This window comes from Meiothermus sp. (assembly GCF_037443965.1).
Classification (GTDB): domain Bacteria; phylum Deinococcota; class Deinococci; order Deinococcales; family Thermaceae; genus Meiothermus.
Window position 1 is genome coordinate 226,173 of sequence record NZ_JBBINI010000001.1, and the last position, 53,339, is coordinate 279,511.

Annotated in this window: 66 protein-coding genes (2 of these 66 cut by a window edge); 31 read left to right on the forward strand and 35 right to left on the reverse strand. The window is 59.5% G+C overall.

Going from position 1 to position 53,339, the window contains the following annotated elements; genetic code table 11:
- From WKI89_RS01065 to rocF, 3 genes are all read right to left on the reverse strand, one after another.
- Window positions 1-123, reverse strand: partial view of a LapA family protein gene (locus WKI89_RS01065; RefSeq protein ID WP_337867362.1) — the beginning only. Its footprint begins 189 nt before the window's first position; 123 of the gene's 312 nt are visible here — the first part of the coding sequence; the start codon lies at window positions 121-123; the stop codon falls past the left edge of the window.
- A gap of 164 nt (window positions 124-287) precedes the next feature.
- Window positions 288-989 (reverse strand): 1-(5-phosphoribosyl)-5-[(5-phosphoribosylamino)methylideneamino]imidazole-4-carboxamide isomerase, encoded by a 702-nt coding sequence (gene hisA / locus WKI89_RS01070; RefSeq protein ID WP_337867363.1) that lies wholly within the window; start codon window positions 987-989, stop codon window positions 288-290.
- A gap of 35 nt (window positions 990-1,024) precedes the next feature.
- The gene (gene rocF, locus WKI89_RS01075; RefSeq protein ID WP_337867364.1) at window positions 1,025-1,921 is read right to left on the reverse strand and encodes an arginase; all 897 of its coding nucleotides are present in this window, start codon (window positions 1,919-1,921) and stop codon (window positions 1,025-1,027) included.
- 258 nt (window positions 1,922-2,179) lie between these two features.
- On the opposite strand from rocF, the gene WKI89_RS01080 reads away from it, so the two are divergent.
- The 3 genes from WKI89_RS01080 to WKI89_RS01090 all read left to right on the forward strand — a co-directional run bounded on the left by WKI89_RS01080 (window position 2,180) and on the right by WKI89_RS01090 (window position 4,502).
- Window positions 2,180-2,734: a DUF177 domain-containing protein gene (locus WKI89_RS01080; RefSeq protein ID WP_337867365.1), complete on the forward strand. Its 555-nt coding sequence runs from the start codon at window positions 2,180-2,182 to the stop codon at window positions 2,732-2,734.
- 97 nt (window positions 2,735-2,831) lie between these two features.
- On the forward strand, window positions 2,832-3,542 hold the full coding sequence (locus WKI89_RS01085; protein WP_337867366.1) for a CHAD domain-containing protein: 711 nt from the start codon (window positions 2,832-2,834) through the stop codon (window positions 3,540-3,542).
- 96 nt (window positions 3,543-3,638) lie between these two features.
- A complete protein-coding gene (locus WKI89_RS01090; protein WP_337867367.1) occupies window positions 3,639-4,502 on the forward strand; it encodes a hypothetical protein in 864 nt (287 codons plus the stop codon).
- Window positions 4,503-4,645: 143 nt separating this feature from the next.
- On the opposite strand, the gene WKI89_RS01095 is transcribed toward WKI89_RS01090, so the two are convergent.
- From WKI89_RS01095 to WKI89_RS01105, 3 genes are all read right to left on the reverse strand, one after another.
- The gene (locus WKI89_RS01095; protein ID WP_084495969.1) at window positions 4,646-4,726 is read right to left on the reverse strand and encodes a 30S ribosomal protein THX; all 81 of its coding nucleotides are present in this window, start codon (window positions 4,724-4,726) and stop codon (window positions 4,646-4,648) included.
- 9 nt (window positions 4,727-4,735) lie between these two features.
- A complete protein-coding gene (gene rpsT, locus WKI89_RS01100) occupies window positions 4,736-5,029 on the reverse strand; it encodes a 30S ribosomal protein S20 (protein WP_337867368.1) in 294 nt (97 codons plus the stop codon).
- A gap of 191 nt (window positions 5,030-5,220) precedes the next feature.
- Window positions 5,221-5,604: a hypothetical protein gene (locus WKI89_RS01105; RefSeq protein WP_337867369.1), complete on the reverse strand. Its 384-nt coding sequence runs from the start codon at window positions 5,602-5,604 to the stop codon at window positions 5,221-5,223.
- Between the two features lie 168 nt (window positions 5,605-5,772).
- On the opposite strand from WKI89_RS01105, the gene tyrS reads away from it, so the two are divergent.
- Window positions 5,773-7,056: a tyrosine--tRNA ligase gene (gene tyrS / locus WKI89_RS01110; RefSeq protein ID WP_337867370.1), complete on the forward strand. Its 1,284-nt coding sequence runs from the start codon at window positions 5,773-5,775 to the stop codon at window positions 7,054-7,056.
- On the opposite strand, the gene WKI89_RS01115 is transcribed toward tyrS, so the two are convergent.
- From WKI89_RS01115 to WKI89_RS01165, 11 genes are all read right to left on the reverse strand, one after another.
- Entirely contained in the window at window positions 7,053-7,640 is a 588-nt protein-coding gene (locus tag WKI89_RS01115) for a Rieske 2Fe-2S domain-containing protein (protein ID WP_337867371.1), read from the reverse strand. The two genes, tyrS and WKI89_RS01115, sit on opposite strands and share 4 nt — an antisense overlap.
- Window positions 7,637-8,629, reverse strand: coding sequence for a c-type cytochrome (locus WKI89_RS01120; RefSeq protein ID WP_337867372.1), 993 nt, complete (start codon window positions 8,627-8,629; stop codon window positions 7,637-7,639). Before WKI89_RS01120 ends, WKI89_RS01115 begins: the two co-directional genes overlap by 4 nt.
- On the reverse strand, window positions 8,626-9,150 hold the full coding sequence (locus tag WKI89_RS01125; RefSeq protein WP_337867373.1) for a cytochrome c-type biogenesis protein CcmH: 525 nt from the start codon (window positions 9,148-9,150) through the stop codon (window positions 8,626-8,628). The genes WKI89_RS01120 and WKI89_RS01125 overlap by 4 nt, the downstream gene beginning before the upstream one ends.
- Entirely contained in the window at window positions 9,147-9,671 is a 525-nt protein-coding gene (locus tag WKI89_RS01130) for a redoxin domain-containing protein (RefSeq protein ID WP_337867374.1), read from the reverse strand. Before WKI89_RS01130 ends, WKI89_RS01125 begins: the two co-directional genes overlap by 4 nt.
- A gap of 33 nt (window positions 9,672-9,704) precedes the next feature.
- Entirely contained in the window at window positions 9,705-11,696 is a 1,992-nt protein-coding gene (locus WKI89_RS01135) for a cytochrome c-type biogenesis CcmF C-terminal domain-containing protein (RefSeq protein ID WP_337867375.1), read from the reverse strand.
- 28 nt (window positions 11,697-11,724) lie between these two features.
- Window positions 11,725-12,156 carry a cytochrome c maturation protein CcmE gene (gene ccmE, locus WKI89_RS01140; protein ID WP_337867376.1) on the reverse strand — a complete coding sequence of 144 codons (432 nt, stop codon included), beginning with the start codon at window positions 12,154-12,156 and terminating at the stop codon, window positions 11,725-11,727.
- Window positions 12,157-12,183: 27 nt separating this feature from the next.
- Window positions 12,184-12,306: a hypothetical protein gene (locus WKI89_RS01145; protein WP_337867377.1), complete on the reverse strand. Its 123-nt coding sequence runs from the start codon at window positions 12,304-12,306 to the stop codon at window positions 12,184-12,186.
- A 1-nt stretch (window position 12,307) separates the two neighbouring features.
- Window positions 12,308-13,000, reverse strand: a complete 693-nt coding sequence (ccsA, locus tag WKI89_RS01150; protein WP_337867378.1) for a cytochrome c biogenesis protein CcsA — start codon at window positions 12,998-13,000, stop codon at window positions 12,308-12,310.
- 206 nt (window positions 13,001-13,206) lie between these two features.
- Window positions 13,207-13,872: a heme exporter protein CcmB gene (locus WKI89_RS01155; RefSeq protein ID WP_337867379.1), complete on the reverse strand. Its 666-nt coding sequence runs from the start codon at window positions 13,870-13,872 to the stop codon at window positions 13,207-13,209.
- Between the two features lie 196 nt (window positions 13,873-14,068).
- Window positions 14,069-14,644, reverse strand: a complete 576-nt coding sequence (ccmA, locus tag WKI89_RS01160) for a heme ABC exporter ATP-binding protein CcmA (protein ID WP_337867380.1) — start codon at window positions 14,642-14,644, stop codon at window positions 14,069-14,071.
- A 26-nt stretch (window positions 14,645-14,670) separates the two neighbouring features.
- Window positions 14,671-15,351, reverse strand: a complete 681-nt coding sequence (locus WKI89_RS01165) for a cytochrome c biogenesis CcdA family protein (RefSeq protein ID WP_337867381.1) — start codon at window positions 15,349-15,351, stop codon at window positions 14,671-14,673.
- Window positions 15,352-15,424: 73 nt separating this feature from the next.
- On the opposite strand from WKI89_RS01165, the gene WKI89_RS01170 reads away from it, so the two are divergent.
- The 3 genes from WKI89_RS01170 to WKI89_RS01180 all read left to right on the forward strand — a co-directional run bounded on the left by WKI89_RS01170 (window position 15,425) and on the right by WKI89_RS01180 (window position 18,395).
- Entirely contained in the window at window positions 15,425-16,450 is a 1,026-nt protein-coding gene (locus WKI89_RS01170; protein WP_337867382.1) for an ATP-binding protein, read from the forward strand.
- A 112-nt stretch (window positions 16,451-16,562) separates the two neighbouring features.
- Entirely contained in the window at window positions 16,563-17,552 is a 990-nt protein-coding gene (locus WKI89_RS01175) for an ABC transporter ATP-binding protein (protein ID WP_337867383.1), read from the forward strand.
- A gap of 204 nt (window positions 17,553-17,756) precedes the next feature.
- Complete coding sequence (locus WKI89_RS01180) at window positions 17,757-18,395, forward strand: thiamine diphosphokinase (protein ID WP_337867384.1); 639 nt, start codon at window positions 17,757-17,759, stop codon at window positions 18,393-18,395.
- Between the two features lie 4 nt (window positions 18,396-18,399).
- Here the strand turns inward: WKI89_RS01180 and WKI89_RS01185 are convergent, their stop codons facing one another.
- Window positions 18,400-18,897: a hypothetical protein gene (locus WKI89_RS01185; RefSeq protein ID WP_337867385.1), complete on the reverse strand. Its 498-nt coding sequence runs from the start codon at window positions 18,895-18,897 to the stop codon at window positions 18,400-18,402.
- A 196-nt stretch (window positions 18,898-19,093) separates the two neighbouring features.
- On the opposite strand from WKI89_RS01185, the gene WKI89_RS01190 reads away from it, so the two are divergent.
- From WKI89_RS01190 to WKI89_RS01255, 14 genes are all read left to right on the forward strand, one after another.
- Entirely contained in the window at window positions 19,094-19,324 is a 231-nt protein-coding gene (locus WKI89_RS01190) for a hypothetical protein (protein ID WP_337867386.1), read from the forward strand.
- Window positions 19,325-19,404: 80 nt separating this feature from the next.
- Window positions 19,405-19,746 (forward strand): metalloregulator ArsR/SmtB family transcription factor, encoded by a 342-nt coding sequence (locus WKI89_RS01195; RefSeq protein ID WP_337867387.1) that lies wholly within the window; start codon window positions 19,405-19,407, stop codon window positions 19,744-19,746.
- A gap of 16 nt (window positions 19,747-19,762) precedes the next feature.
- Window positions 19,763-20,248: a DUF6428 family protein gene (locus WKI89_RS01200; RefSeq protein WP_337867388.1), complete on the forward strand. Its 486-nt coding sequence runs from the start codon at window positions 19,763-19,765 to the stop codon at window positions 20,246-20,248.
- A 135-nt stretch (window positions 20,249-20,383) separates the two neighbouring features.
- On the forward strand, window positions 20,384-20,833 hold the full coding sequence (arsN2, locus tag WKI89_RS01205) for an arsenic resistance N-acetyltransferase ArsN2 (protein ID WP_337867389.1): 450 nt from the start codon (window positions 20,384-20,386) through the stop codon (window positions 20,831-20,833).
- 57 nt (window positions 20,834-20,890) lie between these two features.
- Window positions 20,891-22,138, forward strand: coding sequence for an MFS transporter (locus WKI89_RS01210; RefSeq protein ID WP_337867390.1), 1,248 nt, complete (start codon window positions 20,891-20,893; stop codon window positions 22,136-22,138).
- A gap of 126 nt (window positions 22,139-22,264) precedes the next feature.
- Window positions 22,265-22,729: an arsenate reductase ArsC gene (locus WKI89_RS01215; RefSeq protein WP_337867391.1), complete on the forward strand. Its 465-nt coding sequence runs from the start codon at window positions 22,265-22,267 to the stop codon at window positions 22,727-22,729.
- Window positions 22,730-22,739: 10 nt separating this feature from the next.
- Complete coding sequence (locus WKI89_RS01220; protein WP_337867392.1) at window positions 22,740-23,207, forward strand: arsenate reductase ArsC; 468 nt, start codon at window positions 22,740-22,742, stop codon at window positions 23,205-23,207.
- A gap of 17 nt (window positions 23,208-23,224) precedes the next feature.
- Window positions 23,225-23,494 carry a hypothetical protein gene (locus tag WKI89_RS01225; RefSeq protein ID WP_337867393.1) on the forward strand — a complete coding sequence of 90 codons (270 nt, stop codon included), beginning with the start codon at window positions 23,225-23,227 and terminating at the stop codon, window positions 23,492-23,494.
- Window positions 23,495-23,766: 272 nt separating this feature from the next.
- Window positions 23,767-24,660, forward strand: a complete 894-nt coding sequence (locus WKI89_RS01230) for a 4Fe-4S dicluster domain-containing protein (protein WP_337867394.1) — start codon at window positions 23,767-23,769, stop codon at window positions 24,658-24,660.
- Between the two features lie 9 nt (window positions 24,661-24,669).
- Window positions 24,670-25,794 (forward strand): NrfD/PsrC family molybdoenzyme membrane anchor subunit, encoded by a 1,125-nt coding sequence (gene nrfD / locus WKI89_RS01235; protein ID WP_337867395.1) that lies wholly within the window; start codon window positions 24,670-24,672, stop codon window positions 25,792-25,794.
- On the forward strand, window positions 25,791-28,997 hold the full coding sequence (locus WKI89_RS01240) for a molybdopterin-dependent oxidoreductase (RefSeq protein ID WP_337867396.1): 3,207 nt from the start codon (window positions 25,791-25,793) through the stop codon (window positions 28,995-28,997). Before nrfD ends, WKI89_RS01240 begins: the two co-directional genes overlap by 4 nt.
- A gap of 127 nt (window positions 28,998-29,124) precedes the next feature.
- On the forward strand, window positions 29,125-29,451 hold the full coding sequence (locus WKI89_RS01245; protein WP_337867397.1) for a metalloregulator ArsR/SmtB family transcription factor: 327 nt from the start codon (window positions 29,125-29,127) through the stop codon (window positions 29,449-29,451).
- Window positions 29,448-30,485, forward strand: coding sequence for a permease (locus WKI89_RS01250; RefSeq protein WP_337867398.1), 1,038 nt, complete (start codon window positions 29,448-29,450; stop codon window positions 30,483-30,485). The genes WKI89_RS01245 and WKI89_RS01250 overlap by 4 nt, the downstream gene beginning before the upstream one ends.
- 9 nt (window positions 30,486-30,494) lie before the next feature.
- Window positions 30,495-30,776 carry a thioredoxin family protein gene (locus WKI89_RS01255; RefSeq protein ID WP_337867399.1) on the forward strand — a complete coding sequence of 94 codons (282 nt, stop codon included), beginning with the start codon at window positions 30,495-30,497 and terminating at the stop codon, window positions 30,774-30,776.
- Here the strand turns inward: WKI89_RS01255 and WKI89_RS01260 are convergent.
- The gene (locus WKI89_RS01260; RefSeq protein WP_337867400.1) at window positions 30,773-31,117 is read right to left on the reverse strand and encodes a metalloregulator ArsR/SmtB family transcription factor; all 345 of its coding nucleotides are present in this window, start codon (window positions 31,115-31,117) and stop codon (window positions 30,773-30,775) included. The two genes, WKI89_RS01255 and WKI89_RS01260, sit on opposite strands and share 4 nt — an antisense overlap.
- Window positions 31,118-31,418: 301 nt before the next feature.
- Between WKI89_RS01260 and WKI89_RS01265 the strand changes: the two genes are divergently transcribed.
- On the forward strand, window positions 31,419-31,898 hold the full coding sequence (locus tag WKI89_RS01265; protein WP_337867401.1) for an arsenate reductase (azurin) small subunit: 480 nt from the start codon (window positions 31,419-31,421) through the stop codon (window positions 31,896-31,898).
- 10 nt (window positions 31,899-31,908) lie between these two features.
- Window positions 31,909-34,488, forward strand: coding sequence for an arsenate reductase (azurin) large subunit (locus WKI89_RS01270; protein ID WP_337867402.1), 2,580 nt, complete (start codon window positions 31,909-31,911; stop codon window positions 34,486-34,488).
- 200 nt (window positions 34,489-34,688) lie between these two features.
- Here the strand turns inward: WKI89_RS01270 and WKI89_RS01275 are convergent, their stop codons facing one another.
- Window positions 34,689-34,895 carry a GDCCVxC domain-containing (seleno)protein gene (locus WKI89_RS01275; RefSeq protein ID WP_337867403.1) on the reverse strand — a complete coding sequence of 69 codons (207 nt, stop codon included), beginning with the start codon at window positions 34,893-34,895 and terminating at the stop codon, window positions 34,689-34,691.
- A gap of 52 nt (window positions 34,896-34,947) precedes the next feature.
- On the opposite strand from WKI89_RS01275, the gene WKI89_RS01280 reads away from it, so the two are divergent.
- On the forward strand, window positions 34,948-35,994 hold the full coding sequence (locus WKI89_RS01280; protein WP_337867404.1) for a tetratricopeptide repeat protein: 1,047 nt from the start codon (window positions 34,948-34,950) through the stop codon (window positions 35,992-35,994).
- Between the two features lie 3 nt (window positions 35,995-35,997).
- On the opposite strand, the gene WKI89_RS01285 is transcribed toward WKI89_RS01280, so the two are convergent.
- The 5 genes from WKI89_RS01285 to WKI89_RS01305 form a co-directional block, all read right to left on the reverse strand.
- Window positions 35,998-36,546, reverse strand: a complete 549-nt coding sequence (locus WKI89_RS01285) for a sigma-70 family RNA polymerase sigma factor (protein ID WP_337867405.1) — start codon at window positions 36,544-36,546, stop codon at window positions 35,998-36,000.
- A gap of 1 nt (window position 36,547) precedes the next feature.
- Window positions 36,548-36,955, reverse strand: a complete 408-nt coding sequence (locus WKI89_RS01290) for a helix-turn-helix transcriptional regulator (protein WP_337867406.1) — start codon at window positions 36,953-36,955, stop codon at window positions 36,548-36,550.
- 3 nt (window positions 36,956-36,958) lie between these two features.
- Window positions 36,959-37,306, reverse strand: a complete 348-nt coding sequence (locus tag WKI89_RS01295; RefSeq protein ID WP_337867407.1) for a hypothetical protein — start codon at window positions 37,304-37,306, stop codon at window positions 36,959-36,961.
- 81 nt (window positions 37,307-37,387) lie between these two features.
- Window positions 37,388-38,914 (reverse strand): IMP dehydrogenase, encoded by a 1,527-nt coding sequence (gene guaB, locus WKI89_RS01300; protein ID WP_337867408.1) that lies wholly within the window; start codon window positions 38,912-38,914, stop codon window positions 37,388-37,390.
- Between the two features lie 86 nt (window positions 38,915-39,000).
- Window positions 39,001-40,194 (reverse strand): acyl-CoA dehydrogenase family protein, encoded by a 1,194-nt coding sequence (locus WKI89_RS01305; protein ID WP_337867409.1) that lies wholly within the window; start codon window positions 40,192-40,194, stop codon window positions 39,001-39,003.
- Window positions 40,195-40,323: 129 nt separating this feature from the next.
- Here WKI89_RS01305 and WKI89_RS01310 point away from each other — a divergent pair, with 129 nt between their 5' ends.
- From WKI89_RS01310 to WKI89_RS01320, 3 genes are all read left to right on the forward strand, one after another.
- Window positions 40,324-40,764, forward strand: coding sequence for a hypothetical protein (locus tag WKI89_RS01310; protein ID WP_337867410.1), 441 nt, complete (start codon window positions 40,324-40,326; stop codon window positions 40,762-40,764).
- A 389-nt stretch (window positions 40,765-41,153) separates the two neighbouring features.
- On the forward strand, window positions 41,154-41,690 hold the full coding sequence (locus WKI89_RS01315; RefSeq protein ID WP_337867411.1) for a DNA adenine methylase: 537 nt from the start codon (window positions 41,154-41,156) through the stop codon (window positions 41,688-41,690).
- Between the two features lie 38 nt (window positions 41,691-41,728).
- Window positions 41,729-42,235: a DNA adenine methylase gene (locus WKI89_RS01320; protein ID WP_337867412.1), complete on the forward strand. Its 507-nt coding sequence runs from the start codon at window positions 41,729-41,731 to the stop codon at window positions 42,233-42,235.
- 23 nt (window positions 42,236-42,258) lie between these two features.
- On the opposite strand, the gene WKI89_RS01325 is transcribed toward WKI89_RS01320, so the two are convergent.
- Together WKI89_RS01325 and WKI89_RS01330 are read right to left on the reverse strand one after the other, a co-directional pair.
- Window positions 42,259-42,660, reverse strand: coding sequence for a hypothetical protein (locus tag WKI89_RS01325; protein WP_337867413.1), 402 nt, complete (start codon window positions 42,658-42,660; stop codon window positions 42,259-42,261).
- Window positions 42,661-42,664: 4 nt separating this feature from the next.
- Window positions 42,665-44,323: a hypothetical protein gene (locus tag WKI89_RS01330; RefSeq protein ID WP_337867414.1), complete on the reverse strand. Its 1,659-nt coding sequence runs from the start codon at window positions 44,321-44,323 to the stop codon at window positions 42,665-42,667.
- A gap of 181 nt (window positions 44,324-44,504) precedes the next feature.
- Here WKI89_RS01330 and WKI89_RS01335 point away from each other — a divergent pair, with 181 nt between their 5' ends.
- The 3 genes from WKI89_RS01335 to WKI89_RS01345 all read left to right on the forward strand — a co-directional run bounded on the left by WKI89_RS01335 (window position 44,505) and on the right by WKI89_RS01345 (window position 46,591).
- A complete protein-coding gene (locus tag WKI89_RS01335; protein ID WP_337867415.1) occupies window positions 44,505-45,140 on the forward strand; it encodes a CBS and ACT domain-containing protein in 636 nt (211 codons plus the stop codon).
- A complete protein-coding gene (locus WKI89_RS01340) occupies window positions 45,137-46,273 on the forward strand; it encodes an acetoin utilization protein AcuC (protein WP_337867416.1) in 1,137 nt (378 codons plus the stop codon). The genes WKI89_RS01335 and WKI89_RS01340 overlap by 4 nt, the downstream gene beginning before the upstream one ends.
- A gap of 78 nt (window positions 46,274-46,351) precedes the next feature.
- A complete protein-coding gene (locus WKI89_RS01345) occupies window positions 46,352-46,591 on the forward strand; it encodes a DUF1653 domain-containing protein (protein WP_337867417.1) in 240 nt (79 codons plus the stop codon).
- A 235-nt stretch (window positions 46,592-46,826) separates the two neighbouring features.
- Here WKI89_RS01345 and WKI89_RS01350 read toward each other — a convergent pair whose 3' ends face one another.
- On the reverse strand, window positions 46,827-47,300 hold the full coding sequence (locus WKI89_RS01350; protein WP_337867418.1) for a GNAT family N-acetyltransferase: 474 nt from the start codon (window positions 47,298-47,300) through the stop codon (window positions 46,827-46,829).
- A 259-nt stretch (window positions 47,301-47,559) separates the two neighbouring features.
- On the opposite strand from WKI89_RS01350, the gene WKI89_RS01355 reads away from it, so the two are divergent.
- On the forward strand, window positions 47,560-48,318 hold the full coding sequence (locus WKI89_RS01355) for a methyltransferase domain-containing protein (RefSeq protein WP_337867419.1): 759 nt from the start codon (window positions 47,560-47,562) through the stop codon (window positions 48,316-48,318).
- Window positions 48,319-48,623: 305 nt separating this feature from the next.
- Here the strand turns inward: WKI89_RS01355 and WKI89_RS01360 are convergent, their stop codons facing one another.
- The 7 genes from WKI89_RS01360 to WKI89_RS01390 all read right to left on the reverse strand — a co-directional run.
- Window positions 48,624-48,851: a cold-shock protein gene (locus WKI89_RS01360; RefSeq protein ID WP_337867420.1), complete on the reverse strand. Its 228-nt coding sequence runs from the start codon at window positions 48,849-48,851 to the stop codon at window positions 48,624-48,626.
- 301 nt (window positions 48,852-49,152) lie between these two features.
- Window positions 49,153-49,386: an acyl carrier protein gene (gene acpP / locus WKI89_RS01365; protein ID WP_337867421.1), complete on the reverse strand. Its 234-nt coding sequence runs from the start codon at window positions 49,384-49,386 to the stop codon at window positions 49,153-49,155.
- Between the two features lie 90 nt (window positions 49,387-49,476).
- Window positions 49,477-50,214, reverse strand: coding sequence for a 3-oxoacyl-[acyl-carrier-protein] reductase (gene fabG, locus WKI89_RS01370; RefSeq protein WP_337867422.1), 738 nt, complete (start codon window positions 50,212-50,214; stop codon window positions 49,477-49,479).
- 14 nt (window positions 50,215-50,228) lie between these two features.
- The gene (gene fabD / locus WKI89_RS01375) at window positions 50,229-51,149 is read right to left on the reverse strand and encodes an ACP S-malonyltransferase (protein WP_337867423.1); all 921 of its coding nucleotides are present in this window, start codon (window positions 51,147-51,149) and stop codon (window positions 50,229-50,231) included.
- Between the two features lie 34 nt (window positions 51,150-51,183).
- A complete protein-coding gene (locus WKI89_RS01380; RefSeq protein ID WP_337867424.1) occupies window positions 51,184-52,161 on the reverse strand; it encodes a beta-ketoacyl-ACP synthase III in 978 nt (325 codons plus the stop codon).
- A gap of 187 nt (window positions 52,162-52,348) precedes the next feature.
- Window positions 52,349-52,540, reverse strand: coding sequence for a 50S ribosomal protein L32 (rpmF, locus tag WKI89_RS01385; protein WP_337867425.1), 192 nt, complete (start codon window positions 52,538-52,540; stop codon window positions 52,349-52,351).
- Window positions 52,541-52,643: 103 nt separating this feature from the next.
- Window positions 52,644-53,339: the 3' portion of an SAM-dependent chlorinase/fluorinase gene (locus tag WKI89_RS01390; protein WP_337867426.1), read on the reverse strand. Its footprint extends 63 nt past the window's final position; the window shows 696 of its 759 coding nt (coding positions 64-759); the start codon falls outside the window, past its right edge — the gene reads right to left on this strand; it ends in the stop codon at window positions 52,644-52,646.

Below are 53,339 nucleotides of genomic sequence, written 5' to 3' on the forward strand. Positions count from 1 at the left end.
AATCAAGTGTACCTGTCCCCAGGGGGTTCCGAGCATCAGCCCAGGCTCCAGTACATACAAAGCCCAGGCAAAGGCCGCTACCGCCAGCAGAATCAAGAAAGCCAACCCGTTCAGGACTTTCATGTCAGAAGTTTACTCCAGCGCAGCCGTCATACCGTTTCCGCTTGAATCCTTCATCGTTGGGCGCAGTCAGAGGTGAAGGATTCAAGCCGACCGAAGGGAGTAGAAGAGCATTCCGGCAGTATTGTTTAGACTTTCAAAAGTGAACGATACTGCCGAAATGCGTATCATACCCATTTCTTCAGGTCTATGCGACCTTCGTATATGGCTTTTCCGGTGATCGCTCCTTCTACGCCCAGGTTCTGCAAACCCTCGAGGTCCGCGTCCGAAGCGATGCCGCCCCCCGCAATCAGGAAACCAGGCCAGGCCGCGCGAACCTCGCGCACCACCTCGAGGTCGAGCCCGGCCAGGGTTCCGTCCCGGCGCACATCGGTATAAATCAGGGTACGAATGCCCAAGTCCCACATGCGCAGGCTCAGGTTCTGTACCCGCAAGGCCGTTCCCTCGGCCCAGCCCGAGACCACCACCTCGAGCCCCCGGGCATCCAGGCTCACCACCACCCGCTCGGCCCCAAACTCCCAGAGCATCCGGCCCAGTACTTCCGGCGCCTTCACCGCCACCGTACCCACCACCACCCGGCTGGCCCCCAGGGCCAGGATTTCCTGGGCCGTCTCCACGCTGCGCACCCCACCCCCCACCTCAAAGGGGATGGAGATGGCCGCTGCCACCTCGCGCAGCACCACCCGGTTTTCCCCGCGGCCCGTAGCCGCATCCAGGTCTACCAGATGCAGCATTTTGGCCCCTTGCTTTTGCCAGTGCAGGGCGGCCTCCACCGGGTTGTCGTAATAGACGGTTTCTCGGCGGGGGTCGCCTTCAAAAAGCCGGACGGCCCGCCCACCCTGTATATCTACAGCCGGAATGACCAACATTCGAGGATTGTATCAAGCTCGCAGGCGCCAGGCCATCAGTAGATTTTCTTCCCCAGGAGGCTGCTGGCGAGTTCGACCATCATCTTGGCCGTACGGTTGGCGATGTCGAGGATGGGGTTCACCTCGACCAGATCGAGGCTGGTGACAATTCTGGCATCGGCCAGCAGTTCCATCAGGAGATGGGCTTCGCGGTAGGTCAAGCCCCCGGCCACCGGGGTTCCAACCCCCGGCGCAATCTCGGGGTCGAGCACGTCGGCATCGAGCGAGAGATGTACCCTGGCAAAACCGCGAAATTTATCTGCAACGATTTGCGCAATGGCGGGAATGCCCTTTACGTCAATCTCCTTCATGGTGAGTACCGTGACCCCTCGCTCACGCAGCAGCTTGACCTCGCCCGCATCCAGGCTGCGAATCCCCACGAGCACCACATCTTCGGGCCGCACCTTGGCCCCAGGGTGGCCCAGGTTCACCAGGCGGGGGTCGCCCAGGCCGCACAGGTGGGCCAGCGGCATTCCGTGGATGTTGCCGCTGGGGCTGGTCTCGGGGGTGTTGAAGTCGGCGTGGGCATCCACCCAGATCACCCCGACGCGCTCGCCCCGGCTGGCCCCCGTGACCGAGCCCATCGCGATGGAATGGTCGCCCCCCAACACGATGGGAAACATATCGGCGGGCATCTGACCAAGGGTTTGGATGGTCTCCAGGCAGACCGTGCGAATGGCCTCGAGGTAACCCATCCCCCCCGGCTCTTCCTGTTGCAGGCGCAAGCTCTCGGCCACCGGCACCTTTATATCGCCATAGTCGTGCACCCGGTGGCCTAGGCCCCCCAGCACCTCCTGCAAGCGCCCATAGCGCATGGCGCTGGGCCCCATATCCACCCCCCGCCGACCCTGACCCAAATCCATCGGAACGCCTACGATACTGATCTGCTTCATACCTTATTCAGTCTAAGCAGTTTAAGGCTTCTATCGCTTTCCACAATGATTCCGCATCGCGTGCGGAGTAATTGGCCCAGTACAGCAAAAACCGCTGTATTAGGTATATGTGCGAACCGCTCTGGCAACTCATCCTTTCGCGTTGGACGCAGTTGCTCCCCCAGGTGTTCTCGAGGCAGCCATTGACCCCGGGCCTTTTCGGGGATACATTAAAGGGCTCTGCTTGCGAAGTAACTGCACGGAGTAAGCTCAGGGGAAATGAAAGAAATGCATATTCAAAGCATCAACCTGTCGCGCCTAATGCGCGAGGGCGGCAGCACCGACGCCAAGGGCGAAATCCTGGAATACATCGCCCTGGAGAAAGAGCGCATACCCCTGGATGGCCCGGCTAAATGGAAAGTCAGCGTAACCCGAGTGGAAGGCGAGGGCGGTCAGGAGTTCTGGCTATCGGGCGAAATTGCCGGGAATGCCATTTTAGAGTGCCGTCGCTGCCTAACCCCCACCCCCACGCCGGTACGCGCTCATTTTCAATACATGCTGCGCTACCAGCCGGGCTTGCAACACCTCGAGGCCATCGAAGAGGACGACGAGGAAACCTTGCTCTTTGGCCATCCCGACCTCGACCTAGGGCCCCTGCTCAGCGAAGCCTTCGCCCTCGAGCTGCCCTACACCACCCTCTGCAAAGAAGACTGCAAGGGCCTCTGCCCGGTCTGCGGGGCCAACCGCAACGAGGTGGACTGCGGCCACCCACAAGAACCCCAAACCAAACTCGGTGCCGAGCTTGCCAAGCTATTGGGCGATATCCAGGACTGACCCACTCAAAGCGGTTCCCACGAGTAGCAGGAAGAGCAATCGCAAATGTCATGCCAAGATCATGGCCCACGAACCAGCCCGATGCTAAGCTGTTTCTATGTCGGCCATTGGCCTGGGGCGCTGGCTCCAACACCTGTTGGAACACCTGCCCATCGCCCGCCAGGGCCAAGACCCCGAGGGCGTGCATCAGGTGCGTGTGGCGGTGCGGCGGCTCAGGGTATGGCTGCAATTAGCAGGGATGCGGGTGCTGGAGGACGATCTGGCCTGGTTGGTGCGGGCCGCAGGCCAGGTGCGCGACCTTGAAGTTTTGTTGCAACACCCCAACCTGCCTGTAGCCTTTCAGAAGTGGGCTAGGGTTCGATGGGAGGAAGCCCGTGCGGGGTTTATCCCCGTGCTGGATTCTCCGCGGCTGGCAGGCCTGTTGCAAGCGCTGGCAAGCCTGCCTCCACTGGAGGGCAAAGGGGCAGAGGCCCGGCTGGAACGCTTCACGCTGCAGGTGGAGCGTCGCGCCGAGGAATGGCGTAGCGAAGATAGCATCGAAAGCCTGCATGCTTTGCGCCGGGCTTTGCGGCGTTTGCGCTATGCTCGGGAATGGCTTGAGCAAGATAGCGCTGCGGTCAAGGCTCTTCAAGAGATTTTTGGGCAGGTGGGGGATCTGAGTTTTATCTTGAATTATCTTGGGGCCTTTGAGGCCGAGGGAGGCAAGGTATCGGTTCGCTACCGCAGAAAACTCGAGGCCGACCTAGCCGAGGCCCTCGCGGTAGCTAAAAAAGCCTGGAAAGACCACCAGGATGATCTTCGATCTTGAGGTTACGCCCCCAGGCGGTGATGGGTCACAGCCCGCAACCTTAATGGATGCTAGGCTGCAACAAAAGCGGTCACCGGCTGCCCATCGGAGATTTTTATGTTCAATCTCATACCCGACCAGATCAACCACCGCAGGCGCGTGTTGTACTTGGCCCTGCGGCAGGTATTGGGGGAGGATCGGCGGGTAGACGCGATTTTCAAGATTTGTGATCCGCTGGTTCGAGAGGAACATTTTGTGGCTTCGCGGGTAGCGGAATGGGTCACAAATACCGGGCTGCTAAAGCCCGAAGAGCAGGTCTCGCTGACGCGGGTACTATTGCAAACCATGCGACGACCCTACCATGAACTCCCCAAATTCCCCGACCACCTGGTTTTACCCACCCAGAACGGGAAAATTGCTCAGCCAAGAACCATTATGGGTGCTGGCACTGCCCAGGCTGTTTCCGAGCCACCTGAAGCGGCCAGGGTTGCCCGCACACCCAAATTTGCCACCATTCTCGATTTAGATGCAGTCGTGGCCCAGCCTGCACCCACCCGTGCCAAAGCCGGGTTCTTCTTCAACCTGCTGGGGTGGTTTAGCACCAGAGGCAAAACCAACAAACCGCAATACCGCTCGAGGCCCGAAGTTCGGGTTTTTCGCATGGTGGTGGCGGAAATGCTCGAGGTCATGCAAAAAAACAACCCCCGCCTCGAGCAAGCCCTCCTATCGGTAGCCCGACCAAGCGAACCTAACAGCTTGCCGGCAACCCTACTAGAGCCTTGGGCCAGGGCTGGACTGGCCCCGCAAGCCCTACCTAGCACCCTGCCGCTCCCCCAGATGCGGGCCATCGTCGCCTTGCTCCACACAACGGGTCAGCAGGTTATGGGGCCTGCCGAGGCCGATCGTTTGCTGGAACAGGCCATGGCGAAAGCCAGCAAGATGGATGAAGCCAAATACTTCGCCCCACAAAAACTGCGATGAAAAGGAGTAGGTAGAGCAGTTCCCACCCATACCCCGTTCAACGGTTTTTGATGTACGGGATAAACTGTGTCGAACGCCGTAATTGTGGGGGCCACGAGTAGGAAAAAGCCGGAGAAACCCTCTCCGGCTGAAGGGTTTTGCGCCTACTTCTTCCTGGGGCGGTATTTACCGTGTGAGCCGCGGAAAATCTTACCACGGCGGGTACGACGATCACCTTTTCCCATGATCTACTCCTAGGCTTTGGCTCCACTTAGGAGTTGGTTAACCTTGCTCATCAAGCGGGATTTGCGGCGGCTGGCCGCGTTCTTATGCAGGGTTGAGCCTTTGGCAGCCTTATCAATCAGGCTTTCGGCATAGCGCATGACCTTGGTGGCTTCGCTGGTGTTGCCATCCTTGGCCAAGGCCACCGCTTTCTTGCTGATGGTCTTGATGGTGGACATCTTGGACTTGTTGCGAGCCCGGCGCTTGAGCGACTGACGGTGGCGCTTGATGGCCGAAGGGTTTCGAGCAGTTTTTTTCTGTGCCATAATTCTCCGAACTTGCCAGATAAGGGCTTGCCCGATGAAGGCAAAGGGCAGCCTAGAGGCAAACCGCTCACAAGTCTAGCACAACCAGGGGCCATGTGCCTAGTACGCCGTTCCGTTGTACGGGTGTAGCGTCTTGTACCCTGTTTCCGGCCTCGAGATGATGCGTGGGTTAGCGGTTGACCCACCAGCGCCTAGAATTCGTTGCGCGCCGCAACCCAGTCCATCCGAGCCTGACCTCGAGCATCCTTGAAGCGGAAAATAACATCATACAAGCTGGCATCGGCCGGGTAACGAATCTCCTCGGCAAAACGCCCCTGATACCGCTTGACCAGGCCCGGACTGGTCTGTCCTGCGCGGCGTACCTCCACCTCGAAACTCCCCTGTCGCAAATCCCCACTTACCGTGACCTTGATAAAAGCCCGTATACCAGTAGCTCGAATCTGGTTGAGAGATTCTCCGGTATAGTTCCAATAAAACACCGGCGTGAAGGGCGCATAGCCCACGGCCAGACCGAATCGTTCGGCGTAAAAGTACACCCCTGCTACAATCAGGGCCAAGAATAAGAGGCTTCGCACCTCTCCAGTATAGAACACACCTGGCCTCGGTCTCCCCTACTCTACTCATGCTCATGAGTAAGTACCCGGCAATGAGGGCTTTTGGCGTTTTTGTTAGACTGTTCGCTGTCCGTTTTCGGCTCAATGGTTCACCTCGAGCACCCTACGCAAATCGGTATACTTGGGGGCATGACGGCTGAAGAAGCGCTAAGGCTACTGCGAATCGGGGCGGTGGAGATCATCCCCCAGGAAGACTTATTCAAAAAACTACAATCGGAGAAAAAACTGACGGTTAAGCTGGGCCTCGACCCCACCCGGCCCGACATTCACATCGGCCATGCCGTGGTGCTGCGCAAGATGCGGCAGTTTCAGGAGCTGGGCCACAAGGTGGTTCTGATTATCGGCGACTTTACCGCCATGATCGGCGATCCCTCGGGTCGAAGCAAAACCCGCCCACCCCTGACGCTGGAAGAAACCCGCGCCAACGCTAAGAGTTATGTAGAGCAGGTGGGCAAAATCCTCATTACCAGCGACAAAGAGCGCTTTGAGTTGCGGTACAACTCCGAATGGTTGGAAAACCTGGGTTTCAAAGAGGTCATCAAGCTTACCTCGCTGCTGACAGTAGCCCAGATGCTCGAGCGCGAGGACTTCAAGAAGCGCTATAGCGAAGGCGTGCCCATCTCGATTCACGAGTTCCTCTACCCCTTTGCCCAGGGGTATGACTCGGTGCCCATCGCCTGCGACGTGGAGATGGGCGGCACCGACCAGAAGTTCAACCTGCTGGTGGGCCGCGAGGTGCAAGAAGCCTATGGTCTGGAAAAACAGGTGGCCTTCATCATGCCGCTCCTGGTGGGGGGCGACGGGCAGAAGATGTCCAAGAGCCTCGACAACTACATCGGCATTACCGAAGAACCCAGCGAGGTTTTCCGCAAGCTGATGAAAATTGAAGATCCGTACCTGCAAACCTATTTTGAACTCTGCACCGACCTCACACCGGAGGAAATCAAAGAAGTCATGGAGAAGGGCGGCCCGGTTGGGGCCCACCGGGTGCTGGCCCGGCTGGTAGCGGGAGCCTACGCTCAGGAGCTAATTCCGTCTCGCCTGGACAAAGCTTTTTACCAGTCGTTGGGCTATAGCTGGGATGCCCACGGGCACGACCAGGAAGGCACCGCTCCGGTGGTACAACAGGCCGAAGCCCGCTACTACGAAATTGCCCACGGGGGCATCCCCAACGAGATGCCCGAAGTTACGCTTCACCCCGGCGAGCTCCACGAGGGCAAAATTGCCATTGCCAGGCTCTTTACCCTAGCGGGGCTGACCGCCTCCAACGGTGAAGCGCGGCGGCTCATCGAACAAAAGGGTTTGCGGCTGGATGGTGAGGTGCTGTTCGACCCCAAGATGGAGGTCGCCCTCGACAGACCGCGGGTGCTACAGCGCGGCAAGGACAGGTTTGTGCGGGTTGTGCCAGACTAGCCCTGCTCCAAGGGGCGGAAAGGGGTCTCGTAGCCGGTTGCATAGAGAACCCCGTTTTCCTCTTCCAGGCGCAGGCGCGGCAAAGGAAAGCGCGGTGGGCCATAGACCGCCCTTCCGCCTTGCAGCGGCTCGAAGGCTCCAAAGTGGCAAGGACAACCCATGAAGGGATGGTCGGTGCGGTAGTTGTAGGCAATGGAGCCTAGCTCGGGGTTGTCCACATAATTGACCACACAGCCCTGGTGGGTGCAGATGCGCGAAAGGGCCAAAAGGTGGGCATCGCGGGTAGAGAGCCCCCCGACCACGGGTTCCGAGAGGCGAAAAACCACCGCCTTGAGGGGACTACCGTTGTAGACGTACTCAAAGTATTTGAACTTCCAGTGCGCGTCCAGTTCGTTCAGCACGGCCGCTTGCACCCTGGGGCCGTCGCGCCAAACTGGCTCGGTAATGCCCGTTTTGGTGAAATGGATGGAGTAGGTACGCCAGGCCAGCCAGGCAAAAAAGCCCGCCGTGATGGCGCTGGGAACAATCCAAAGCAAATCCCGGCGGCTAATTTTTCGGACGTTTTGCAAGCCGGGTTCGCTCATAGACCCCCAAGATATTGCAGCAAGGCGCTCAGTTCTTCGGAAGTGAGCTGTTGGGCCGGCATCTGACCCCGGCCCTTGAGGATGATTTCCCTCACCGCCTCTGGCACCTTGCTGATGGGGTTGCCCTGCAAGCGTGGGCCAGAACCCCCCTGGGCCTGGGCCCCGTGGCAGGCCGCACATTTGCCCAGGTACACCTGCTGTCCTTTGGAGGTAGCGTTGAGCTGGTTTTTGGCGGTCTGGATCAGGTTCTGCACCTGTTCCCTGGCCTCGCCACCAGCTTTCAAATAGCCTTCCCAAGCCACGATGGCTTGTGCAGGACGGCCCAGCTGAAAATAGGCATTGCCCAGAAACAACCAGCCCTCCGCCACGTCTGGCTCGGCCCGCACCGCTAGCTCGAGGGCCTGCGCCCCTTCCTCCGGTCGTCCGCTCATAAACAAGAGCATCCCGATACGCCGCACGGCATTGGCGTTGCGCGGTTCCAGCTCGATGACCCTTAGATAGCCCTGTACGGCCCGCTCAAAGTCCTGCAAGTCGTAGGCCTTGTTGGCATAGGCCAGCCAGTCGGCTGCTTTGCCGCTTTGCTCGGCTTGGCGTTGCAGGTTACCCAGCTCGCGGGCCTCGTTACGGCTGGTGATGATGGTCTCGCCCGGTAGCCGCGGCACCGTGTAGACCCACAGCCCTACCCCCAGCGCCACCAAGCTCAGGGTCACGGCTCCCAGTGTGACCGGATTCAGGCGGCGCGGAACCGGGTTTTCCTGGCCCAACTCGGCCAACTGGCGCTCGATTCGCACCGCCTGGGCCAGCAAGCGTTTGCGCTCTTCGCCCTCGGCTTCCTTGGCCTGGGTCTTGAGCACTTCCAAATCGGTTCTTAGTTCCTCTGGACGGGGACTCTCGGGAAAGGGCTGGGCCTGGGAGCGGAAAAAAGGCCGTAGCGCATAGGCCAGGGCCAACACAAACAACAAGGCAAGCAAAAGATAGGCCAGTATCATGATCGCTCAGGGGTTCGGTTCAACTCAGCCTCGAGGCGGGCGATTTCTTCATCGGAAACGTCGGATACCGCTGTATGGGCTCGAGCTTTGACCCGAGCCAGGTAGCGCCACAAGCCAAAGCCCAGCAAGCCCAAACCAAATAGGGGCGAAAGCCAGACCCACAAGGTGAGGCCCCTAGCGGGGGGCTCGTAGAGAATCCAGTCGCCATAACGCTGCACAAAAAACTGACGGATCTCGGCTTCGGTCTTGCCCTGCGCCAGTTGTTCAGCAATAATTCGGCGCATCTCCACCGCAATGCCAGCATTGGACTCCCCCGCCGACTCGCCCTGGCAGACCGGGCAGCGCAGTTCGCGGGCAATCTCAAACACCCTGGGCGAGAAATCCGGCGGAGGCGCGCTAGGCGCGGGCTGTGCAAGACCGATGGCTGATAGCTGGGAAGCGACCACGAGCAGCAAAACCCAAACAGCCTGCTTCCACAGGGTTTGGCGTTGAACCCTTGGCAGCAGGCCCTCGAGCCTCATTGCAGCACCTGCCTCAAATAGCCCTGCAACTGAGCCTCGCTTAGCTCACCCGCATGACGAGCCAGAATGGTTCCATTGCGGTCAATTACAAAGGTCTCAGGCACGCCATAGTAGCCATACTCGATCCCGATGCGTCCTCGCCCATCGTAAACACTGGGGAAGGTCAGGCCATACTGCTGGATAAACTTCAGGGCGTCGGTTTCCTTGTCCTGTACATTGACCCCCAGAATGAGCACCTGTTCTTTGTACTGTTGGTGGAAACGCTCGAGGAGTGGCGCTTCCGTGCGACAGGGAATACACCAACTGGCCCAGATATTGAGCAATACGGGCTTCTCTACGCGCTCACCAATACCCATTTCCGGCCCAAATGCTTCGCGGTAGGGCGCTAAGAGCGGCAGGCTAAAGGTAGGAGCCGGTTTGCCCACCAGCACCGATTGCAACTCGTTCTTGTTGGGGCGCTGCATCCCCCAATAGAACAACCCGCCCAACAACACCACCCAGATCGGCCAGAACCTAAGCATGGGCGACCCCTTTTTTGTCTCGAAGCTCCAACATCAATCTCCTATCGAAGGGGACATCTGGCGACTGGCAACCTTTGCAGCGCTCGGCCACAGGATATACAAGGTGCCAAGCACGATGATGAGCCCCGCCACCCACAGCCACCAGACCATGGGGGTCACGATGATCTTCAGGGTAGCCCAGCGACCGTTCTCCTGGTCGAATTGCATCAACACAAAATAATAGTCGTTGTAGAGGGAGTATTTGACCACTGGAGTTGCCAATGGCGACCCCATCTGCGGGTAGAAGTTGAGCCGGGTCTCGTAGCGCCCGTCCGAACCCCAGCCCTCGCGGCCGGTGGAGCGCACCTCGATGGGGGCAATGGCTGCAAAGCGGTTGGATTCTTCCCGAGCCCCAATTGACAACAAGCGAACCTCCATGCCACGGGTCTGCCAGGTCTCGCCGACATTGAGGGTTTTTTGCTCAGTCACACGGTAGGTCTGGCTGAAAGCGATGGTCAAGGCGGCCAACGCCACCCCGAAATGCACGATGTGCGAACCAAAACGGCGTTTGTTACTGGCAGCCAGTTCCCACAGGGCTTGCCCTGCCGAAATCCCCAGCGAACGCGCCCGCTCGCGCACCCCCTGGGCCACCATCAGCCATATAGCCGTCAGGTTGTAGGCAAAAAGTCCAATCGCCAGCGAGACGCCTAGGCTCAGGCCCAGCACAAATCCCAGCAGGGTTCCTACCCCAAGCGCAACCAGCATGGCCATCAGATTGCGCAGGACCTGGGGGTTGGTGTTGCGCCAGGGCAAGACCGGCCCGATGCCCATCAAGAGCAGCATGAAGATGCCCAGTGGAATTGATATCTGGTTAAAGAAGGGAGCACCAATGGAAACCTTGGCCCCGCTGAAGGCTTCCACCACCAGCGGCCACAAGGTGCCCAGCACCACCACAAAAGCAAAGGTGCCGAAGAACAGCGCCCCGGCCAGCAAGGCCCCCTCGCGGCTTTTCCAGCGCACCTCGCCAGCCTCGCGAATCTCGGAGGAAACCCGGGCCAGAAGCCCCAGCCCCACCGCCATCACGCCCAACAAAAACACCAAAAACCAGGCCCCTACCGGCCCACTGGCAAAGGCATGCACCGATTGGATGACCCCCGAGCGGGTCAGGAAGGTGCCAAAAACCGTGGCCGCGAAAGCCAGGGTGATGAAGGCAAAGTTCCAGCCCTTGAAAAGCCCTTTACGCTCCTGCACCTGGGCGGTGTGGAGGAAAGCCGTAGCCAGCAACCAAGGAATGATAGAGGCGTTTTCGACCGGATCCCAAGCCCAATAACCCCCCCAGCCCAGAATCTCGTAGCTCCACCACTTGCCAGTGAAAATCGCGGCGGTCAGGAAGCCCCAGGCCACCATTGTCCACCAGCGGGTCTCGAAAATCCAGCTCTGATAGCGCCCCGCAACCATGGCCGCTACCGCATAGGCAAACGGCACCGAGAGCCCCACAAAGCCCAGGTACATCAAGACCGGGTGCACCGCCATCATCCAGTGGTTTTGCAGGAGGGGGTTGGTACCCCGGCCATCGGGGGGTGGGTTGGGCACGGCATCAAAGGGGTGGGCCACAAACACCATCACCGCGAAGAAAAACACCTGTACCGCAAACAGGGTACCCAGGGCCACTGGAGCCCGCCAGATATCCAGGCTCTTGCCCACCCGCAAGCTCACCAGCCAAGTGTAGGCCGCTTGAAGCATGGCCCACAACAAAATCGAGCCCTCCAGCGCCGCCCAGGGCGTAACCAGCTTGACCCACAGGGGGTTGTCGGCAGAACTGCTGTTGGCTACATAGGAGACACTAAAATCGTTGGTCAGGATAGCCCATTCCAACGACCCGAAGGAGAGCAACGCTGCCAGCAAGGTGAGGGCCGAGAGGCGCTGGGCCGCCTCGAGGTAGCGCCCATCCCGCAAAGTATGGGCCAGGATTGCCAGCACCAGTCCGACCACCGAGAAAATTAGTGCAGCCAGGAGGGAAAGCCCCCCCAACAAGCCGGGGGTCATGCGGGCCTCCTGGTTCTACAGAGCGCCCTCACTGCGTCCCCTCGATCAGCTTGCGTACTTCGTCGGGCGTCCAGCCATCCTTGGGAGCCTGATAGGTCTCGGAGTGTTTAACCAGAAGATTTTGGCTTACGAAAGCCTCCCCTTGGAACTTGCCTTCCACCACCACCCCCCGGTTTTCGCCAAACAGGGCGGGTGGCGTGGAACCCGAAGACTTGATCGGGATATCCTTGACCCCATCGGTGACCACAAAGCGCAGTTCCAAGGTTTGCGGGTTGTAGTTGAGCGACCCTTCCTTGACCAGCCCTCCCAGGCGCACCTGGCGGTTCTGGTAACGGTCTGCCTGCTGAAAGTATTCGCTGGGAGTAATGAAATAAACCAGATTCTGCCCCAAGCCACCAAAGATCAGGTAGACCAGGGCCCCTGCTACCACAGCCAGTCCGATGATGTATTTAGGTTTCATGCATACCTCGAGGGAACCGTCTTTAGCTTATTTATCCTTCTGGTAACGCCAGATGAGATAGCCTAGATAGCCAAACACCGAAGCATAGACCACCGCATAAGTCCAGATCACAAAGGGGTTGGCTGGGTTCCAAAGTGGATTGTCGGGCATCTTATACCTCTTCTCTGGCGGCCTGGCGGGCTGCTATGACGCTCCTCAGCCGCACCAAACCAATAAACAACAAGGTGAAGGCGGCCAAATTGACCAGCATAGGGATCAGGATGGCCGCATCCACATTAATTTTGCCGGTAGTAAGGTCAATGGACTGGGTCTGGTGCAGGCTGCGCCACCACTTGACCGACATGTAGCTGATGGGCACGTTGATGGAACCCAGTATCGCCACTCCGGCGGCGGCCTTGGCCCGCAACTCGGGGTCTTCGATGGCACCCCGCACCACGGTATACCCCACGTAGATGGCAAACAGGATCGCAGTGGTGGTCAGGCGGGGCTCCCAGTCCCAGTACACCCCCCAGGTGGGCCGGGCCCATAGCATCCCGGTCAGCAAGGCCAACGCCATGAAGATAAGCCCCACTTCCACCGAGGCCGCCGCTACACGGTCGTGGTGCGATTTGCGCCGCACCAGATAGGCGACCGAGTAGCCCAGCGCGGCAAAACTAGCCACGTAGGCCATCCAGGCCATCGGGACGTGTACATGGAATATCCGTGCCACAAACCCTTGGCTCTGGTCGGGGGGTGCAGTCATGGCCATGAAAAAGCCCACCACCGCGCCCACCACGCCCAAACCCAGAATGCCCAAAGTCAGGCCATCAAGGCGGCTGGTTTGATCGGAGCGTGCAAGTTGCATTTAAGTCCTCCCCTTAGTTCCTAATTACGTTATTGTGCTTTGAAATGGATGAAGCGACGTAAATCACATTACATCTTCAGCCGGATCCCCAGTGGCTGCTGCGCCAACCCTGCCACCATCGCGGTCTACACCGGAAGATTACCGCCCGTCGGGTAACGTCTGGGTAACGGGAAGGCAGGGTCATGCTTGCTATGAAGGCATTCCCATTAGCCTTCCAGCATGTAGGGAAAAACCATGGCGCACACGGTGACATAGATGAGGTCGAAGACCAGTAAAAGACGCAGCCAATCCGATAACTCGGCAATCGGGATGCCTTCTGCCAGTCCCTGGGTCAACCGCACTGCCGCCAAGACCACCGGGATGACCAGAGGAAACAACAAGAGCGGCAACAGAACCTCACGCCCCCGCAAACGAGCCAGCATCCCAGCATAAAAAGTGGAGATAGCCGCGTAGCCCAGCGAACCCAACAACAAAGTTATTATGTACCAATTCCAATTTTGCATGGGTAGGTAGAAAAGTCCCGCCGTCAGAACCAGCAGCGCCAGACCCACCACCAGCAACAGGGCAAACTGAAACAGCAGCTTGCCAAAGTAGATCCACTCCCGGCTACCGGGGGTCAGGAGCAGGTCGTCCAGGGTGCCGTCCTCGACCTCGAGGCCAAAGGCCCGCCCGGCCAACAAGCTGCCCGCAAAAGCCAGCGCTACCCACAGCACCCCCGGTGCCGCTTTCTGCAAATCCTGCTGATTGGGGCCAAAGGCCATGGCCAGAATAAAGAGCATCACCGCCAGGAAAAACACCGCCGACAGGAGGCCCGTACGCCCCCGAAACTCCAGTACCAGGTCACGCCAAGCCAGCCAAAAAATCCGCTGCACAGGGGATAATGCAGGCTCTACAAAGCCACTGTGCCATACCTGCCGTAGGCACGTCTTTCGTAAAGCCTATTGGACTCCTTTCAGTCGGGGTAAGTCTTTTACGGAAGACGTTCTACCCAAACTTGGTATAAGGGTATCGGCTGGGGCACAGAACGTAAAGTGACGGGGCCAGGAGTCCGAAGCCAAATAAGTTGCCTCAGGCCGGCCTAAGCTCCACCACCCGGTCTACCAGGGCCAGCCAGCTTTGGTCGTGGGTTGCAATGACCACCCCCCCCTTCGCCCTGGCAAAGTCCACCAGACTTTCCAACAAACCCCGCCCCACCGTATCCAACGCTGCTTCGGGTTCGTCCAACAGCCAGATGTCCGGGTTTTGCAGGCGCAGCCGGGCCATGGCCAGACGTTTTTTCATGCCGCTGCTGTAGCTGAGCACCGGCTTGTCCAGAGGCAGCCCTACCTGCTCTAAGGCCGAGTGAATCTCGGCACGGTTGTCTGGCCGCCCATCCAGCCGCAGAGCATAGTGCAGGTTTTCGGCTCCGGTAAAGTGCCGATGAAAAGCAGGGGGATTGGCCAGAAAACCCACCCTTCCCTCCAGTCGAATGGAACCCTGGGTCGGACGAACCAGCCCGGCCAGCACCCGCAACAAGGTGGTCTTGCCGGCCCCGTTGGGGCCAACCAGGGCCACCGCTTCGTTCTTGGCAAGGTGGAAGTCCAGGTTGCGCAGCACCCAGTCCCGCCCGTAGCGTTTGGCCAGCGCCGTCGCTTCGATCAGCATCCGCTCCATCATACGGTCTGGCTCGATTACTGCCCGATCAGGCTTTTCTCGAGGTTCTGCAGCCACTCGGGGGTGAGCTTGAGGAAGAAGCCGTTGAGCTGGGTAAAAGTACCGGTCAACATCAGCACCCCCACCGCAATCAGGGCCACCCCCGCGGTCAGCTCGGCCCAGCGGGAGAAGCGGGCTGCCTTGCGCAACAACGGACGAACCCGATCGGCAAATAAGGCCACCAGCAGAAAGGGAACCGCCAGCCCCAGGATGTAGGCAATCAAAAAGTTGACCCCTCCTCCGGCTGCCGTTAAGGTCAGAATGCCCCCCAGAATGGGGCCAATGCAGGGCGTCCAACCCAGGCCCAGAACCATCCCCAGCACAAAAGCCCCCCAGGGACGGCTGGTATCGCCCTCGTAGCGCAGGTTCACGCCCCATTTGGGTTTCAGGCCCAGCATATACAGGCCAAAGAGCACCATCACCACCCCGCCCATCTGGCCCAGCAGTTGGCGGTTCTCGAAGAGCAGCCCACCCAGCAGGGTGAAGGGCAGTCCCAGCAACAGGAACACCAGCGAGAAGCCGCCCACAAAAAAGAAGGCGTTGAACAGGGGCCGTCCCCGTTCCCCCCCCAAGTAGAGCAGGTAGGTGGGCACCAACGGCAGTACGCACGGCGAAAGAAACGAAAGAATCCCAGCCAAGAAGGCGGCGGTCAGACTCATAACCCTCAGGATAGACCAGATTGGTTAGGACATTCGTAATTCTTTCAAGGGTTGTTGGGTATCATTTCAGCAAATGCAGGAGAACATTCTGGAATATCAGCGGGAGCAACGCATCCGCGCCATTCTAGAGGCGATTCCCGACGATTTGATGCTGGTGGATTCGGCTGGCAACATCCGCGAATACAAAGCCGGCAAAAGCGCCAACCATCTGCCCATGGATCGGTTTTTGGGCACGACGCTGGGCGAGCTTTTTACCGAAACCGTGTCCGAACAGCTCCAAAGCGCCATCCGGGCAGGGCTCAACTCCCTCCAAACCCCGGTGATAGAGGTGACCCTCGAGGGCCGGGACTTCGAGGCTCGAGTGGTGCCCATGGAAAGCGACCTGGTTTTGATCCTGTTCCGCGATGTGACGGTAGAGCGCGAGGCCGAACGGCTAAAATCGGAGTTCATCGCCGCGGTTTCGCACGAACTCAAAACCCCCCTGGCCTCGATTCTGGGCTTTAGTGAGTTGTTGCTAGACGATAGTTACAGCCCAGCAGAACTCAAGGAATTCCTGGAAAATATCCAGTACAGCAGCCTCCGGCTCAAAGACATGGTGAATAACCTGCTGGACACCTCCCGCCTGGAGGCGGGGCGGTTTACCGTTAGCCAACAACCTGTAGATCTACAGTTTACCCTGGCCCAGACCGGCCGCAGCTTTGCCGGGGTGGCCAAGCTAAGCCAGATACACTTCATCTGGGAGCTCGACCCCCTGCCCATCATTGAAGCAGACCCCGAGCGCATTGGGCAGGTGGTGGGCAACCTGCTCTCCAACGCCTTCAAGTTCTGCCCCAAAGGAGGCACCATCTGGCTGCGGGCCAGGCCGCATGGAGGGGTTCTACTCGAGGTCGAGGACACCGGCCCCGGTATCCCACTGGAGGAACAAAGCCAGCTCTTCCACCGCTACAGCCGCACCCCGAGTGCGATGCGGCGGGGCATTGTAGGAACGGGCCTGGGGCTTTACATCTCCAAGGCCATCGTCGAAGCCCACCAGGGCCGCATCTGGGTGGAATCGCAAGGAGGCAAAGGGGCCAAGTTCAGCGTATGGCTGCCGTTCTAAGTACCCCACGGGAAGCTTCGCCCTTTGGTCTGTTGCAGCAAAATCTTCCCTCTAGGCCTGGCAAAACATGCCTCGTTACTTTTGCTACCCTCTCAGCCGGTAGGCTAGGGCAATGCTGCGCCTGGTAGACATCCGGAAGACCTACCCTGGTTTTGCGCTTTCGGTTTCGCTCGAGGTCGGTTCCCGGCAAACCCTGGCCCTGCTGGGGCCGTCTGGCAGCGGCAAAAGTACCCTGCTGCGGCTGGTGGCCGGGCTCGACGCACCCGATCTCGGCCAAATCTGGCTCCACGACACAAACCTCACCCCCCTGCCCCCCGAGGAGCGCCGCGTGGGGTTTGTATTCCAGGACTACGCCCTGTTCCCCCACCTGTCGGTAGCCGAGAATATAGCGTTTGGCCTGCGGGAGGCCCGTTGGGGGAAGGAGCCCATCCAGAAGCGGGTCGCCGAGCTGTTGGAGTTGACCCACCTGGCCCCCCACGCACACAAGCGCCCCCACCAGCTCTCGGGGGGGGAACGCCAGCGGGTAGCCCTGGCCCGCGCACTGGCCCACCAGCCCAACGTGCTACTGCTGGACGAACCCCTGGGAGCCCTGGACTTGAAGCTGCGGCAGGAGCTGTTGTTTGAGCTGCGGACCATATTGCACCAGACCCAAATCCCCACCATCGTCGTCACCCACGACCAGTCGGAGGCGTTTGTACTGGCAGAACAGGTAGCCGTTCTGCAAGCCGGGCAGATTGTGCAGCTAGGCTCTCCTGAAGAGCTTTACCACCGCCCCAAAAACCCCTGGATTGCCACCTTCCTGGGCCACCGCAACCTGCTTTTGCCCGAGCAAAGCCGCCCGTTTGGCCTGCCCCCCCTGCCCCACCTGCTACCTCAGGAGGCCCTGCAACTGGGCCAGGGTGAGGAGGCTCAGGTATCCGAGCGCATATTCATGGGCTCCACGGTAGCCCTCAAGCTGATCTGGCGCGGCCTCGAGCTCCACTGGGAGGGCCCCGAACCCGGCCTCTACAAGGGCGACCGGATAAAAATCCGGGTAGATTGGTCTAGGGTGGTTGCGCTGGAAAACCCGGCAGAGCAGAACCAGCGCCCGGGTTCTACCTAGGCCCTAGCAGCCCATGCTGTCAAATAATCCGGCAGGATACACACCCACATACCGAACCTGTAGAAGCGTGATGTATCACGACGCAGGATTAGACCCGCCCTTTCCCGAAGCTTGGCCCATCGAGCAATTAGCGCATCTGCACTTCCCGCGAGGCCCCAGGATGAGGGAAAATCAGGGGTATTGCTCGTAGACTGAGACCCAGCCATGCACCCATTTACCATCCTGCTCGGCGGTTCCGTCACCCCAACCCGGCGGCTCCTGGCCCAGGTTGCCGGGAGCCGGGTGATTGCGGCGGACGGCGGCATGATGCACGCCGCACCCCTGGGGCTACAGGCCGAGCTGTGGGTGGGGGACTTCGACTCGGCTTCACAGGAAATCCAGCAAGCCTTTGCCCACATCCCCCGCGAGGAACATCCGGTGGGCAAGGACTTCACCGATGGCGAACTGGCCGTCGAGGCGGCTTTGGCCAGAGGAGCCGACCGGCTGATTCTGGTCGGGGCCATGGGGGGCCAGACCGACCAGACCCTGGCCCACCTGCTCTTGGGCCTGCGGCTGGCCCAGCAAGGTATTCCCATCCTGCTCAGTTCGGGCTACGAGGAAGCCTATCCATTGCTTGCAGGAAAGCTGCAACTGGACCTGCCGCTAAAGAGCAAGCTAAGTTTGTTGCCCCTGGGCGGTTTTGTCGGCCTGAGCCTGCGTGGGGTTCAATGGCCCTTGCATCGGTTCGATGTGCCCCTGGGTAGCACCCGAACCCTTTCAAACCTGGCCCTGGGCCCTGTTGAGATTGAACTCGAGGCCGGTTACGGCGTGGTCATCGCCTACCCCGAACCCGCGTTATGCTGACCACCTACCCCGAACCCGCAACCTTGTGAAACTCATCCAAAAACAGCCCGAGCTGCTCGGCCAGCCTGGCCTGCTCACACATGGCCTCCTCAAAACGCTGGGGCTCTTCCATAAGGGCGGGCAAGCGCAACCAACCCAGGTAGTACCGGCCCGCCAGACCGGGCTCCTTGAGCCTTACGCGCTCGGTATTGGAAAGCAGGGTTTCGAAACCCTCGGGGCTGGCCAGCACCGGATACTGCACCGGCGAAAGCCGCTTGAGGAAGGCTTTGAGAAGGCCAGGATTCGACCAGAAACCGTAGTTGATATCGTCGCTAATCTGCTCGATGCGCGAGAGCAGCGCCGGGTCACCCTGACGACCTACCAGCTTGCGCACAAGCTCGCTGCGCCGCAGGCGCAGCGTTGCGTACTCGGACAACAGATAGAGCCTGCCCGGATAAAAGTCCAGGGCCTCGCGCAGACGGTGCGCCATTACGTAGTCCTGGTATTCCCGGAAAGGATCCACGCTTCTATTGTGCGACATGGCCACACATTAATGGAAGATTACCCCCAATTACGAGGCCTTTATCAGGATTGAACGTAGTTTCACCACATCCGCCTTCCAACAGAGTCCTTCAAGCCGTTTGAACTACCTTTCCTTACTTGAGCATGTCCGCTGGTAAAATTTATCTTACCTGGTGCACGTCAAGGTATATTCAGGTATGGACACCCGAGGCTGGGTTCTCAAGGCCATCGAGACTTTACGTTTTGCCAGCGAAAAAGACATCGTACGCTGGCTGGACGAGGAGGGCGAAAGCCTGTCCAAAGACGAGCTTCAGCGTACCCTCGAGCGCCTTCTCCAAGAAGGCTACCTCGAGCTCAAAAACGACCTTTTTCGCCTCAAACACAAAAACAGTAGCCACAGCGCTTTTGACAACCTGTTCAAGGATTAAGGGCCACAGGCAACAAGCCGCCGTAGTTTTTATGCCCTAACGTATTGACAGATTTAGATTTATCAATGTATTATCGGCCCATGACGCCGGTTGTTCTGCACCCCGAGGCTGCCTTGGTCGAAACCGGGCTAGAAGCCGCCGCCGAGGTCTTCAAGGCCCTCTCCGACCCGGCCCGGCTCAGGATTCTGGCCCACCTGGCCAAGAACCCTCGTGGCGCATGCTGTGGCCCCGAGCCGGGGGTGTGCGCCTGCGACCTCGAGGCCGTCACCGGGCTTTCCCAACCCACCGTATCACACCACATGAAGTGCCTGGTATCGGCCCACCTGGTCCGAGGCGAAAAACGCGGAAAGTGGACGTACTACCACATTGACCCCCAAGGTTTTGCTCTAATCAAGGCCTTTTTGCCCGGAATTGGCGGGTAAGCACAAGGAGGAAGCTATGCAAACACAGGCCCTGCTGGCCACCCTATCGCAGCACCTCGACCAACGGCTGGTTTTCGAGTACGCCGATGGGCAACGCATCGCCCCCGGCTACCATGTCACTGAGGTGATGAACGTCACCTACGAAAGCATGGACTGCGGCGGGCGGGCCGATTTCTGGCGCGAGACGGTAGTACAGCTCATGGGGCCGGGCCCCACAGACAAACCCGAGTTCATGACCGTGCAGAAGTTCATTAGCATCTACAACCGGGTGGCGGCTTCGGTGCCGGTGCGAGGGGAGTCGGAGATCCGCTTCGAGTACGGAAGCGCAGAACTTCCTGCCGTGCACTACCACGTGGGCCAGGTGGCCCTCGAGGACGAGCGTCTGGTAGTGCGCCTAGTTCCGCCCGGCGTGACCTGCAAGGCCAACGACCGGGCTCGAGCAACAAGCTGTTGCACCTCGCTCGAGTTGGAAGTGGCAGCCCCTACAGCTGGTTGCTGTTAGAGCGGTCTTCAAAAAGAATGGCACCATCCCGATCATGAGAAGTGCTGTTCCATGCTTATTTTTCGCCGCTGCTCCCAGCGGCAAAAAAAGTGAAGAGCGCGATAGAATGCACCCAGGCAATAAGCTGAGAGAATCATGATTACCTACTGCACAGCTACTTCCGGCGATCTACCCGAAGTGATGGCACTGCTGGACGCCGCTCATCTGCCTCAGGTGGGTGTGGAAGAACACATCCTGAACTTCATGCTGGCCCTCGACGGCGAGAAGGTGGTGGGCTGCGCGGGCCTCGAGGTGCACCAGGGCAGCGGCCTTTTGCGCTCAGTGGCGGTGGCCGAGGAGTACCGCCGGATGGGGATTGGGGCCAAGCTAACCGAGGGCATGTTGGATCTGGCCCGCCACAAAAACCTCACCTCGCTCTCGCTCCTCACCGAGACCGCCGCCGACTTTTTCCTGCGCTTCGGCTTTGCGCAGATCCCACGCGCCGAGCTACCCGCCGCCTTGCAGGCTTCCCAAGAGCTCCAGGGCGCTTGCCCCGAAACGGCCATCGCCATGACCCTCTCACCCACAGCCCCAATTGAAGCCTAGTCAGACCGTTGCCGCCGCCCTTAAGGGCTGGATGTGTGTTGAGTCCAAACTCTACCCATGACCCCCACATCCTCCTCGGCTTCGTACTATGGCTGGCGCATTGCCTGGGCCCTGGCCCTGACCCAGACCATTGGCTTTGGGGTGCTTTACTACGCTTTTGGTGTTTTCGTAAAACCTATGGAGGCAGAACTGGGCTGGAGCCGCGCCGAGACCTCGGCGGCTTTCTCGCTGGCCTTGCTGGTTTCGGGGCTGGCTGCCTTTCCGGTAGGGCGCTGGTTCGACCGGCACGGGGCTAGGACACTCATGACCGCAGGCTCCATCTGGGGTTCTTTACTGGTCTGGGGCTGGGCCCACGTGCAAAACCTCACGGCGTTCTATCTGCTTTGGGCAGGCCTAGGCTTGGCGATGGCGATGGTGCTTTACGAGGTAGCCTTCGCGGTGCTGGCGGTCTGGTTCCGTCGCTACCGCCCCAGGGCCATGCTGGTAGTGACCCTTATGGCGGGGCTGGCCAGCACTATTTTTGTGCCACTTTGCACTTGGTTGGTGCAGACGGTAGGCTGGCGAGAAGCATTGGAAATCCTGGCGCTGGTATTTGCTCTGGGCACCATTCCGCTGCATGTCTTGGTGCTGCGCCGCCGCCCCCAAGACCTGGGGCAAGTACCGGATGGGGAACCCTTCGAGGTACACCCCAACCGTTCCGCTCCCCCTGAACCCAGCGTCAGTACCAAAGAGGCTCTGCACCAACCCACTTTCTGGTGGCTCTCACTGGGGTTTGCCCTCTCTAGGGCTACCAGTATCGCCCTCACTGCCCACATGGTGCCCATGCTGGCCGAAAAAGGCTACACCCCAGCATTGATAGCAACGGCTGCCGGAATGGTAGGGGTCATGCAGTTGGCCGGTCGGATCGTCTATACACCTTTTAGTCAAAAGGTCTCGCTATTTCACCTTAGCGCAGCTTTTCTGGGTTGCTACACCCTGGGTCTGCTGGGTTTGTTGTTTTCTCCAGCTGGTATGGGTCTGTGGGCTTTTGTGCTGTTTTTTGGGCTGGCCAACGGTTCTATATCATTGGCCAAACCGGCGCTGATTGCCGAAACCTACGGTGCAAAACACTATGGCAGCATCAGTGGCAGCATGACCTCCATCATCGCGGTAGCCCAGACCATTGCCCCCTTTGGAGCAGGCGCATTGCACGAACTATCTGGCGGCTACAACACCGTGCTATGGGTTTTTGCTGCTCTGGCCGCTCTCTCGGCCCTGGCCATTGCACAGGCCAAGCCAAAACCCGCCACACCGCAGGTGGAATAATCGTGGGGGCCGCTATAGCGATGCATTATGTTTTGGCTTTGCTACCCTAACGCTGCAAGTGCAACACTTGTTTCGGCCTGACAAACCGCTGACATTGGGATGACTTTGGAGCGATAATTTCTGACGATGCGTATCCTAGTGCTCTGTACCCACAACTCGGCCCGCAGCCAGATGGCCGAAGGGTGGCTTCGCTACTGGACTGACCAGTTGGACTTCCCCTGTGAGGTCTGGTCGGCCGGCACCGAACAAACTTTCGTCAAGCCCGACGCCATCGCGGTGATGCAGGAGGCGGGCATAGACCTGGGCGGGCATGCCTCCAAAACCCTCTTCGACCTGCCCGACCCCTGGAACTTCGACCTGGTGCTTACCGTCTGCGACGCGGCTGCCGAAAACTGCCCGGCCTACCCGGCCAAAACCCACCGGCTGCACGTGTCCTTCCCCGACCCCACGGGTAAGGGTCTGGAGGAATGGCGCAGGGTGCGCGATGCCCTGGGCCGGATGTCCGAGCACCTGATCCGGAGCCTCCAGCAAGGCCAAATCCCCACCGAGGCCGACTTGCTCGAGGCTGCCGGGCTCGCCCAGCCAACCTAAGGAGGCCAGGATGACCAGACGCAAGCCCTCGGTGCTGTTTTTGTGCAGCCATAACTCGGCCCGCAGCCAGATGGCCGAGGCCCTGCTGCGCCACTATGCGGGGGCACATTTGGAGGCGTACAGCGCCGGGTTGCACCCCAGCGAGATTCACCCCTTTACCCGCCAGGTGCTGGCGGAGATGGGCCTGGATATGGAAGGCCAGTACGCCAAAAGCCTGATGGAGTACTGGGGCGGCAAGTACAACTTCACCTACCTGATTGTGGTCTGCGACCGCGCCGAGCAAGAATGCCCGCTCTTCCCCTTTAGCACCTACCGGCTCTACTGGCCCTTCGAAGACCCCAGCGCCGCTCGGGGGCCTGAGCAGCACAAGCTCGAGCGCTTCCGTGCCGTGCGCGACCAGATCGCCGCCAAAATTCGCGGCTGGTTGCGGGAGCTCGAGCAGCAGAACATCCTGCCCCGCACCACCTCGACCCACTAAAGCCTATAATCGGGGGCATGCGCAGCCTACAACGCCGGGTTCAAGACTTTCTGGACGAACCGCTGCCCGACGAGATCGCCCTCAACCACAACCCCGAGTCCCTGACCGAGCTGGTGCTCAGCACCTACGCCAGCGGCCAGCCTTTCGATGCGGGCCTGATCAAGATGGCCCAGCTCTGCCTGGGTGAAATTGACAATGCCATGGGCGAAATCGCTACCGAGGCCGGACGGGCCTATATGATGAACTGCCGTAAGCTGTTGGTTGAGGTTCTGCAAGAGATAATGTAGCCCAATCCAGCAGGATTTCCCCTGCGAATCTACCCTACAAGGTGTTTTTGCTTGCGGGGGCTATATCATGCGCATTCCGGCAGTATTGTTCTCTTTGGCAAGCCTAAACGATACTACCGGAATGCTTTTCTACTCCCTTCGGTCGGCTTGAATCCTTCACCGTTGGACGCAGTCATAGATGAAGGATTCAAGCGGAAACGGTATCAGGACGAATGTCCTAAGGACAACTGACCTGCCTCCTCGGGCTAGCTTATATAACGAGGAGGCAAAGTATGCCAGAAAACAATGCCACGCAGCCCGGCACGGATGGGTTGGAGAACCGAAGGGCCTTTCTGGGCAAATTCGCCAGTGCGGTGTTCGCCGGGATGGTGCTGGGGGGCGCCGAGGTCAAGGCCGAGGAAGGCAAGACCACCCTAGCGCTGCCGAGCCGGAGCCCCGACGGCCCCATTCGGCCCGAGCTCGAGTACGAAGACGTACTGGTGCGCATGCAGCGGGAGCTCGAGGCGGCCCTCGAGCGACCCATCCAAAAGTGGGTCATGGTGATTGATACCCGCAAGTGTGTGGGCTGCCACGCCTGTACCATCGCCTGCGCAGTGGAGAACAAACTGCCTCCCGGGGTGGTTTACCGCCCTGTTATCGAAGAGCAGATAGGCGAGTACCCCAATGTCTCCTGGCGCTTCACCCCCCGCCCCTGCATGCAGTGCGATAAACCGCCCTGCGTGCCGGTCTGCCCTGTAGGGGCCACCTGGAAGAGCGCAGACGGCATCGTGGACATTGACTACAACACCTGCATCGGCTGCCGCTACTGCCTCACGGCCTGCCCCTACCAGGCCCGCACCTCCGACTTTGGCGACCACTGGACCGATGGCACCCCCGGCCAGGGCCAGATGCCCTACGAGGAACTGCCCATGTTCGAGTACGGCAAGGAGTGGAAGCGGGATGGCCATAAAAGTCCGGTGGGCAACGCCCGCAAATGCCATTTCTGCCGTCACCGCCTGCAACAGGGTCTGTTACCCCAGTGCACCACAAGCTGCATCGGGCGGGCCACCTTTTTTGGCGACGCCAACGACCCCAGTTCCTTGGTATCGCAGCTCATCCACAAACCCAACGCCACCCGGCTCAAAGAAGAACTCGGCACCGAGCCACGGGTCTACTACCTGGTCTAGGAGGGAAGCATGAACCGCACAACTGGTTGGATTTTGTTTGCGATCCTGGCCGTGGTGGGGCTGGTCGGGGTTTTTCTGCGCTTCACCAGCAGCCGTGACCTGGCCGCGTATGGCAGCTACATCCCCTGGGGTCTGTGGGTGGCTACCTACATCTTCTTCGCGGGCCTTTCGGCCGGGGCCTATGTGGTCGCGGTGCTGGGGCACGTGTTTGGCGTGGAAAAGCTCAAACCGCTGGCCCCGCTGGCCCTGGCCATCGCCCTAGCCTGCCTAGGGGCGGCCCTGGTGACGGTCTGGTTCGATCTGGGGCACATGGAACGGGTCTTCAATGTATTTTTGCGGCCTCGTTTCACCTCCATGATGGCCTGGATGGTCTGGCTCTACACGGCCTATGCCATAACGGTCTTGCTGGCCCTGTACGGCTTGTGGCGTGGCAACCTCAACCTCACCCGAATGGCCCTGACCATAGGCACCCCGCTGGTTGTCTTCTATCCGGGGGCCGCCGGGGCCCTGTTCGGTACGGTGGTGGCCCAGAGCCTTTGGCATAGCCCAGTCTTTCCGATCCTGTTCTTGTTTGGGGGGGTGCTCTCGGGGGTGGCCCTGGTCACCTTCGCCAGCGCCTTCTTCACCCGCCGCAACGACCCCGGCTACCCAGAGCGCATCCACCTTTTGGGGCGCATCACCCTGGGGTTGGCTGTGCTGTACTTGCTCCTGGAGTGGGCCGAATACTCCATCCCGATGTGGTATCAGGTAGGGCATGAGTTCGAGGCCCTGATGGGGGTGCTCTTCGGGCCCTTCTGGTTTGTGTTCTGGATCTTCCACCTGCTGCTGGGAATGGCCGTACCCATCTTCCTGCTGGCCCGCTACCCACGCAACCCTGTGGCAGTAGGATGGGCGGGCTTTTTGGCGGCCTCCATGTTCTTGGCGGTGCGCTTGAACCTGGTCATTCCCAGCCAGGTACAACCCCAGCTCGAGGGCCTGGTCAACGCCTACCGCGACCGCCGCCTGAGCTATGCCTATCTGCCCACCCTGTTCGAGTGGTCGGTGGTGGCTTTTTCGGTGGCGCTGGCCATTGCCATGGCCTATGCCGTGATCTGGTTCTTGAATCGTGAGAAGAAGCTCGAGGTGACCCAATGAAAGGTATTCAACGACGCGACCTGCTCAAGCTAGGGGCCTTGGGGGGTGGGGCGGCCCTGTTGGGTAGACAAGCCGCCGAGGCGCTTCAGGCCAGCGCCGCTACCGTCCCCGGCAGCTACCCCATCCAGGAGCCCGAAAACACCTTGTACTCGGTTTGCTTGCAGTGCAACACCGGCTGCCCCATCAAGGTCAAAATCTACGAAGGGGTGGCAGCCAAAATTGACGGCAACCCCATTACCCCCTGGACCATGTACCCGCACCTGCCTTACAAAACCGACCTCAAAGACATGGCCCGCGTGGACGGGGCCCTATGTCCCAAGGGGCAGTCGGGCATTCAGACCGTCTACGACCCCTACCGCATCCGCAAGGTGCTCAAGCGGGCCGGGCCGCGCGGCAGTGGTAAATGGGTGGAGATCCCCTTCGAACAGGCCATCCAGGAGATTGTGGAGGGCGGCCAGACCTTTGCCTTCATCGGGGATCAGCGTCGCTACCCCGGCCTTAAGGAGTACTGGGCCCTGCGAGACCCCAAGGTGATGAAGGCCATGAGCAAGGCAGTGGATGCCATCTGGGCCGAGAAGGACAAGGATAAGAAAAAAGCCCTGGTCGAGCAGTTCAAGGTAGAGTTCAAGGATCACCTCGACACCCTTATTGACCCCGACCACCCCGACCTGGGCCCCAAGAACAACCAGGTGGTTTTCAACTGGGGGCGGCTCAAGGGTGGGCGTTCCGACTTCTTCAAGTGGTTCTTCGAGCAAAGCTTTGGTACGGTCAACCTGCACGGTCATACCACCGTCTGCCAGGGCTCGCTCTACTTCACCGGCAAGGCCATGAGCGAGCAGCTCGACTTCGACGAGAAAAAGGGCAAGTTCGACTGGACCGGCGGCAAGAAGTTCTACTGGCAGGGCGACCTGAGCGGGGCCGAGTTTGCCATTTTTGTGGGCTCCAACGTGTACGAAGGGGGCTATGGCCCACCCCTGCGGGTCAACCGCATTACTCAGGCCGTTACCGAGGGCAAGCTCAAGTTTGTGGTGATAGACCCCCGTGCCCAAAAAGCCGTAGCCCACGCGGCCAAATGGATTGCCCCCAAACCCGGCACTGATGCAGCCATCGCCCTGGGCATGATCCGCTGGATTCTGGATAATGGCCGCTACGACGCTAAATACCTCTCGGCAGCCAACAAAGCCGCCGCCAAGGCCATAGGCGAACCCACCTGGAGCAACGCCACCTGGCTGGTCAAGCTGGACGATAAGGGCTTCCCGGCCAAGCTGCTGCGGGCCAGCGACCTGGGCCTGCCGCCTTTTAGCAAAACCGTCAAGGACGTAACCATCGAGTTCGACCCGCCCATCGCGCTGGTCAAAGGGGTGCCCACCCGCATTGACGTGCAGAGCGAGGACACCCCGGTGGTGGGGGATTTGTTCGTAAATACCACCCTGGGTGGTATCCGGGTTAAGAGTGCTTTGCAACTCATCCGCGAGGAAGCCAGCAAGAACACCCTCGAGGGCTGGGCAGAAATTGCCGGTATCCAACCCGAGGACATCGCCTGGCTGGCCTTCGAGTTCACCAACCACGGCAAGCGGGCCGCCATTGATATCCACCGGGGGGTTAGCCAGCACACCAACGGCTTCTACAACGTGCTGGCCTGGTACACCCTGGGGGCTTTGATCGGCAGCTACGACTGGCAGGGCGGTTTGGTGCAAAACAGCACCTACGATGCCCTGGGCGAGAAAGCCGAAGGCCCCTTCTTCCTCAAGGAGCTACACCCCAAAAAGCTCTCTCCCTTCGGTATCTCCATCATCCGCCACGGTATTAAGTACGAGAACACCACCCTCTTCGAGGGTTACCCAGCCAAGCGCCCCTGGTACTACAACGCCTCCGACGTGTATCAGGAAGTGCTGCCCTCGGCAGCCCAGGGCTACCCGTACCCCATCAAGATTCTCTTCCACTACATGGGCTCCCCGGCTTATGCCCTGCCGGCGGGCCAGACCCAGATCGAGGCCATGCTCGACCCCGACAAGATTGGACTGATAGTGGCCTCGGATATCGTGGTGGGGGATACCTATGCCTACGCCGATTATATCTTCCCCGACCTGTCGTACCTTGAGCGCTGGGAGTTCCATGGTTCCCACCCCAACGTGATCTGGAAAACCCAGCCCCTGCGCCAGCCGACCATTGCCCCCATACCCGAAACCGTGCAGGTTTTTGGCGAGGAGATGCCGATCTCGATGGAGGCTATGCTGCTGGGGCTGGCCGAAAAGCTGAGCCTGCCGGGCTTTGGGGAACAGGGCTTCGCCAACGGCATGCCCTTCAAACGGCCCGAGGACTTCTACCTGAAGATGGTGGCCAACCTGGCCTACGGCGAGGCTAAGGATGGCAGCAAAGCGGTGCCCGAGGCCAACGACGAGGAGCTCGGGCTCTTTGTCCGTGCCCGACGACATCTGCCCAAGGGCGTCTTCGACCTCGAGAAATGGAAGGCCGCCATCGGCGAAGAACACTGGCGGCGGGCGGTGTACGTCATGAACCGGGGTGGGCGCTTCGAGGACTTCAAGAAGGCCTTTGCCGAAGATGGCACGGTAGCCCATAAATACGGTAAGCAGATCAACCTGTACTTAGAAAAACAGGCCGGGGCGAAAGACGCCATGACCGGGAAGCCCTACTACCCCATCGCGGCCTACTTCCCGGCCTACCTGGATGCCACCGGCCAGCCCATCGCCGACAGCGAGGAAGGCTTCGAACTCACCCTGATCACCCACCGCATCATCACCATGACCAAGAGCCGCACCATCTCGAACTACTGGCTGCTCAATGTGCAACCGGAGAACTTCATTGCCGTACCCAAAGAAGACGCAGAGCGCCTGGGGCTGCGCGACGGCCAGATGGTCAAGGTGATCTCCAAAAGCAACCCCGAAGGGGTCTGGGAGCTGGGGAACGGTAAGCAAAAACCCATGATCGGCAAGGTCAAGGTTGTGCCCGGCCTGCGTCCGGGAAACGTGGCCTTCTCGCTGGGCTATGGTCACTGGGTCTATGGTGCCACTGACCTCGAGGTCAACGGCCAGGTGATCAAGGGCGACCCCCGCCGGGCTACCGGCATCCACGCCAACGCCGCCATGCGGGTTGACCCGGTACTCAAGGACGTAACCCTCTCCGACCTGACCGGCGGTAGCGCGGTCTTCTACGACAGCAAGGTGCGTCTGCTCCCTGTGTAGCGCTGTGATGTTTACCCACACAGAAGTTCGCCGCCATACGGCGGCGAACTTCGATTGTGGGCCGCGCCGGACATATGTCCTTGAACGGTGCGGGCTGGATGAGTATATTTCAACCATGGTTGAATCAATGGTTGTTGAACCAATCGGCCTTGCGCCCCAAAATGGGTTACAGAGGGGCTTTCAGGCCCTCTCCGACCCCACCCGGTTGCGCATACTGGGGTTACTGGAAAGTGGCACGCGCTGCGTCTGCGAACTCCAGAGCGGCCTTCCCGAGGTGGCTCCCAACCTGCTCTCGCATCACCTGCGGGTTCTGCGGGAGGCTGGGCTGGTGCACGCGGTGCGGCGGGGGCGCTGGATTGACTACTCACTGAACGCCGAAGCCCTCGAGCGGCTCCGAAACGCCATCCCCCGCCCGAGGGCCTTTTCTACTGCCTGTACCTGCGAGGACACATGAATACCCTGCGTCTGAGCAAACCCTCCCCCTGGATTGGCCTGGGGCTGGCCGCGCTGGCCTGGGTGGTGCTGTACCGCTCGATCCTGCCCTTCTGGGACTGGGTGGTGTACGGGCTGCTGGGCCTGCGCGCAGACACCCGGCTGGGCGAGGCTGCGCACTTCTTCCTCTACGACACCAGCAAGATTGTGCTGCTGCTCTGCGCGATTATCTTCGTGGTGGCGGTGCTGCGGAGCTTTTTCAGCCTCGAGCGCACCCGAACCCTGCTGGGTGGCCGGCGGGCCGGGGTGGGCAACCTGCTGGCCGCCATCCTGGGGGTTGTCACGCCCTTTTGTTCGTGCAGTGCGGTTCCGGCTTTCATTGGCTTTGTCTCGGCGGGCGTGCCCCTGGGCATTACCCTCACCTTTCTGATTGCCAGCCCCATGGTCAACGAGGTGGCCCTGGTGCTGCTCTATACCCTGTTTGGCTGGAAAATTGCCGCACTGTATCTGGTTTCCGGCCTGGTTCTGGCCATAGGCGCTGGGCTGGTGCTGGGTCGCATGGGCCTCGAGCGCTACGTGGAGCCCTTTGTCTATCAGACAAAAGTGGGCAAAACCAGCTTCGACCCCGCCCTGGGCATGCGCTGGGAAGATCGCTTTGCCGTGGGCCTGGCCGAGGTTAAGAGCATCCTGGGCAAGATCTGGCCCTACCTGCTTTTGGGCATTGGGCTGGGGGCGGTGATTCACGGCTGGGTTCCGGCGGACTTATTCGCCCGCTATGCCGGGCCCGAGAACCCCCTGGCGGTGTGGTTGGCGGTGCTGCTGGGTATCCCGCTTTATTCCAACGCGGCGGGCATTCTGCCGCTGGTGGAAGTTTTGCACCAGAAGGGCATCCCGATGGGCACCCTGCTGGCCTTCATGATGGCGGTGGTGGCCCTTTCCCTGCCCGAGATGATTCTGCTGCGGCAGGTGCTCAAGCTGCGCCTGATTGCTATCTGGGTAGCGGTGGTGGGCCTGGGCATCGTGCTAACTGGCTACTTGTTCAACGCGGTTTTGTAGGAGGAAGTTATGAATATCGAATCGGACATGCCTACCCCTTTGAGCTCGGCCCACATCAAGGTCTTGGGGCCCGGCTGCAAAAACTGCCAGTTGCTCGAGACCCACGTCAAGCTGGCCCTGGAACGCATGGGCAAGAACCTCGAGGTGGAAAAAGTAACCGAGATTCCCCAAATCCTGGCCTACGGGGTGATGAAAACCCCCGCACTGGTGATTGGGGACGAGGTGGTGGTCTCGGGCTTTGTGCCCTCTCCAAGGCAGATTCAGGAGATGCTCGAGGCGCGGCTGGCCTAGCCGACCTCGAGCTTTAGAGCCTTGTGGGTTTGCTTGAGATAGCCCAGGTCGTGTAGCAACCCATCGATACCCGCAGGGTGCAGCCGGTAGTACGACCAGCGTCCCGCCCGCACCACCTCAATTAATCCCGCTTCGCGCAGGATTTTCAGGTGGTGGCTCACCGTAGGGGCAGATAACCCCAGCCGCTCGGTCAGATGGCAAAAACAAGCCCCCAAGGCTGTGCCACAGCGGGGATCGCGCATCGTGTGCTCATCGGGCAGCTCGGCCAGAATCCGTAACAAACGCACCCGGGCCGGGTCGGCCAGGGCTTTGAAGCGCTGTACGGCTAGGCGCTCGTTCATCAAGTAGTCAGGATACTCGAAATACGGTACCTTTGCTAGAGAAATTTCACTTTTATTCGGTTCACCTAAATCGACTTCAGGGTAGGGTTGCCGGTAGCTTTGCTTATAATAATTACTTTCACAAAAAGGAATAATCGCTTATATATTGATTTTTGTATGACATTAAACCCGTAGTATTCGAAATTTCGTGTTGCATGGTCTTGCAATACGATATTGACATTTGCCTATTCAATTCGAAGATAATAGAAACCGTCCAGTAAGTATCGAAAAATGGACATAGCAACCACAAGTGGAGGTACTTATGGTGGTAAACCGTAGGCGTGTGGTACAGGTGTTGGGTGGGGTCACCATGGCCTCGCTCACCGGCGCAGGAAAGGCGCAGTTCTGGTTCGCCCCCAGCCTGACCTATCCGGCCATTAAAGTTGGCAACGTCAATACCCTCAAAAACAACGAGCCGGTCTACTTCAACTACCCCGATGCCCGCTCGCAGGGCATCCTGGTCAAGCTGGGCAGGCCGGCCATTGGGGGTGTGGGTCGTGGTCGCGACATTGTGGCATTCTCGGCAGCCTGTACCCATATGGGCTGTGGGGTGCAGTACAAAGACGGGCGCTTCCTCTGTCCCTGCCACTACTCGATGTTTGACCCCGCCAAGGCGGCAGCCGTCTACCAGGGCCTGGCCAGCACCGGACTGCCCCAGATTCAGCTAGGGGTGGCACAAAACGGGGATATTTTTGCTCGAGCCGTCAACGGCCTGATCTGGGGCCGCGCAAAAAACATCTGATGGAGGAACTATGAGTAACATCGGACGTCGCGACGCACTGCCCATCCCCCCGACCACTGCAGAGGTGAAAAACACGGTCTGCCAGTACTGCACGGTGGGGTGCGGCTACAAGGTGTACACCTGGCCGGTAGGTTCCCAGGGGGGTTTGGCCGCCAACCAGAACGCTTTCGGCGTGGATCTGCGCAACCCGCAGAACCCTCTGGGCGGGTTGGTCTACACCGAGACCATGCACTCGATTGTGACCCGCAAGGATGGCCGTCAGTACCACATGGTGATTGTGCCGGCCAGCGACTCGCCCATCAACCTCAAGCGCGACCACTCCTCGCGCGGGGCAACCAACGCCGTGGCGACTTGGAGTGATGCCCGAGGCACACGCGAGCGGCTCAAATACCCCTTGCTGCGCATGGGCGACCAGTTCCAGGTGATTACCTGGGACGAAGCCCTCACCATCCTGGCTGGGGTGGCCAAGGGTATCCGCGACCGGGACGGCAACGACGACAATATTGCAGTGAAGGCTTTTGACCACGGCGGCTCGGGGGCGGGCTTCGAGAACAACTGGGGCGTGGGCAACCTGTTCTTCACCGGATTTAGTGTCAAGCACATCGCCATCCACAACCGCCCGGCCTATAATTCCGAGGTCTGGGGCAGCCGCGAGCGGGGGGTGCACGAGCTCAACTACGACGCCATTGATGCCCGCCTGGCCGATACCATCGTGCTGTGGGGGGCCAACCCCTACGAGACCGCCAGCGTCTTCTACACCGAACACATGCTGCCCAACTTCCAGGGAGCCACCCTGGCCGAAAAGCAGAAGGAGCTGAGCCGCGGCGAGCCGGTTGAGGCGGGATATCTGATTGTTATTGACCCACGCCGCACCAGCAGCCTGACCGTGGCCGAGACGGCTGCCAAAGGCCGCACGCTGCACCTGGCTCCTAACCTGGGCACCGACTACATCCTGGCCAACGCCATTGCACGGGTGATGTGGGAGCGCAAGTACTACGACCAGCGTTTCCTCGAGACCCGGACCGACATGGCCAAGTTTGAGGAGTACAAAGCCAAGAGCCTGAAGGTGGGAGTGCCCTACGCCCAGTTTATGGCCGAGGTGGAAAAAATCACCGGGGTCAAGCGCGCCGACATTGAAAAAGCCGCAGACTGGATTGCCAAGCCCAAAGCCGGAGGCTTTGCCCGCCGCACCCTCACCATCTACGAAAAAGGCATGATCTGGAATATGAAAAACTACGACCAGATCGCTGCTGTGGTTCAGATGAATGTTCTATCACAGAATATCGGGCGAGCGGGTACAGGGGTCGGGCGCCTGGGCGGCCACCAGGAAGGGTATGTGCGCCCCCCTTCGCCTACCCCCGGCTCGATTTACAACGGGGGGCCTCCGGTCAACGTAGACAAGTACCTCACCGATGGCAACGGCAAGCTCTACTGGGTGATCGGCACCAACCCCTACCTCTCCACCCCCAACAACCAGCTTTTCCGCAAGCGTATCCGCGATCGCACCAAAACCTTGTCGGACTACCTGGGCCAATCTGGCGAACCCGGCACCACGCAGGAGCTGGTTAACAAGATTATCGAAGGTCTGTACGCCACCGACGGGCTGTTTATGGTGGTGCAAGACCTCTACCTGATCCACACCGCCCAGGATGCCCACCTGGTGTTGCCGGCCAGCGCCTGGGGTGAGGCCAACCAGACCTCCATCAACTGCAACAGCCGCCTGCTGCGCCTGTACGAGAAGTTCATGGATCCGCCCGGCGAGGCCAAGCAAGACTGGGAGATCTCCAAGCTGGTGGGCCTCAAGATGGCCGAGCTATACCGCGCCGAGGGCAAGGCCGCCGAAGCAGCCAAGTTCGAGTTCGGTAAGAACTGGAACAAGGACGAAGACGTGTTCCTGGACGGTGGCAACTCCTATCCCAACAACGCCATCCCCGCCAGCGAGGAGGCCACCCTGCCCGCCGAGTGCTACAGAGGTGTTAACTACGCTTTCTTGCGCCAGGTGGGCCAGCAAGGCATCCGCACGCCGGTGCGCATCGAAAACGGCAGGCCGGTGGGTACCCTGCGCCGCTACAGCGTGAAGTTCGGCACCAAGGACGGCAAGTTTAGCTGGTACGGCACCGACGACTGGGAAGGCTACCCCGAGGAAGTTGCCAAGTACCTCGAGGGCGACAAAGCCAAACAATACCCCTTCTGGATGACCACCGGACGGGCCCAGGCCATCTGGCAGACCATGTACAACGACCGCTTCCTGCCCGAAAAAATGAGCGTGCTGCCGATGCCTTACATCGAGATCAGCCGCCAAGATGCCCAGGCTTTAGGCATAAAGGGTGGCGACCTGGTGCAGGTCTGGAACGAGGAAGGCAACGGTACTTTTGTGGTTTATGTAACCGATGCGGTCAGGCCCGGCATGATCTTTGCCCTGCAGTACCACCACCTGGGTACCTCCAACAGCATGATTTCCGGCTACACCGATCCCAAGACCACCATCCCCTGGTACAAAGGTACGCGCGTGGCCATCCGCAAGGTGCGGGGGGCTTTGCCCGATCTGCAGCAGTCCACCAGCTTCCTGCAGCAGAACAAGTTCGATTAAACCCAGTACAACCAACGTCCCGCCCGCCAAGGGTGGGACTTTTTGTGTGTGCTGGAGGTCTTTATACCGTTTCCGCTTGAATCCTTCACCACCATGCGCAGTCAGAGGTGAAGGATTCAAGCCGACCGAAGGGAGTAGAAAAGCATTTCGGTAGCATTGTTTAGACCTGTCAAAGTGAACGATACTATCGAAATGCGTATTTATTGCATACCCAGCTTTTCCCTCTGCTTGGGTGGACAGGGCACGTCCCCGTAGCTGCAAAACACGCAGCAGTCCCCCGGCTTGGGCCGCATCCAGTGGCCACACTGTTCGCACTGATAAAAGTGTTGGCAGGCCTCTTCCGGCATGGTGAGCAGCGTAGCGTGGCCGCAGGAGGGGCAGCGGAGGGTGGACTGGAGGATAACCATGTATGTACTGTAGCCCGTGGGTGCAGTGGGCTGGGTCTGCCATAATACATGGGTGCTTCTACCTCGAGCAGCCCTCACCCTGGCCTTTTTCATGAGCCTGGCCCTGGCCCAGCCGGGTTCGGTTTTTTTATCGGGCGCAAAGCACGAGTACCAGCGCTACAACAACTGCGGCCCGGTTACGCTGGGCATGGCCCTGAGCTACTGGGGGGGTTCGCTTACGCAGTACCAGATTGCCCCGGTGCTCAAGCCCAACAAGAACGACAAAAACGTAAGCCCCGAGGAGATGGTCGCCTTCGCCCGCAAGCAGGGGTTTAGCGTGCATGCGGGGGTAGCCGGCGATCTAGGCCTGCTCAGACGCCTCCTGGCCGGGGGCTTTCCGGTGATTATCGAGACCTGGTTTGTGACCCCCGACCATGGCGGAATGGGGCACTACCGCCTGCTGGTGGGCTACAACGACCGCCTGGGCCACTTTAACGCCTTCGATAGCTACTACGGCCCCAAGGTAACCCTGCGCTATGGCGAGATGGACGCTTTGTGGCAGGTGTTCAACCGCACCTATCTGGTGGTGTATCCCCCCAGCCGCCAGGCGCAACTTGCCACCCTGCTGGGGAGCCGTATGAACGGGCAGACCGAACTGCGGATGGCCCTCGAGCTGGCCCGGCGCGAAACCCAGGCCAACCCCAACAACGCCTTCGCCTGGTTCAACCTGGGCAGCGCCCTGCTACGGCTTGGCAATGCCGAGGAAGCGGCCAGGGCCTACGACCGCTCGCGCCAGATTGCGCCGAGCCGCACCCTCGACCCCCGCCGCCCGGCCAACGCGGTGAGCCACTGGCCCTGGCGGATGCTGTGGTACCAGTTTGGCCCCTACGAGGCCTACTTCAAAACCGGGCGCTACCAGGAGGTGATTACCCTGGCCAACGACGTGTTGGGCCGTATTAACGACCACGAGGAGAGCTACTACTGGCGCGGCCTGGCCCGCAAAGCCCAGGGCAACCTGGAAGGGGCCAGGGCCGACTTTCAGGCTGCGCTGCGCTACAAACCCGGCTACCTCGAGGCTGTAACGGCTTTGCAAAATCTGCGGGTTCAGGGAACTAGGTAAACCCTAAACCTTCAGTAGGGGAAGTGTAAGGCGTGGGAGTCCCATCTGAACTATCAGAAAGTCCGTGTACATTCTCAGATAAGGCCACAGGTTGAGCGGGAGATTGCGGCTCGCAAACAGTCTGAAAAGCGCCTGTTCCGGTAGTGCGGATGACCTGTAGTTTGCAGCTACTTTTAGCATGATATGTCCAAAGGTTCCTTTATCATCCAGTAGCTCAAGATCTAGGGTGAGGCCAGCTTTAAATCCCCCATCAAACGGAACCGGGTCGAAGGGCTCGAGGCCATATCGAATGCTTTTTTTACCCTCGGGAGAGCGTTCGAGCCTAGCTGAAAGCTCTTGTAGCTCAATCCCTAAAAGCTCTAGCTCAGAGATGAAACGTGCATAAAGCTCGGGATCGGGCACTTCTTCCCCATGCTTAACTTTGCCCTGAAGCAGCCCCGAACGTCGGAGGACATTGTAGGCATGCTGATAGCGGATGCCGAGCTGCTGGGCAATTTGGCCGACGGAAAGGCCCTCGGTGTACAGTTTGCGGATTTGTGCTGCTTTCGTCATGCTATGCTGCACACTCCCCATGAGCTACGAGCCTTAGGCTAGGTGATGGCAGGAACTCCCACTCGCTATCCCGTGCAGGGGCTTCCTGCAAGGCAAACTCCGCCACACTCTCTCCTTTTCGCAAATCTACAAAGTTGAGCACAACCGCACAACCCAGCGCGGCGCAGTAGCGGGTCAGGGTTTCCAGGGAGAGCGAAAGCCCCTCGGCGCTTTCAACCTGTGCGATCCGACTGCGGGTCAGTCCCAATCGCTTAGCCAACACCTGCTGGGTCAGCCCGGCCCGAGTCCGAAGGGACTTCAAAATCTCGCCGATTTCTTCGTCGAGCACGTCGCGATAAGCCTTGCGAAGCTCGGGGGTATCGAGGTCATCCCTGAAGAAATCGTCTACTGAAATAAGTTCGCGTTTCATAGATTAGTCCTTTACATTGAGCGCTCGATAGGCTCGTAGCGCATACTCTATTAGTTGACGATCCACCTGGTCGTGCTGTTTTACCTCACCTGCTGCTGCAACGAACACAGTTTCTTCCTGGCGCCAGTAGTAGATACGTATGCCTGAGCGGTGGCGTAGCTCCCAGATTGGGCCCTCGATGTGCTTGCAGTTGTTATGGTTAGGCCCTAAAACAGCCAGTTGATCCTTGAGCATCCAGCGGGCTTTAGCATAGAGGGTGGGATTGGACTTCTTTAGCACCTTGAGCCACGACTCTATCTGTGAGCGTCCATTTTCTTCTTTGTAGAGCAAAACCTGATAACGTGCCGCCACAGGCTATCTCGATGTTAGCTTTTTCTAACCTAACCGTCAACACCAACCGATCCCATATGCCGGAAAGGGTAATATGTGGCTTTACCTCGAGTAATTAGGTGCTTCCTTGGTAATCGTCACCCCGTGCGGGTGGCTTTCGATCAGGCCGGCGTTGGAGATGCGGGTAAAACGGGTCTGGGTGCGGAAGGTCTCGAGGTCGGGCGCGCCGCAGTAGCCCATCGAGGCCCGCAGGCCCCCCACCACCTGGTAAAGCACGTCGCCCACCGGCCCCTTGTAGGGCACCATGCCCTCGATGCCCTCGGGCACGAGTTTTTTAGCTTCGACCTGGCTCGAGCCCGCCCCCCGCGGCGTACCTGAGTCCTGGAAATAGCGGTCGGCAGAGCCCTGTCGCATGGCCCCCATGCTGCCCATGCCCCGGTAGAGCTTGTAGCGCCGCCCATCCTTGAGTACTTCTTCGCCCGGCGACTCGTAGGTTCCGGCCAGCATCGAACCCAGCATCACCGTGTGCGCCCCGGCAGCCAGGGCCTTGGCTACATCGCCGGAGTATTTGATACCGCCATCGGCAACCACCGGCACGTCCAGGCCCTCGAGGCCGGCCACCGCTTCCATGATGGCGGTAATCTGCGGCACCCCTACCCCGGTCACCACCCGTGTGGTGCAGATGGAGCCCGGCCCAATCCCCACCTTGACCGCGTCGGCCCCGGCCTCGGCCAGGGCCCGCGCGCCTTCGGCGGTGGCTACGTTGCCGGCGATGATCTGCACCCCCTCGCCAAAGGTCTGCTTGAGGTTCTTGAGGGCCTCCAGAATGCCCCGGCTGTGGCCATGGGCGCTGTCCAGCACCAGCACATCCACCCCGGCTTCCACCAGGGCTCGGGCCCTGGCTTCCAGATCCTTCGAGACCCCCACCGCCGCCCCCACCAGCAGGCGGCCCTGGGCATCCTTGGCCGCGAAGGGGAACTTCTGGCGCTTGGTCAGGTCTTTGAGGGTCAGGAGACCCCTGAGCCGCCCTTCGTGGTCTACCAGGGGTAGTTTTTCGATCTTGTGCTGGCGCAAGAGCTGCTCGGCTTCCTCCAGGATGGTGCCGGGCGGCGCGGTAATAAGGCGTCCCACTGGGGTCATGACCTCGGAGACCAGCCGCCCCATGTCGCGCTCAAAACGTAGGTCGCGGTTGGTGACCAGGCCCAGCAGCTTGCCGTAGAAATCCACCACCGGCAGCCCCCCAATCTTGAACTCGCGCATCAGGCGTTCGGCATCTTCCAGGGTGGCGTTGGGGGCCAGGGTGACGGGGTCTTGAATCATGCCGGCCTCGCTGCGCTTGACCTTACGCACCATGGCGGCCTGCTCGTCGGGGCTCAGGTTTTTGTGAATGACCCCCAGGCCGCCCTCGCGGGCCATGGCGATGGCCATCTCGGCCTCGGTGACGGTGTCCATGGCGGCAGAAAGGATGGGGATGTTGAGCCAGAGTTTGCGGGTCAGGCGGGTGCGGGTGTCCACATCGCGGGGCAAGACTTCCGAGTAGGCCGGGATGAGCAGCACGTCGTCGAAGGTCAGGCCTTCTTGCTGGATTTTTTCTGTTCTGGGGCGGGGTTTGCTGGGGGTCTCGAGCATATTCCTAGCAGTATAGCAGCCCTGGATAAAACCAAAAATATATCCCCATGAGCAGAGCCGATCCCTGCTCGGCGCGCGGGGGGCGGTTACCTCGAGCCCACCGCTTCCTTTTTGGGGCTCTCGCCCAGGGCGTTCTCGCCGGTCAGCTCGCGGCCCAGAATCAGGGTGTGGATGTCGTGGGTGCCCTCGTAGGTGTCCACGGTCTCGAGGTTCAGCATGTGGCGGATGCTGTGGTACTCCAGGGTAATCCCGCTACCACCCAGAATCTCGCGGGCCGCCCTGGCGCCGTTGAGCGCGGCCCGCACGTTGTCGCGCTTGCCCAGGCTCACCTGGGCGGGCTTGAGGGTTCCGGCATCCTTGAGCTGGGCCAGGCGCCAGGCCAGCAAAAGGCCCTTGGTGTGGTCGGCGGCCATGCGTACCAGTTTTTCCTGTACCAGCTGGCGGCTGGCGATGGGGGCCCCAAAGGTGGTGCGGCTCCTGGCGTACTCGAGCGCCTCGGTATACACCGCCTCCAGGGCTCCCAGCGCCCCCCAGGCAATGCCGAAGCGGGCCTGCGTGAGGCAGGAGAGCGGCCCCTTGAGGCCCTTCACCCCCGGCAGCATGGCGCTGGCCGGCACACGCACGTCTTCCAGCACCAGCTCGCTGGTAACCGAGGCCCTTAGCGAGGCTTTGTGCTGAATCTTGTTGGCCCTAAAGCCCTTGGTGTCGGTGGGCACGATAAAGCCGCGCACCACACCCTCGTCGTCCTTGGCCCAGACGAGGGCGATGTGGGCCAGGTTGCCGTTGGTGATCCACATCTTGGAACCGTTCAGCACGTAATCGCCGCCGTCGCGCCGGGCGCGGGTTTTCATGTTGGCGTCGGGGTCGCTGCCGCCGTCGGCCTCGGTCAGGCCAAAGCAGCCCACGTACTCGCCGGTGGCCAGCTTGGGCAGGTATTCGCGCTTCTGCTCCTCGGAGCCATAGGCCCAGATGGGGTACATCACCAGGCTGCTCTGCACGCTGCAAAAGCTGCGCAGGCCGGAGTCAATGCGCTCGAGCTCGTAGCCGATCACCCCATAGGCCGCCGCGCTGGCCCCCATCCCGCCGTACTCGGTGGGGATGGTGGTGCCCAGAAAGCCCATCTCACCGAACTTTCGGATGAGGTGCACCGGAAACTCGGCGTTCTCCCACCATTCGGCGATGTGGGGCAAAGCCTCGGCCTCGAGGAACTTTCGGGCGGCTTTTTGAATCTCGCGCTCTTCGGGGGTGAGCAGCTCGGCTACCTGGTAAAAGTCGAACATACGGAGACCTCGAGGGCCAATTCTACTGCAACTCGAACCTGTAAGTTGGCAGCGTGGGGTATGCCAACTCGCCAGGCACATTTCTACCCTTACAAGCCCAGCTTTGGTTGAAGTAATATCTAGTGCAATATGCCTTACGATCCCAACACGATAGCCGAAATGATTGTAAGATTTGAAGACAATGTTTCACAGAAAGGAAGGCCGACTGGTCAAGCAACAGGTGGACGGAGTTTTGAATCCAACCTGACAGAAGCCTTAGGCAAACTCATTGGGCAGATTGCGCAGGAACTAAAGACTAGCCCGTGCTTGATTCAGGCGATAAATGAAAGCGGAAAAACCTTCCATTATATCGGCTTACGCAACGGCAATCGCTATATAATTTGGAATTTACCTAATCTAGCTAAATTATTTAAAACAAATGATTGTGTAATGGTAGATAATCTAGTGGTGCGGCATTCTTGGCTAACCAATATGTACAGTGTTTGCCAGTGGTACGACACTGCATTGGGTGCTCTCCGCAGTAGAGGTTGGATACCTGTCTCTGAGGATGAAACGTACTATCAAGGGTAACGCTATTCCGAAATATATAAAGGTTCGAAAATCACGTTTGATGGAACAATCGCATTGATTGAATCAAATGAACTTAGACGCAAAATATTCATTGAGGCTAAGTCGGCGAAATCTTCAAACAAGGGTCGTATAGATGGTAATGCTCATGAGCGATTTTCATATCAGAATCTTGAGTATTTGGAGCTAGCAACTCTGTATCCTTCAACACAACTTTTGCTTCTTACCAATGAAGCCTTTGTAAAGTACAAAAACAAATACCACACTGGCTTTGGTGTTCATGCAGTTCGGCTAAGTAATGCCTTTGGTTTCTACAGCTTTGATATGGTAAGTACCAAAAGTCAGTACGTGCGGCTATTTAACTCTTGGAAGAGCTGGATTGAGGGAACTACATGATCAAGTACATCGGCTCAAAGCGGGCTTTACTGCCCTGGATAATTGACACCATCCAGTCTATTCACCATCAGGTGCCCATCCGTACGGCGGTGGATCTGTTTTCGGGCAGCGCTCGAGTGGGCCACGCCCTAAAGTCCAAAGGGTTTTATGCAACCAGCAACGACCTGATGAGCTATGCCCACGTGCTAGCGCAGGCGCTGGTCGAAGCCGACGCACGCACCTACAGCCGGGAGCGCCTTCAGCCCATCCTGGACAGGCTACAATCCCTGCCCCCGCGCCAGGGCTGGTTTACCCAGGACTACTGCGAGAAGGCCCGCTATTTTCAGCCCAAAAATGGTGCCCGCATCGAGGCCATCCGCGAGGGGCTCGAGGCCGAGGCTGGGGGCGACCCCCTGCTGCGGGCCATCCTGCTAACCAGCCTGATGCTGGCCGCCGACAGGGTAGACTCCACCACCGGTGTGCAGATGGCCTACCTGAAGCGCTGGGCCCCCGTGCCCACAACGACCTGCGCCTGGAGTATCCACCCCTGCTGAGCGGCCCCGGTCTGGCCCTGCAGGGGGATGCGCTCGAGGTGGCCGCCCACCTAGAGGCCGACCTGTTCTACCTCGACCCCCCCTATAACCAGCACTCCTACCTGGGCAACTACCACGTGTGGGAGACCCTGGTGCGCTGGGATAAGCCCCAGACCTACGGCGTAGCTAACAAGCGCATAGATGTACAGAAACGCAAAAGCCCCTTCAATTCCAAGCGCGAGGCCAGGGAAGCCATGCAAACGCTGCTGGCCCGCATCCAGGCCCAGCACCTGGTGGTCTCGTTCAACAACGAGGGCTTCTTTGCCGCCGAAGAAATTGAAGAGATGCTCCGGCACTGGGGCTTCGTGCGCCGCCTCACCCGCCCCCACGCCCGCTACGTGGGCGCCCGCATCGGCATCTACAACCCCCAGGGCGAAAAGGTGGGCCAAGTCTCGCACACCCAGAACCACGAGTACCTCTTTGTGGCGACCCACAGCCGGAGGGTGTACGAGGCCCTATCCGACCACACCGAGGCCGCCGAGGCCCTTCAGCTATCGCTTTTCTGAGGCTGGATTTCGGCCCCCCAGGTTCAAGGCAGGTACATCTGCCGCAGCTCGAGGATCTCCCGCCTGGCCTCGTTGACCTTGATGTAAAAGGGGGTGTACTTATCAAACGACCAGCCGAAGTTCCGGCCCCCCAGCCCCTGGATGAGCTGCTGGGGGGTGGCCTGGAAGTACTCCCCGGCGCTTTTGAGCAGGTAGATTTTGGTGTTGCGGGTAAAGCGGAAGGTGCGGATCAGAGGGTTCTGGTTGGATATCTCGATACCTGACGGACAGTCGTCGCGGTTACAGTCCCTAACCTCAACGTAATCGAGCTTAATGGTCCAGACGCCCTGCACTTGCCGGAACTCGGTGATGAGGGCCTCACGGTTTTGCATTTGGGCCATCCCCAGGCCAGGTAGAAGCAGCAGAAGAAACCATATTAGTCGCATGTGTTCACTTTTCTCCCATTCTGCGGTAGCCAAACCATAGCGCCAGCACAGCAGGAATCAGGGTTGCGGCTACCACAATTAACAACCACAAGGGGCCTTCCCCACTTCCCAGGTAGTTGGTCTGTCGCTGGGTAATGGCGAGGTACACCGGGCGGCTGGCCAACACCACTAAAAGCCCAGCGTGCAGCAGTGTGAGGCCCATATACAAAAAGCCGCCCATGCCGATGGGTACCTCGGCAGGGTTGGATGCATCGAACTTGGGGAAGGCTGCCCCCAGCCCTACGCCAATGGCTGCCGCCGTGAGGGCTGAAGCCAGTCCCAAAATCAGGGAGATCTGGGTGAGGTTGTCGTCTAGGCCAATCACGCGCGGCGAGAAGTAGCCCAGGGCCAGGCCCAGCGGCAGCAGGAAAAACAGGGCCAGCCCAAAGCGGGTGAGCAGGATGGTGTGTTTGGCGACCGGGCCAGTCTGCAACATCCAGTAGCCCTGGCCCTCGAGGCTGTACAGCGGATAGGCCAGCCGCACCCCCACCCCGCCAATTACAAAGCCCTGGAAGGCCAGGTGCATAAAACCTGTCACCAGTTGAAATCGGGCATCACCCAGGGGAAGGTACTGCAAGCTGGTGGTATAAAGCAGCACCAGCACCCCTACCAGGATGAGCTGGGAAGCCTGGTTGGCATCGCGGAAAAACAGGCGCAGGTCGCGGGCCCACAGTGCCCAGGCGACGCTGGAAATCGTCCAGCGATCCAGCAGGCCGGGACGCAGGATACCGCGTTCGCGCACCGTGCCCTCCAAGGCCCGCACCCAGCCCTGTTGGTAGGCATAACCCGCCACCAGTCCGGCCACCAACAGCAACCCGCCCGAAAGGGCTAGCAATAGCCAGAACTGGGGTTCTATATCCCCTCGAGTCAGCCCCTTGAGGGCTTGCTGGGCTAGGGCCGAAGGCAAGAAGGGGGCGGTGGGGTCGCGGAAAGTCTGGAGAAAGCGGTCGAGTTCCTCGGGGTTGGCGAAATTGGTCTGGAGCAATACCTCGGGGCGCAAGGCCCGCAGCAAGAAGATAAGCAACCCACCCAGCACCGCGCCCAGCGCTGCGGCCCATTCCCGCGCCCGACCCGCCGGAGCGAAGCGCACCAGTGGCAGGGCCAGCCCCACCCCCAGCACCACTGGAAAGGCGAACAGGGCCAGCGCGAGCAAGATTGCGCCCAAAAAGAACATCGGCGGTGCGTTGTAGTGTGCGCCATAGGCGAACAAAACGGGCAACACCAGCAGGGTGGGAATTAGCGCAGTGGTGGTGAATACTTCTCCCACCTTGAATAGGAAAACCCGGCTGGCTTTTTGCGGCAGGGCCAGGTGCATAGGGAGGTCTTCGGAGGTGTAGAGCACGGCCACGGCGTTGGGCAGGGCCGAGAGTACCACCGAGCTCGAGAGCACCAGCAACAAGCTACCCAGAATGCGTTCGACCAGCACATCGCGGGTAAAGGCCGCTGCCAGGCGGTTCACGAAGGAATTGCTGCCAAACAATTCATTGGAGATAAAGTTTAGAAACCAACTTGTGCCCCACCAGGCCCCATACGCCAGCACAGCCCCCAGCAACAACCCCACCAGGGCCGAGGCCGGAGCCTGGCGGAAGCCGTTCCACACAAGCTGTATACGCAGGGTCAGCATCCGTCCACAGTGTAGACCACCTGCGCCCAGTGCTTGGTGCGTTTGTACCGATAGGGCGAACAGGTATCCCCCCATGACCCCCATCTAAAGCGTTCTGCTCGGTGCTATAAGGCGTTCATGCTCTGCACAGAGACAAATACCCCTAGCTACCCGGCCCGGCTTTTGCATTAGACTTAGGTAAATGTTAATCAAAGACGTAATGCACAGTCCGGTGCTGACGCTAGACGTTGGGGTGACGCTCGAGGCTGCCTACCACATCATGCTTCAGCGCAATATAAGGCACATCCCGGTCACCCAAGAGGGCCGTCTGGCCGGGATGATTACCGACCGGGATATTCGGCTGGCCACCAGCCCCTTTGCCACAGGGGGCGCACAGCCCATAGATACGCCGGTAGGGCAGGTGATGGCCCGCCCAGTGGTCACGGGCGACCCCTTCGATCCAGTGGAAGAAGCCGCCCGGGTCATGCGTCAGCGCAAGATTGGGGCGCTGCCCATCCTGGATGGTGACATGCTAGTGGGCATCGTAACCGGGATTGACCTGCTGGATGCGCTTCTGCGCCTGACCGGGGTACAAAAACCCAGTGGGCGGCTCGAGGTCTGCCTCGATGACCGGCCCGGGGAACTGGCCCGCCTAAGCGGGGAACTGGCCAAACATAACATCAATATCCATTCCATGCTGACCTACCCCTGCGGCGAAGCCGCGGTCACCACCGTGGTACGGATCGGTACCTTGGATGTACGCAAGCTGGCCCACGATTTGCGTCAACAAGGCTACGATGTGCGCTGGCCTCCCCAAATTCCTGGCAAGAGCTTATGAGCGTTCCGGTGATTTATAGCCCACAATACAAGCTTTACAATTTTGGATCCCAGCATCCCTTCAGTCCGGTGCGGCTCGAGATGTTGCTCGATTTGCTGGAGCACTTGGGCCATCCGCTCCAATTGGTCGAACCCATCCAGGCCACCCGCGAGGACGTGCGCAGTGTGCATCTGGAGTCGTTTGTTCGTCGTGTCGAGGCTGCCGGACGAGGGGAGCGCTCGCCCGACTTCGACCACTACGGCATCGGAACCGCCGACACCCCCATCTTCCCCGGCATGAGTGAGGCGGCCCGCTGGCTGGTGGGGGGTACCCTAACCGCCGCCCGGATGGTCTCGAGGGGGCAAGCCAAGGAAGTCTTGCAATTGGGGGGTGGCCTGCACCATGCCCAGAAAGACTTGGCCTCGGGTTTCTGCGTCTACAACGACCTCTCGGTCGCAATTCGCCACCTTACCGACCAGGGCCTGCGGGTGGCCTATATTGACATAGACGTGCACCACGGCGATGGGGTGCAGTGGATTCACTACGACGAGCCCAATGTGCTCACCTTCTCGATTCACGAGTCGGGACGCTACCTCTACCCCGGCACCGGCCATACCCACGAAATCGGCAAGGCCGAGGGCACCGGACGCAAACTAAACATCCCTTTGGAACCCTTTACCGAGGACGATTCCTACCTCGAGGTTCTACAGATGGGCCTCGAGCCCGCCCTGCGCTGGTTCCGCCCGGATGTGCTGGTGGTGCAGTGCGGCGCCGACGCACATTTTCAGGATCCGCTGGCCGAAATTCTGCTAACCACTCGGGCCTACGCCAAAATTTTCCCCTTGCTGCGGCAGTATGCGGCAGCCTTTACCGGGGGGCGGGCGGTCTACACCCTGGGGGGCGGCTACAGCCTGGATGCCACCAGCCGCATCTGGGCCCTGCTCTACCTCACCCTGCAAGACCTGCCCCTGCCCGATCACCTCCCCGAGCCCTGGCTCAGGCGCTGGGGAACCCAGCTTGGGCACTTCCTGACCCATACCCTCTTCGACCCCGAGGGCGCCTACCCCGAGATTCCTCGCAAAGCCGAGATCGAGCGCCGCAACCGCCAGGTGACCGAGCGGATGCTCGAGTCGGTGCAGCCTTACTGGAATTGAGCGCAGAGAAGCTCTGGTCATTCGCCTGCAGTTTGTGTAAAGATGTCTGGAAGTAGTTCCAGGTAGGCGAGGTGTGGGATGCAGTTGCAACAGGGTCTGTACCAACACTACAAGGGCAAGCACTACTGGGTGCACGGTCTGGCCCGCCACTCCGAAACCGAAGAGTGGTTCGTGGTCTACGAAACCCGCTACGGCATCGAGCCCGAAACCCTGTGGGTGCGGCCTCTGGCCATGTTTCTGGAAGATGTGGAAGTAGACGGCAAACCCGTGCCGCGATTTCGCTATGTGGGCGAAGGTTCAATGCCCAAAGACCAGTAAAGTAATTCCCACCGAGCGGTTCCTACGAAAACCCCGTACAGTGAAACCTCGAGCTCTACGGGGGGCATTTGCGCTCTTTGAGTACCTGCGTCAGTGGGGCATGTACCGTGCCTTCACGGGATGGAAGGAAGCCATATAAAGCCAGGCATCACCTGCCGACTTACGGAAGGATGCCGTACTCTGCTTGGCATCATCCACTGTCATACGAGAATGCAACGGTGAAAATGCTGTAAGGCTACTTTAAGGGTTTCAGGTACCAACTCAGGGTGGGGCCACTATCGCGTAAATGGCTAAACCCCACCTTCTCCCAGAAGCGCTTGGCCTGTTCATTACTCCCATAAACCACCGCGTAAAGCCGATCCATCCGGCCTTTAAGCAGGGCCTCGAGCTGCTCTACTGCTGCTTTGCCCAACCCCCGCCGTTGCAGGCTTTCGTCAATCAGCAGCAGGCTGATCGTCGCGGAATGTAGATCGGGGTAGGCCACTTTATAGTCGAGAAAACCAACCACCTGACCCTCCTGCAGCAACAGCAGGGCCTGCCGCCTTGTGTCGTGGCGCAGGGTCTCGAGCTCACGCCTGATATCGTTAAGGGTGGGGGTCTCGGCCCCAATGAGCGCAATATAGGTAGGGCAATTCAAGTACAAGCTATGCACAACAGGGGCTGAATCGGCAGTGACGGGCAGGAAGTCGAGATGCACAGAGACTTTCATAGGTTGCCTTGATTGTATTCCCAGCAGTGGTTTTGGGGTGTAATTTACAACCCAACTTCTGTGCATAAAATCACATATTTATCTGGCCCAATTTTTGGAAATCGGATTGATTGGGGATAAACAATTGTCATATTGGTATTTTATGTACAAGTATGTATTTGTATGCAGAGGTGAAAGTGACTTTGCACATAGAGGGAAGGTTTTCTTACCACCCCACCCACACCAGCCGTATAAACTAACGTAAAGCGCGGGTCTAGCTATGTCGAAAACGCCCTGGGATGCCCACCTATACCAAGACAAACATGCCTTTGTCTGGAAGATGGGTGTGCCCCTGCTCGAGCTCTTGAACCCCCAAGCGGGCGAACGCATCCTGCACGTGGGCTGCGGCACCGGGCAGCTCACTGCACAAATTGCCCAGACCGGGGCAAGCGTGGTGGGGCTGGACCTGGACGAAGCTATGCTCCTTCAGGCCAGAAGCAACTACCCCCACCTCGAGTTCGTACAGGGCAACGCCGCCAGTTTTCGCTTCGCAGAGCCGTTCGACGCAGTGTTTTCCAACGCCGCTTTGCATTGGGTGCTGGATGCCGAGGGCGCCGTGCGCTCGATGGCGGCGGCTCTCAAACCGGGAGGACGTCTGGTGGCCGAACTGGGTGGACAGGGCAATGTACAACATATCCTCGAGGCTGCCAGCTTTGCCCTGGTAGCCCTGGGCTACGGCAATCGTTTTCGCAATCTCTGGTACTTCCCTTCGATTCCAAGCTATACCGCCTTGCTGGAAAAGCACGGCTTACACGTCCGGCTGGCCCAACTCATCGATCGCCCCACCCCGCTCGAGGGCCCCGATGGCCTGAAAAACTGGTTTCACATGTTCTTCGCCAAAGCATTGAGCGACCTACCGACCGAAGGACAAGCACGGTTTTTTGAACTGGTCGAGGAACGCGCCCGTCCTATGCTCTGGCAAGAGGATCACTGGATTGCCGATTATGTGCGCTTGCGCATCGTAGCCGAAAAGACCTGAGCAAAGCCCTCGGTTTCCCGAGGGCTGGTTAGCTTATACCAATTCTGCTCATACGCATTTCGGCAGTATCGTTCACTTCGGCAAGCCTAAACGATACTACCGAAATGCTTTTCTACTCCCTTCGGTCGGCTTGAATCCTTCACCTCTGACTGCGGCGGGCGGTGAAGGATTCAAGCGGAAACGGTATCATAGGTGACCTAAAAACGAGGCCCTCGAAAGACACTCGAACGTGCCCCTGGCGCGATGAGTGGCGCATAAAGCGCCACTTACGCGCAGAGTTGGTATTAGAGAAGGGATTTGAAGAACTAAAAACGCCTTGCCGCTTCCACCACATTTACGTTGGCAGCCTGGGGGCCTTTGCCATTCTTGCCGGGCTCAATTTCGAAGGTGACCACATCGCCTTCATTCAGGGTGCGGAAGCCACGGGACTGGATAGCGCTGTAGTGTACAAATACGTCCGGCTCTCCTTCCTCACGCTGAATAAAACCATAACCCTTTTCCGCATTGAACCACTTCACTTTACCTTTTTGCATACTGCTCCTTGCTGCGGGCTACCCCTGCTACGGTGCATAGCCCGGCCCAGGACAGAGGCGCTGAACTACCCAAAAAATCATCCGCCCGCTTCTGAGGCCACGGAGCGATCATCTACCATAGGCAGACCGACGGGCGAAACGATATGGATCACCTCAGAAAACTCCCAGACGCCTCAAGATAGCACTCCCCCGTGCTCTGTGTCTACCACAAAAAACAGAACCGGGAGCAGCCACTCCCAGTTCGGTATTTTTAGCGTTGGCGACGCACGCCAAAACAAACTTATCGGTTTGGTAATTCCCCTTAGGCTTGTTTGCTCTGGATGAAGTTGATCGCATCCTGTACGGTGCGAATCTTTTCGGCATCTTCGTCGGCAATTTCCAGACCGAACTTGTCCTCCAGGCCCATGATCAGCTCTACGGTATCGAGGCTGTCGGCGCCCAGGTCTTCGATAAAGCGGGCTTCGGGCACTACTTTGTCGGCATCCACGCCGAGTTTGTCTACGATAACTTCTTTCACATCGTCCAGGATAGCCATGCTTTAACCTCCATCGGTCAGGGTTTACTCCGTGCGGGATTCTACCACATCAAAATTAGCATCGGGGTTCTGTGGGTGGGACTAAGTATTCTAGTGCGGTGTCATCCCACCGTCTACACATAGGGTTTGCCCATTGATATAGGCCGCGTCTTCTGAGGTGAGAAAGGCCACCGCTTTGGCCACTTCCTCGGGTCTACCCAACCGCCCCACTGGAATTTGCTTCAGATACTCAGCCACTACCTGTTCGGGCAGTTTGGCGGTCATGTCCGACTCGATAAACCCCGGCGCCACGGCATTAACGGTGATGCCACGGGTAGCGTATTCTTTGGCCACCGACTTAGTGAAGCCAATCAGCCCCGCCTTGGCCGCCACGTAGTTGGCCTGGCCGGGGTTGCCCAGGATGCCCACCACGCTGCTAATGTTGATAATCCGCCCCCATTTCGAGCGCATCATGAGTTTGATGGCCTCCCGGGTGGTGTGGAAAATAGCGGTCAAATTGGTCTGAATCACAGCATCCCAGTCTTCGTCCTTCATCCGGATCAGCAAGGTATCACGGGTGATGCCCGCATTGTTGACCAGCACTTCCAACCCACCCAAAGCGGCGTTTGCATCGCTTACAAGCTTCTGGGCTGCCTGTACACTACTCAGATCGGCCCCCAAGACCACCACCTGGCCCGCACCGAGTTCCCTGGCCTCGGCTGCTGTGGCCTCAGCAGCCGCTTGGTTACCCGCATAGTGCACGGCCAGCGCGTAGCCCCGCCGGGCCAGTTCCAGCGCGATGGCTTTTCCGATTCCACGCGACGAACCTGTTACCAGCGCTTTTCGCATAGTTCCTCCAGACTCTAGCCTTGCTCCATCACGGCCAGGCTCTCGGCGATTTCTTGTGGATTGGTCAACGAACGTACCTCCACCCCTTCTAGGGTACGTCCCACCAGGCCGGTGAGTACCTTACCCGAGCCAAACTCGAGGTAGGTTCTTACGCCCTTTTCCTTCAGGTGTTGCAAAATCTCCACCCAGCGCACGGCATGGGTGATCTGTTCCAGCAACAGTTCCCGAATTACCGAGGGGCGGGTCTCGGGCTGGGCCAGCACGTTGGAGTACACCGGGAAGCGGGGGGTTGAGAGCTCCACCTGGGCCAGGTCGGCGGCCAGACGCTCCCGAGCAGGCCGCATCAACGAGGAGTGAAACGGAGCCGAGACCGGCAGCGGTATGACTCGAGCCCTGTGGCTTTTCAACACTTCAGCGGCCTCTGCAACCCCCCCAGCCGTGCCGGAGATGACCGTTTGCTCGGGCGAGTTGTAGTTGGCCACCTCCACCCCGGCAATGCCGGCAGTGAGCTCCTGAATGGTCTGGGCCGGAACCTTCAAAACAGCCGCCATTGCCCCCGCCCCAACCGGTACGGCTTCTTGCATGTACTCGCCGCGTTTGCGCACTAAGCGCAGGGCGTCTTCCAGACTGAGGGTACCGGCGGCCACATGGGCCGTCCACTCGCCCAAACTATGGCCTGCCGCGAACTGTGGCAGTAGACCCCCTGCTTCTTGATAAGCCTGAAAAGCTGCATAGCCCACTGCCAGCAGTGTCGGCTGCTGGTTGGCGGTTAGTTTGAGTTCTTCCTCCGGGCCTTCCCACATCAGCTTGAGCAAACCGGGCAAAGCAGCCTCGGCCCGATCCAGGGCCTCGCGGGCCGCCCTCGAGCCCTCATAAAGCACCTTACCCATGCCAATTTCCTGCGACCCCTGTCCGGGGAACAAAGCTGCAATCATGGTTCACCTCCAGCGTGTTGCAAATGCGCCTGCCCTAGTCCGGCTGCCACCAGGTCATCACGCTGGCGGCCCAGGTGAGGCCAGCACCAAAGGTCACAAAGAGGATGTGGTCGCCGTTGTGAATTTTACCTGCGTCCAGGGCCTCCTGTAGCGCGATGGGCATGGAGGCGGTGGAGGTGTTACCGTAGCGGTCTACGTTGACCCAGACCTGCTCGGGGGGCAACCCCAGGCGCTCGCGGGCCGCCTCGATGATGCGGGCGTTGGCCTGATGGGGGATCAGGTACTTGATGTCCTCGGGCTTGAGGCCGGCTTTTTCGATGGCCTCGAGGGTCGTGGTATTCATCACCCGAACCGCAAACTTGAAGACCTCGCGCCCGTTCATGTAGGCGTACTGGCCCATGGGGCTGCCGTCGGGCAGCTTGTCGGCGATGCAGCGCAGCATCAGCTCTTTGCCCCCCGAACCGTCCGCTCCCAGCACAAACGACTTGAAGCCGTAGCCCTCCGGCACCGGGCCTATGACCGCCGCCCCGGCCCCATCGCCAAACAGCACCGCCGTGGAGCGGTCGGTGTAGTCGAGGATTTTGGAGAGGGTCTCGGAGCCGATGGTGAGCACCTTGCGGGCCAGCCCGCTTTGCACCATGGCGTGGGCCTGGGCAATGGCATAGCCCCAGCCCGGGCAGCCGGCCAGCAGGTCGTAGGCGCCGGCATTCAAACCAAAGCGGTTCTGCACCAAGGCAGCCGTGGCCGGGAAAAGGGCATCAGGAGTGTTGGTGGCCACAATTACCAGATCCACCCCATCCAGCGCACTTTCTCCATGGCGGCGAATCAGGTCTTCGACGGCCCGGAAAGCCAGGTGCGATGTGAACTCTCCCTCGGCAGCCAGCCTCCGTTCGCGGATACCGGTGCGACTGACAATCCACTCGTCAGACGTATCCAGAATCTTCTCAAAATCGTGGTTGGTCATGACCCGCTCGGGGGCATAAGTGCCAAGGGCTTGGATACCGATATTCAACGTCGCCTCCTAAAACAGTCCCCCCAGAGAGGGCACTCCAACAAAGATAACACCCCGGCCCTCCTTCGCGCCGGGGTTTAGCTTGAACTGAGTTCAGATGTCCTAATCTGCTAAGCGTTTTTTTGACGATAAAGAAACAATCCCAGACGGCAAATTTTGGCTGTCTGGGGTGATTGAGGGGAGGGGATCAAGCCTGGATCTCCAGCACCTTCTTGCCGGCATAGTAGCCACAGCTATCGCAAACGGTGTGAGGAGGAATCATCGCGCCACAGTTGGCACATTTGATAAGCGTAGGAGCCGTCAGGGTAGATACTGCAGCCCGGCGGATATCCCTGCGGGACTTGGAGACTTTTTTCTTAGGTACTGGATGCTTGGCCATTTCAGGTCACTTCCTTTTGGAGAAACCAACCTCTAGGGCTGAGGTCGCTTTCGGCAAACCGCTCCCCAATCTACAAGCTGAAACCCAAAAGGTCAACCCACTTTCAAAGCAGTTCCACCCGATCTCCTTGCTTGAGTCCAAGCTGTTCCTGCGCGTTGCCTAGATGAACCGCAACCTCGAGCAGTCCGGCGCTGCCAACATAGGTCAAGGCCGTCCCGACCGGCACTTCAGCATAGTGCGAGGCCGCTGGGATATGGTGGTAGCGAATGCGCACGGTCTTGCCCCGAATTTGGGCTGGGGTAGCGAGTAGGGTGGTGATGGCATTGCCGAAGCGGTCAAAAGTGAGTATCTCACCATGTGTTCCAAAGTTAAGATGGATAGGCAAGCGCACCAACTGCGGTACCGGTAATTGTGGGCCAAAACGGTGGGGTTCGATCCCAGCAGCTAGGTGGGCCGCAACCGGCCCAAACACGTCGCGCCCGTGAAAGGTAGCCGATTTGCGGGGCAGGTGGTAGGCGGGGTTCTCGAGCAGGTAGGCTTTGCGCGGGGGGTCCTGCAGGTAGGCTAGGGTAAGCAGGCCGTTGTCCGGGGCCACGTAGCAAAGCCGCTCCCCTACTACCAAAACCGCCCGGCGGGAGGAGCCCACCCCCGGATCAACCACCGCCAGCACCACCGACTGCTTAGGTAAATACGGCACCGATTCATACAAAATGTAACTGGCCCGGTTCAGGTCGCCGGGAGGCAGGTTGTGGGCCAGGTCGTGAATAACAACCCCTGGAGTGGTTTGCCGCATCACCGC

Excerpts from the sequence above, each read along its gene's own strand:
- hisA (WP_337867363.1), bottom strand. The coding sequence starts at position 989 with ATGTTGGTCATTCCGGCTGTAGATATACAGGGTGGGCGGGCCGTCCGG.
- rocF (WP_337867364.1), bottom strand. The coding sequence starts at position 1,921 with ATGAAGCAGATCAGTATCGTAGGCGTTCCGATGGATTTGGGTCAGGGT.
- WKI89_RS01080 (WP_337867365.1), top strand. The coding sequence starts at position 2,180 with ATGAAAGAAATGCATATTCAAAGCATCAACCTGTCGCGCCTAATGCGC.
- WKI89_RS01085 (WP_337867366.1), top strand. The coding sequence starts at position 2,832 with ATGTCGGCCATTGGCCTGGGGCGCTGGCTCCAACACCTGTTGGAACAC.
- WKI89_RS01090 (WP_337867367.1), top strand. The coding sequence starts at position 3,639 with ATGTTCAATCTCATACCCGACCAGATCAACCACCGCAGGCGCGTGTTG.
- WKI89_RS01095 (WP_084495969.1), bottom strand. The coding sequence starts at position 4,726 with ATGGGAAAAGGTGATCGTCGTACCCGCCGTGGTAAGATTTTCCGCGGC.
- rpsT (WP_337867368.1), bottom strand. The coding sequence starts at position 5,029 with ATGGCACAGAAAAAAACTGCTCGAAACCCTTCGGCCATCAAGCGCCAC.
- tyrS (WP_337867370.1), top strand. The coding sequence starts at position 5,773 with ATGACGGCTGAAGAAGCGCTAAGGCTACTGCGAATCGGGGCGGTGGAG.
- WKI89_RS01115 (WP_337867371.1), bottom strand. The coding sequence starts at position 7,640 with ATGAGCGAACCCGGCTTGCAAAACGTCCGAAAAATTAGCCGCCGGGAT.
- WKI89_RS01120 (WP_337867372.1), bottom strand. The coding sequence starts at position 8,629 with ATGATACTGGCCTATCTTTTGCTTGCCTTGTTGTTTGTGTTGGCCCTG.
- WKI89_RS01125 (WP_337867373.1), bottom strand. The coding sequence starts at position 9,150 with ATGAGGCTCGAGGGCCTGCTGCCAAGGGTTCAACGCCAAACCCTGTGG.
- WKI89_RS01130 (WP_337867374.1), bottom strand. The coding sequence starts at position 9,671 with ATGCTTAGGTTCTGGCCGATCTGGGTGGTGTTGTTGGGCGGGTTGTTC.
- WKI89_RS01135 (WP_337867375.1), bottom strand. The coding sequence starts at position 11,696 with ATGACCCCCGGCTTGTTGGGGGGGCTTTCCCTCCTGGCTGCACTAATT.
- ccmE (WP_337867376.1), bottom strand. The coding sequence starts at position 12,156 with ATGAAACCTAAATACATCATCGGACTGGCTGTGGTAGCAGGGGCCCTG.
- WKI89_RS01145 (WP_337867377.1), bottom strand. The coding sequence starts at position 12,306 with ATGCCCGACAATCCACTTTGGAACCCAGCCAACCCCTTTGTGATCTGG.
- ccsA (WP_337867378.1), bottom strand. The coding sequence starts at position 13,000 with ATGCAACTTGCACGCTCCGATCAAACCAGCCGCCTTGATGGCCTGACT.
- ccmA (WP_337867380.1), bottom strand. The coding sequence starts at position 14,644 with ATGCTGATCGAAGCGACGGCGCTGGCCAAACGCTACGGGCGGGACTGG.
- WKI89_RS01165 (WP_337867381.1), bottom strand. The coding sequence starts at position 15,351 with ATGAGTCTGACCGCCGCCTTCTTGGCTGGGATTCTTTCGTTTCTTTCG.
- WKI89_RS01170 (WP_337867382.1), top strand. The coding sequence starts at position 15,425 with ATGCAGGAGAACATTCTGGAATATCAGCGGGAGCAACGCATCCGCGCC.
- WKI89_RS01175 (WP_337867383.1), top strand. The coding sequence starts at position 16,563 with ATGCTGCGCCTGGTAGACATCCGGAAGACCTACCCTGGTTTTGCGCTT.
- WKI89_RS01180 (WP_337867384.1), top strand. The coding sequence starts at position 17,757 with ATGCACCCATTTACCATCCTGCTCGGCGGTTCCGTCACCCCAACCCGG.
- WKI89_RS01190 (WP_337867386.1), top strand. The coding sequence starts at position 19,094 with ATGGACACCCGAGGCTGGGTTCTCAAGGCCATCGAGACTTTACGTTTT.
- WKI89_RS01195 (WP_337867387.1), top strand. The coding sequence starts at position 19,405 with ATGACGCCGGTTGTTCTGCACCCCGAGGCTGCCTTGGTCGAAACCGGG.
- WKI89_RS01200 (WP_337867388.1), top strand. The coding sequence starts at position 19,763 with ATGCAAACACAGGCCCTGCTGGCCACCCTATCGCAGCACCTCGACCAA.
- arsN2 (WP_337867389.1), top strand. The coding sequence starts at position 20,384 with ATGATTACCTACTGCACAGCTACTTCCGGCGATCTACCCGAAGTGATG.
- WKI89_RS01210 (WP_337867390.1), top strand. The coding sequence starts at position 20,891 with ATGACCCCCACATCCTCCTCGGCTTCGTACTATGGCTGGCGCATTGCC.
- WKI89_RS01215 (WP_337867391.1), top strand. The coding sequence starts at position 22,265 with ATGCGTATCCTAGTGCTCTGTACCCACAACTCGGCCCGCAGCCAGATG.
- WKI89_RS01220 (WP_337867392.1), top strand. The coding sequence starts at position 22,740 with ATGACCAGACGCAAGCCCTCGGTGCTGTTTTTGTGCAGCCATAACTCG.
- WKI89_RS01225 (WP_337867393.1), top strand. The coding sequence starts at position 23,225 with ATGCGCAGCCTACAACGCCGGGTTCAAGACTTTCTGGACGAACCGCTG.
- WKI89_RS01230 (WP_337867394.1), top strand. The coding sequence starts at position 23,767 with ATGCCAGAAAACAATGCCACGCAGCCCGGCACGGATGGGTTGGAGAAC.
- nrfD (WP_337867395.1), top strand. The coding sequence starts at position 24,670 with ATGAACCGCACAACTGGTTGGATTTTGTTTGCGATCCTGGCCGTGGTG.
- WKI89_RS01240 (WP_337867396.1), top strand. The coding sequence starts at position 25,791 with ATGAAAGGTATTCAACGACGCGACCTGCTCAAGCTAGGGGCCTTGGGG.
- WKI89_RS01245 (WP_337867397.1), top strand. The coding sequence starts at position 29,125 with ATGGTTGTTGAACCAATCGGCCTTGCGCCCCAAAATGGGTTACAGAGG.
- WKI89_RS01250 (WP_337867398.1), top strand. The coding sequence starts at position 29,448 with ATGAATACCCTGCGTCTGAGCAAACCCTCCCCCTGGATTGGCCTGGGG.
- WKI89_RS01255 (WP_337867399.1), top strand. The coding sequence starts at position 30,495 with ATGAATATCGAATCGGACATGCCTACCCCTTTGAGCTCGGCCCACATC.
- WKI89_RS01260 (WP_337867400.1), bottom strand. The coding sequence starts at position 31,117 with ATGAACGAGCGCCTAGCCGTACAGCGCTTCAAAGCCCTGGCCGACCCG.
- WKI89_RS01265 (WP_337867401.1), top strand. The coding sequence starts at position 31,419 with ATGGTGGTAAACCGTAGGCGTGTGGTACAGGTGTTGGGTGGGGTCACC.
- WKI89_RS01270 (WP_337867402.1), top strand. The coding sequence starts at position 31,909 with ATGAGTAACATCGGACGTCGCGACGCACTGCCCATCCCCCCGACCACT.
- WKI89_RS01275 (WP_337867403.1), bottom strand. The coding sequence starts at position 34,895 with ATGGTTATCCTCCAGTCCACCCTCCGCTGCCCCTCCTGCGGCCACGCT.
- WKI89_RS01285 (WP_337867405.1), bottom strand. The coding sequence starts at position 36,546 with ATGACGAAAGCAGCACAAATCCGCAAACTGTACACCGAGGGCCTTTCC.
- WKI89_RS01290 (WP_337867406.1), bottom strand. The coding sequence starts at position 36,955 with ATGAAACGCGAACTTATTTCAGTAGACGATTTCTTCAGGGATGACCTC.
- guaB (WP_337867408.1), bottom strand. The coding sequence starts at position 38,914 with ATGCTCGAGACCCCCAGCAAACCCCGCCCCAGAACAGAAAAAATCCAG.
- WKI89_RS01305 (WP_337867409.1), bottom strand. The coding sequence starts at position 40,194 with ATGTTCGACTTTTACCAGGTAGCCGAGCTGCTCACCCCCGAAGAGCGC.
- WKI89_RS01310 (WP_337867410.1), top strand. The coding sequence starts at position 40,324 with ATGCCTTACGATCCCAACACGATAGCCGAAATGATTGTAAGATTTGAA.
- WKI89_RS01315 (WP_337867411.1), top strand. The coding sequence starts at position 41,154 with ATGATCAAGTACATCGGCTCAAAGCGGGCTTTACTGCCCTGGATAATT.
- WKI89_RS01325 (WP_337867413.1), bottom strand. The coding sequence starts at position 42,660 with ATGCGACTAATATGGTTTCTTCTGCTGCTTCTACCTGGCCTGGGGATG.
- WKI89_RS01330 (WP_337867414.1), bottom strand. The coding sequence starts at position 44,323 with ATGCTGACCCTGCGTATACAGCTTGTGTGGAACGGCTTCCGCCAGGCT.
- WKI89_RS01335 (WP_337867415.1), top strand. The coding sequence starts at position 44,505 with ATGTTAATCAAAGACGTAATGCACAGTCCGGTGCTGACGCTAGACGTT.
- WKI89_RS01340 (WP_337867416.1), top strand. The coding sequence starts at position 45,137 with ATGAGCGTTCCGGTGATTTATAGCCCACAATACAAGCTTTACAATTTT.
- WKI89_RS01345 (WP_337867417.1), top strand. The coding sequence starts at position 46,352 with ATGCAGTTGCAACAGGGTCTGTACCAACACTACAAGGGCAAGCACTAC.
- WKI89_RS01350 (WP_337867418.1), bottom strand. The coding sequence starts at position 47,300 with ATGAAAGTCTCTGTGCATCTCGACTTCCTGCCCGTCACTGCCGATTCA.
- WKI89_RS01355 (WP_337867419.1), top strand. The coding sequence starts at position 47,560 with ATGTCGAAAACGCCCTGGGATGCCCACCTATACCAAGACAAACATGCC.
- WKI89_RS01360 (WP_337867420.1), bottom strand. The coding sequence starts at position 48,851 with ATGCAAAAAGGTAAAGTGAAGTGGTTCAATGCGGAAAAGGGTTATGGT.
- acpP (WP_337867421.1), bottom strand. The coding sequence starts at position 49,386 with ATGGCTATCCTGGACGATGTGAAAGAAGTTATCGTAGACAAACTCGGC.
- fabG (WP_337867422.1), bottom strand. The coding sequence starts at position 50,214 with ATGCGAAAAGCGCTGGTAACAGGTTCGTCGCGTGGAATCGGAAAAGCC.
- fabD (WP_337867423.1), bottom strand. The coding sequence starts at position 51,149 with ATGATTGCAGCTTTGTTCCCCGGACAGGGGTCGCAGGAAATTGGCATG.
- rpmF (WP_337867425.1), bottom strand. The coding sequence starts at position 52,540 with ATGGCCAAGCATCCAGTACCTAAGAAAAAAGTCTCCAAGTCCCGCAGG.